The sequence below is a fragment of the Streptomyces typhae genome (genome assembly GCF_009755605.1).
Lineage (GTDB): Bacteria > Actinomycetota > Actinomycetes > Streptomycetales > Streptomycetaceae > Streptomyces > Streptomyces typhae.
This window is the reverse complement of the sequence record NZ_WPNZ01000010.1, coordinates 228,192-285,862: the sequence shown is the minus strand read 5'-3', so window position 1 is coordinate 285,862 and position 57,671 is coordinate 228,192. Positions and strand designations below refer to the sequence as shown.

The following is a 57,671-nucleotide window of genomic DNA, read 5'->3' as shown; positions in this document are numbered from 1 at the left end:
CGGTCGCCCTCGGCGTCGCCAGCCTTCAGCCCGTTGTCGCCCAGGCCGCCCCGCACCCCGGCCCCAACCCCGGTGAGAGCGTCGTCGGCGGTACCCGTGCCGCCCAGGGCGAGTTCCCGTTCATGGTCCGTCTCTCGATGGGCTGCGGCGGCTCCCTCCTCAAGCAGGACGTCGTCCTGACCGCGGCCCACTGTGTCGACGGCTCCGGCAACAACACCTCGATCACCGCCACCGGCGGCGTCGTGGACCTGCAGAGCTCCAGCGCCATCAAGGTCAAGTCCACCAAGGTCCTCCAGGCCCCCGGCTACAACGGCAGCGGCAAGGACTGGGCGCTCATCAAGCTCGCCAAGCCGATCAACCAGCCCACGCTGAAGATCGCCACCAACACCGCCTACAACAGCGGCAACTTCACCATCGCCGGCTGGGGCGCCAACCGCGAGGGCGGCGCGCAGCAGCGCTACCTGCTCAAGGCCACCGTGCCCTTCGTGAGCGACTCCGCCTGCCAGTCCGCCTACGGCGGCGACATCATCCCCGGCGAGGAGATCTGCGCCGGCAAGCTCAACGTGGGCGGCGTCGACACCTGCCAGGGCGACTCCGGCGGCCCCATGTTCCGCAAGGACGACGCCGGTGCCTGGATCCAGGTCGGCATCGTCAGCTGGGGCAACGGCTGCGCCCGGCCGCAGTACCCCGGCGTCTACACCGAGGTGTCGACCTTCGCGGCCGACATAACCCGGTACGCCAACCAGCTCTGACGCACCGGCTCCGACGCACCGGGCACCCCACAGTGCCCGCACGGTGAGCAGTCGAGTCGAGTAGTGGAGTCGCGGGGCCGGGTCGCGGAACGGACCCGGCCCCGTTTCCCGTGCCCCGCTCCGGCGTGCGCCGACTGTCCGGCCTCCCGCTGAGTATGTCCGCATATGGGACACTCGGGGCGGTACGGAACGGACTTCGGGGAACGGCGGGCGGCAGCACATGGCGATCACGGTGGTCATCGCGGACGACCAGGAAATGGTCCGCACCGGCTTCCGCATGATCCTGGAGAGCCGCCCCGACATCGAGGTCCTCGCCGACGTCGTCGACGGCGAGGACGCGCTCGCCGCCGTCCGGGACCACGACCCCGACGTGCTCCTCCTCGACATCCGCATGCCCCGCCTCGACGGACTGGAAGTCACCCGCAGGCTCACCGCCGACGGCGCGGTGCGGCCCCGCATCGTCATCGTCACCACCTTCGACCTCGACGAGTACGTGCACGCGGCCCTGGGCGCGGGCGCCAGCGGGTTCCTGCTGAAGAACGCGAGCCCCGCCATGCTCGTGGAGGCCGTACGCGCCGCGGCCGTCGGCGACGCGCTCGTCTCACCCGCGATCACCGTGCGGCTGCTGCGGGAACTGGCCCCCGGCGCGGCCCCCGCGACGCGCACCCCCGCCGAACCCCTCACCCAGCGCGAACGGGACGTCGTCCGCGCCCTCGCCCGCGGCCGCACCAACAACGAGATCGCCGCCGAACTGTTCGTCTCCCTGTCCACGGTCAAGTCCCACCTCGCCAACGTGCAGGCCAAGCTGGACGCCAGGAACCGCGTCGAGATCGCCGCCTGGGCCTGGGAGAGCGGCCTCGCCACCCGCACCCCATGAACCCCCGCCCGCACCCCCCGGCGCACCCCGCACGGCACCGCCCCGCCGGACCCGGACTCCTCGACCGGTACGCGCGGCTCCTGGACCGCCACCCCGAGCGCCGCACCGCGGCCCGCCTGCTGCTCGCCACCGTGCTCGTCCTCCTCGTCACCGCCGAGGGCCTCACCCTCGCCGACCGGCCCACCGGACCGCGCGCCGCCGTGTGGACCGCGGGCATCCTGTGCTGCCTGTGCGCCGTGCCCTGGGCCCGGCCGCCCCTGGCCGTGCGCGCCTGGACGGCGGCCGGTGTCTCCTGGGCGGCCACGCTGTACGCGTTCGTCAGCGCGCGCCCGCAGACCGTCTGGGGCACGGGCGAGGCCATCGCGCTGCTCGTCCTGCTCACCGGCGTCCTGCTGCGGCTGCCCGCGCGGCCCGCCGCCGTGCTCGGCCCGCTGCTCGCCCTCGCCTGCGTGGCCGCACCCGTACGGGACGCGTCCCCCGGCCGCTTCACGCTGCTGTTCTCCGCGCTCGCCGCCGTGGTCAGCGCGTTCTCGCTGCTGCTGCGGGCTCAGCAGGCGCAGCGGGAGCGGGACGTGGCGGCGGTGCGCGCCGCCGAGCGCCTCGACCTCGCCCGGGAGCTCCACGACCTGGTCGCCCACCACGTCACCGGCATCGTCGTGCAGGCCCGCGCCGCGTCCTTCACCGCGGTCGGCGCCGACGCCGCGGCCGGCACCTTCACCCGGATCGCCGACGCGGGCGACGAGGCGCTCGGCGCGATGCGGCGCCTGGTGCGGGTGCTCCGCGAGGGCGAGGCCCGCACCGCGCCGCCGGCCGGGCTCGCCGCGCTGCGGGACCTCGCGGAGACATTCTCCGCCACCGGGCCGCCGGTCGCCGTGGCGGTGGAACCCGGCCTTCAGGAGCGGCTTCCGGCCGATCTCGCCGCCACCGCGCACCACATCGTGCGCGAGGCGCTCACGAACGTCCGCAAGCACGCCGCCGGGGCGACATCGGTGCAGGTCGGCGTGCGGGTCGTCGACGGCGGCCTGGAGGTCCGCGTCACCGACGACGGCGGCGGGCCGACGGACCAGCACCCTGCCCCCTCCGAACACCCCGGCGACCGCGGCGGCTTCGGCCTCGCCGGCCTGGAGGAACGCGCGACGGCCCTCGGCGGCACCCTGACGGCGGGCCCCGCCGCGGCGGGCGGCTGGGAAGTGCGGGCGGTGCTGCCGTACGGGCAGGGCGCGGGCGGGTAGCGCGGGGACCGGCGGGCGGACGGGGCGGGAGCGGCCCCGGCAGCGGCGCGGCCGTCAGTGCCCCGCGCGCCGGACGTTAGTCCAAGACCTCTCCCGTCTTTGTCCATGGGCGCCCTCGTCCCGCGCGGCGCATCGTGACCGACACGAATTCCGTCCCACAAAGGGGTGCGTTGATGCCGTCGTCACAGACGCCAGGGCCCGAGGCCGGGCCGAGCCGCAGAGCCGTGGTCGCCACGGGGGCGATCGCCGGGATCGCCGGGATCACCGGAGCGGGCACCGCGCACGCGGCCCCGGCCACCACGAACGCCGCCCCCGACGAGGCGGTCCTGCGCTCGTCCGCCCTCGACGTCCGCGTCGCCACCGGCTTCCCGCGCGTCGTCTCGTACACCGACCGCGCGAGCCGCGCCGTCCTGCACGGCCGGCCGGACCCCGTGACCACGCTCCTGATCGACGAGAAGGAGTACACCCCGAAGGTCACCACGGCCCTGCGCGGCGACCGCGCCATGTACACCCTCACCTTCGACGGCGGCACCCGCATCGACGTCGAGATCGCCGTGCGGGGCCGCCAGGTGCACTGGCGCGTCACGAGGATCGCCGACACCGCCGCCCTGCGCGTCGGCACCCTGCGCGTCCCCGGCCTCGCCCTGCTCTCCGTCCGCAGCGACCAGCCCGGCGCCACCCTGCTCGCCGCGAAGGTGCAGCTCGACAAGGCCAAGAGCGGCGACACCCTCGTCGCGCTGCGCCCCGACACGCCCGCCGGGGTCCCGACCGGCTGCGCGTACGCGGTGCTCGCGCACGACGGGCTCGGCGGCGCCGTCGAGACCAACACCGTCTACGACAAGCCCACCTCCGAGACCACCTGGGAGAACGGCCGCCTGTGGCACCACACCGTACGCAAGGACGGCCACGTCGAGACGAGCCTCACCCCCGGCCAGTGGACGCACCGCGCCGCCACCGCCCCCGTCGCCGCCACCGAGCCGCTGCCGTACGCGACCGTCGTCGTCACCGGCGACCGCAACGGCGACGGCAAGGTCGACTGGCAGGACGCCGCCATCGCCTTCCGCGACATCATGGTCACCCCGCTCGGCGCCGACGAGCAGCATCTGCGGGTCGTCCCGCACATCCCCTTCAACTTCGCCTCGCAGGCCACCAACCCGTTCCTCGCGACCCTCGACGACGTCAAGCGCGTCCACCTCGCCACCGACGGACTGCGCCAGTACACCCTCCTCAAGGGCTACCAGTCCGAGGGCCACGACTCCGCGCACCCGGACTACGCCGGGAACCACAACACCCGCGCGGGCGGCCTCGCCGACCTCAACACCCTCCTCGCCGAGGGCGCCAAGTGGAACAGCGACTTCGGCGTGCACATCAACGCCACCGAGTCCTACCCCGTCGCGAACGCCTTCTCCGACAAGCTCGTCGACAAGAGCGACGAGCAGTGGGACTGGCTCGACCAGAGCTACCGCATCGACCAGCGCCGCGACCTCGTCTCCGGCGACATCGTGCGCCGCCTCGCCGATCTGCGCCGCGAGACCCACCCGGCCCTCAACACCCTCTACATCGACGTGTTCCGCGAGTCCGGCTGGACCTCCGACCGCCTCCAGCGCACCCTGCGCGAACAGGGCTGGATGGTCACCAGCGAATGGGGCCACGGCTTCGAACGCTCCGCCCTGTGGTCGCACTGGGCCACCGAGACCGACTACGGCCCCGACACCTCCCGCGGCATCAACTCCCGGCTGATCCGCTTCATCCGCCACCACCAGAAGGACGTCTTCGCCGACAAGTGGCCCACCCTGCTCGGCGCCGCCCGCATGGGCACCTTCTCCGGCTGGACCGGCAAGACCGACTGGAACGCCTTCTACGACCTGATCTGGACGCACGCGCTGCCCGCCAAGTACCTCCAGGCGCAGCCCATCAAGTCCTGGACCGAGCACGAGATCACGTTCTTCGGCACCGGCGCCACCTCCGTCACCGACGCCGACGGCACCCGGCGCGTCACCACCGACGGCCACCTCGTCTACGACAACGGCACCTATCTGCTGCCCTGGGAGCCGCGCAGGCCCACCGACCCGAAGAAGCTCTACCACTACAACCCGCGCGGCGGCGAGACCACTTGGACCCTGCCCGAGGGCTGGTCGCACCTGCGCGAGGTCGCCCTCCACCGCCTCACCGACCAGGGCCGCGCCTTCGTCGCCGACATCCCCGTACGCGGCGGGAGGATCACCCTCGACGCCGCCGCCCGGCAGCCCTACGTCGTCCACCGCGCCCGCGTCCGGCGCGCCCCCGACCCCGACTGGGGCCAGGGCACACCCCTGCGCGACCCCGGCTTCCACGCCGGGAACCTCGACGCCTGGCACGTCACCGGACCCGCCACCGTCGAACGCAGCGAGCTCGGCGACCACGAACTGGTGATCGCCGCCGGTACCGCCGCCACCGTCAGCCAGCGCCTGCGCCGCCTCAAGCCCGGTACGTACGCCGCGTCCGTGCAGGTCGAAGTGGGGGAGAAGGCCGGGCAGCGGCGCCGCGCCGCCCTGGAGGTGCACACCGCCGACGGCGTCACCGCCGCCAACTGGACGCACACCTCCACCGCGGTCAACTTCGTCGCCGCCGACCGCAAGCACGGCACCCGCTTCCAGCGCCTGTTCACGTACTTCACCGTCCCCGACGGCGGCGGCCCGGTGCACCTCGCGCTGCGCGCCGACGCGGGCGACGCCCAGGTGCGGTTCGACAACGTGCGCGTCGTCGCCACCGGCGCACGGCCGCCCCTCGGCCGGGGCGTGCTCGCCCGCGAGGACTTCGAGGACGTGCCGCAGGGCTGGGGCCCGTTCGTCAAGGGCGACGCCGGGGGCGCCACCGATCCGCGCACCCACATCGCGCAGCGGCACGCCCCGTACACCCAGCGCGGCTGGAACGGCAAAGCCGTCGACGACGTCGTGGACGGCACCCAGTCCCTGAAGTCCCGCGGCGAGAACAAAGGCCTCGTCCACCGCACCGTCCCGCACACGGTCCGCTTCACGGCGGGCCGACGCTACCGGGTCTCGTTCCGGTACGAGAACGAGAAGGCCGGGCAGTACGCCTGGGTGACGGCCGTGGACGAGCCCGGAGCGCGCGAACTGTCCCGCGAGGCCCTGCCCGTGGCCACCGCGCCGACCGCGCTGTCCTACGAGTTCACCGCTCCCGCCGACGGCGAGGCCTGGGTCGGACTGCGGAAGGTCGGCGACGACGGCAAGGCGGAGTTCGTCCTGGACACGTTCGAGGTGCGGGAGGTGTAGCGCACGCCGGGGAGCCCTCAGGCGGCCCCCGCGCGGAAGTCGTCGGCGTGCTCCTCGGCCCACTGGGCGAACGTCCGCGCCGGACGTCCGGTGACCTCCCGCACGGTGGCCGTCAGGTCGGGGTCACTGTCGACGGCGGCGCCGAGGGACGCCAGGAACACCGGCAGCATCTCCGGCTCGATGTGCGGGAACATGTCGGGCGTCACCTCGTCCGGCGCGACCTCCACGTACCGCAGGTCCCGGCCGAGGGCCCGGCCCACCTGCCGGACCTGCTCCTCGGTGGTGAGGGCGGCGGGCCCGGTGACGCTGTGCGCGACGCCCGTGTGCGCCGCCGGGTCGAGCAGGGCACGGGCGGCGACCGCGGCGATGTCGTCCTCGTGGACCGGCGTCAGACGCAGCTTCGCGAACGGACCGCGGACCGTGTCACCGGCACGGATCTGCGCCGCCCACTGCCGCGCGTTGGTGCTGAAGGCCCCGGGCCGCAGGAACGTCCAGCCGAGGCCACTGGCCCGCACGTGCCCCTCCAGCGCCGCGTGCGCGTCGTACAGGGGATGCCCGGCGGCCTCGTCGTGGTCGACGATGATCGACGAGAGGACGACGACGTGCCGGACACCACCGGCACGCGCGGCATCGAGGAGCGCCGCGGTGTGGTCGCCACCCGCCGCCAGGTGCAGGAACAGCCCGGTGGCACCCGCGAACGCGCCGGCCATGGCGGCCGGTTCGGCCGTCGGCGCGAAGCGGACCGCCTCGGCGCCCGCGGGCAGGGCACCCGCACGCGCCGGGTCCCGGGTCAGGGCCCGCACGGGCACGCCCTCGGCGGCGAGCCGGGCGACGAGGGCACGGCCCACATTGCCGGTGGCACCGGTCACGACGATCACAGGAACTCCTCGGGTTCGGGACGGCACGGCCCGCGGCGGATCCGCCCCGGCCCGGCGCGCACCGGGGCTGTGCCGCCCCGGCCCGCCGCACGCCGTCAAGATCGACCCTAGGCAGCGCCGCACGGCCACCGGATCGTCACCTTGACGGAGATCACCCCCCGGACGGCCGGGACCGCGGACCTAGGCCGAGCGACCGAGGCCCCCCTCACCGCTGCCCGGCACCGTCCCGCACCCGCAACGCCCGCCGCAGTTCGTCCAGTTGATCGGCCAGGATGCGGCGAAGCGCGGGCAGGACGTCGGTGCGCTCCAGGCAGCGCTCGCCCAGGCGCAGCGTCTCCCCGTCCACGGCCGACCTCGGGAAGGCGAACCGCCCCGCGGCCTCCGCCATGGCGGGCCCGCGCCGGTCCGCGAGCGCCACCGCGTCCTCGAAGAAACGCGGCACATAGGTGCGCACGAGGGCCTCCTGCTCGGGCTGCCAGAAACCCTGGGCCGTGGCCGTGAACAAGTAGTTGGACAGCTCGTCCGACCCGAACATGGCATCCCACGCCTGCTGCTTCGCGCTCGCGTCGGGCAGCGCGGCCCGGCAGAGCGCGGCACCCTCCTGACCGGTCGCGCTCGGATCGCGGCGCAGCTCCGCCGCGATCGCACTCTCGTCGACCGCGCCGAGCGCGGCGAGCCGGCCGAGGATCCGCCAGCGCAGCTCCGGATCCAGCTCGGGCCCACCGGGCACCGCACCCTGCGACAGCCAGGTCGCCAAGGGCTCGGGCTGCGTCGCGGAGTCGATGACCCCCCGTACGGCGATGAGCCGCAGCCCCGGCTGCGAACCATCCTCCGTACGCCGGATCACGTCCTCGCACAGCGCGCCGATCGTGGCCAGGGCGGCGGTCCTGCCGTCGAGGGGCGTGTACCGGTCGGCGACGGCGAAACCGGCGAAGCCGAGGACACCCGCGACGAGGGCGAGGTCGCTCTCCGCGGGCAGATGGGCGCGGGCCGCCTCCAGATAGGCGGCGGGCGCCAGCTCCCCGTCGCGCACCATGTCGCGCAGCGCGTTCCACAGCACCGCACGTGTCAGCGCGTCCGGAACACCGGAGAGCGACGCGAGGACCGTCTCCTGCGACACCCCGTCCAGGCGCACCTTGGCGTACGTCAGGTCCTGGTCGTTGGGCACGACGAGCGCGGGCCGCCCGCCGTCGCGCGCCACGGGCCCCTCCTGCGACGGCACGTCCGTCTCGAACCGCTCCCGCAGGACCAGGGACCGCCCGTCGGACAGGTCCCTGTCGTACACGCCCACCGCGACCCGGTGCGGGCGGCTGCCCTCGCGGTCCAGGGCGAGGGTCCACTCGCGGCCGCTGTGCGTGACGGTGGGCCGGAACGTGTCCACGCCCGTGGTCCGCAGCCACGCCTGCGCCCAGCCGCGCACGTCGCGGTCCGTCGCGGAGGCCAGGTTGTCGATGAAGTCGGCGAGCGTGGCGTTGCCGAACCTGTGCCGCGCGAAGTGCGCGTTGATGCCCGCCAGGAAGTCCTTCTCGCCGAGCCACGCCACGAGCTGACGCAGCGCGCTCGCGCCCTTGGCGTAGGAGATGCCGTCGAAGTTGAGCATCGCCGACGCCGTGTCGGGGACCGCGTCCGGATCCGGCGCCACCGGATGCGTGGAGGGCCGCTGGTCCGCGTCGTAACCCCCCGGCTTGCGGGCGACACCGAAGTCGACCCAGGTGTCGGCGAAGCGGGTCGCCTCGGTCAGCGTCTGGTAGCCCATGTACTCGGCGAAGGACTCGTTCAGCCAGATGTCGTCCCACCACGCGAGCGTCACCAGGTCCCCGAACCACATGTGCGCCATCTCGTGCGCGACGACCATGGCACGGCTCTGGCGCTGGGTGTCCGTCACCGCCGACCGGAAGACGAACTCGTCCCTGAAGGTGACGAGGCCGGGGTTCTCCATGGCGCCCGCGTTGAACTCCGGAACGAACGCCTGGTCGTAGGAGTCGAACGGATAGGGCTCGGTGAACTTCTCGTGGTAGCGGTCGAAGCACGCCACGGTCACGTCGAGCAGCTCGTCGGCGTCCGCGTCCAGATACGGCGCGAGGGAACGGCGGCAGTGGAGGCCGAACGGCAGACCGCGGTGCTCGGTGCGCACCGAGTGCCAGGGCCCCGCGGCGACCGCGACGAGATACGTGGAGATCAGCGGGGTCGGCGCCGCCCGCCAGCGGCCCCCGCCCAGGTCCTCGACGACACCGTTGGCGAGGACCGTCCAGCCCTCCGGCGCGGTCACCGTCAGCGCGAACACGGCCTTCAGATCCGGCTGGTCGAACGCCGCGAACACGCGCTGCACGTCCTCCAGGAACAACTGCGTGTACAGGTACGTCTCACCGTCGGCGGGATCCGTGAACCGGTGCATGCCCTCACCGGTGCGGGAGTAGCGCATGACCGCGTCGACCCGCAGCTCGTGCTCACCCGCGGTCAGACCGCGCAGCGGCAGCCTGTTGCCGTCCAGGTCCGCCGGGTCCAGGGCGGTGCCGTCGAGCGTGACGGAGCGCAGCCGTGCGGGCTTCAACTCGACGAAGGTGTCGCCGTCCGCCGCGGCGCTGAAGGTGATCACCGTGCGGGAGTCGAAGGTGTCCTCGCCGGTGGTCAGGTCGAGATCGACCTCGTACCGCCATACGTCGAGGAGCTGGGCTCGGGTCTGCGCTTCGTCGCGCGTCAGAACGGACATCTGGCCATGGTGCCTGATCCCGCCGTGCGCCCGTCAGTGCGGGTACCGCCGTCCCGGATGCGCGGCGGCCGGTCCGCACGCCCCTCAGCGGTTGCCGTCCGCGATGCTCTCGTGGTGCCGGATCACCTCCCCGATGATGAAGTTCAGGAGCTTCTCGGCGAAGGCGGGGTCCAGCTTGGCGTTCTCGGCGAGCTGGCGGAGGCGGGCGACCTGACGGGCCTCACGGGCCGGGTCGGCGGGCGGCAGCTGGTGATTGGCCTTGAGGTGGCCGACCTGCTGGGTGCACTTGAAGCGCTCGGCGAGCATGTGGACGACCGCGGCGTCGATGTTGTCGATGCTGTCCCGTAGGCGGGACAGCTCGGCGCGCACGGCGGGGTCGACGCCGCCGCCCTCCGCCGCCCCCGTGCCGGTGGCGCCGTTGTCGTCACTGGTGTGGTGAGTGGTCATGGCAGCTGAGCCTACGTGCCCTCGGGCGCACCGCCGAAGGACGGCAGAGTGGGCGGATGTTCGGGATCGGGCACCTGCTGCGACCAGCCGCCCGGCACCGCCCGCCCCTGCTGCGCACGGAAGCGCACCGGAGCCGTCCCGACACGGCGGGTGAAGAGCCGCGAGAAGTAGGCCGGGTCGTCGTAGCCGACCCGCCTGGCGATCGCGGCGACGGGCAGCTCGGTGGCCGCGAGCAGTTCCTTGGCCCGGCCGAGCCGGATGCCGAGGAGATAGTCCTTGGGGCTGCACCCCGCGCCACGGCGCACGGCCGTGCGCAGTTCGGCGGGCGTCATGCCGTGCCGCGCCGCGTGCTCGGTCACCGAGAGCGCCGTGAACGCGTCCCGGGCCAGGGACTGCAGGACGGGGTCGCCGTCGGGGGCCATGTCGGCGCGGGCCCGGCGCAGCGCGACGAGCAGCTCGTGCACCGCCGCGCTGGTCTCCACCTCCAGGAGGGGGTTGCCGCGGCGGGCGGCGCGGGCGATGCGGCCGACGACGGCACGGGCCGCGTCCGGGTCGGCCAGCGGCACCACGGGCCGGTCCGGGTCGATGTAGCCGAGCTCCGTGTACGTCGCCGCCGCCGGGCCTGTGAAGTCCACGAAGCACTCGTCCCAGCCGGTCTCCGCGTCCGCGCCGTAGTGGTGCGGCACCCCCGGCGAGAGCCAGATCAGGGCGGGCGCCGTGACCGCCCTGCGCCGCCCGTCGGGAGCCCGGAACCAGCCGCTGCCCGCGCTGACGACGAGGGCGACGTGATGGTCGAGGGTGCGCGGCCCGACCTCCGGGAGCGTGCCGTGCTGCAGGCCCACGCCCAGACACACCAGACCGAGCCGGTGATGCACAGGGCTCGGAGTGAAATACCGCATCCAGGTGTGGTACATCCGCGGCTGCCCCTTTCCTCCCGATCGCCCGACGGTGCCACCACCGCGTGCCCGCCGCCGTCACCGCGTCGCCGCCGGGCGGCCGCCCGATCACTGCGTCCAACCCGGCTCGATCTTTGTCCATGGACCGTGCCGCCCGCCAGAGGCAATCGTGGCCGCAGCAGGGATCGGGAGGGACACGATGGACGACAGCGACAGCGACAACGGCCGGGGCGACGGCGGCCGGGCCGACAGCAGCCGGGCCTACAGCGGCCGGGGCGACAGCTTCAGGGTGGGCGCGGACCACTTCGAACTGGACGGGCGGCCCGTACGGCTGCTCTCCGGGGCGCTGCACTACTTCCGCGTGCACGAGGCACAGTGGGGGCACCGCCTCGCGATGCTCCGGGCCATGGGCCTCAACTGCGTCGAGACGTACGTCCCCTGGAACCTGCACGAACCCCGCCCCGGCGAACTGCACGACAGCACCGCCCTCGGCCGCTTCCTCGACGCCGCCCACGCCGAGGGACTGTGGGCGATCGTCCGCCCCGGCCCCTACATCTGCGCCGAATGGGACAACGGCGGCCTGCCGTACTGGCTGACGGCCGAGGTCGGCGCGCGCGCCCGCACCCGCGACGAGACCTATCTGGCGCACGTGGAACGCTGGTTCGCCCGGCTCCTGCCCCAGGTCGTCTCCCGCCAGCACGACCGCGGCGGGCCGGTGATCATGGTGCAGGTCGAGAACGAGTACGGCAGCTACGGCTCCGACCAGGTCTACCTGACCCGCCTCACCGAACTCCTGCGCGCCCACGGCGTCACCGCGGAACTGTTCACCTCCGACGGCCCCGAGGACCACATGCTGACCGGCGGGGGCGTCCCCGGCGTCCTCGCCACCGTGAACTTCGGCTCCCGCGCCCGCGAAGGCTTCGCCGCACTGCGCCGCCACCGCCCCGAAGGACCCCTGATGTGCATGGAGTTCTGGTGCGGCTGGTTCGACCACTGGGGCACCCGGACCGTCGTACGCGACCCCCGGGACGCCGCGGACGCGCTCCGCGAGATCCTGGAGTGCGGCGCCTCGGTCAACCTCTACATGGCCCACGGAGGCACCAGCTTCGCCGGCTGGGCGGGCGCCAACCGGGCCGGGGACAGCCTGCACGACGGCACCCTGCAACCCGACGTCACCTCCTACGACTACGACGCGCCCATCGACGAACACGGCCGCCCCACCGAGAAGTTCCACCTGTTCCGCAAAGTCCTCGCCCCCTACGCCGACACGCCGCTGCCCGACCCGCCCCCACCCCTGCCCGCCCTCACCGCACCCGCCACCGCCCGCTTCACCGACCGCGTCGCCCTGGACACCCTCGCCGACGCCCTCGGCACCCCCGAGACCGAGCACGCCGTACCGCCCACCTTCGAGGACCTCGGCGTCGACCGGGGCCTGGTCCGCTACACCGTCGACCTCCCAGGACCCCGCGAGCCCTACCCGCTGACCGTGCGCGGACTGCGCGACCGCGCCGTCGTCCACATCGACGGCCTGCCCGCGGGCATCCTCACCGAAGACGCCCCGACCTTGCCCGAACCCGTCGCCGGGCCCGCCCGCGTCACCCTCTGGACGGAGTCCCTGGGCCGCGTCAACTACGGCCCCCGGCTCGGCGAACCCAAGGGCGTCACCGGCGGCATCCTCCACGAACGCCAGTACGTCCACGGCGTACGGGCCGTCGGCCTCCCCCTCACCGCCTTCGACACCCCCGCCCCCGTCCGCGACCTCCCCGCCGACACCGGCCCCCTGCCCGGCGCGACCGGCCTCCACCGCGGCACCCTCACCGTCCACGACCCCGGCGACGCCGACCTCGAACTCCCCGGCTGGGGCCGCGGCTTCGCCTGGATCAACGGCTTCTGCCTCGGCCGCTACTGGGGCATCGGCCCCCAGCACTCCCTGTACGTACCCGGCCCCGTCCTGAAGGAGGGAACCAACGAGGTGTGGGTCCTCGAGGTGGAGGGAGCCGGGGGAGCGGGGGAGGTACGGCTGCGGTAGGAAGATCCAGCCCGTCCGGCGTTTGAGGACAAGGCGCGAAGCGCCGATACGGGGGTCCAGGGGGCGGAGCCCCATGGTTTCGGGAAGGGGCGGGACCGGGGAAAGCCCCGCCAGGGCCTAGCACCACCCACCTACCCCCCGCAAACTCCCCCCATGGGCAATACCCCTTACGAGTCCGCATCGTTGAGCTCTCCGGGCGAGCCGGACACCGCAGCGGCCAGGCCGGCGACCCCACCCGAGCACCCGGAGGTCACCGCCATGAGCACCCCGCCGCCCCTCGCCGGAGGCAAGAACGGCCCCGACGCCCTGCGGCCCCTGCTCGAAACAACCCTCGGCGCCCTCACCGAGGGCGCCGGGACCCGCGGCGGCCCCCTCCCGAGCGGCGGCCCCGCCACCGTCGCCACCCGCGTCCGCGAAGCCGCGGGCGACCTCCTGCCGACCCACGGAACGGGCGCCGAGAACGCCCTGCGCACCCTGGTCGGCGCCGTCGCCGCAGGCGCCGCCGACCCCGCGGACCCCCTGTGCGCGGCCCACCTGCACTGCCCGCCCCTCGCCATCGCCGCAGCCGCCGACCTCGCCGCGTCCGCCCTCAACCCCTCCATGGACTCCTGGGACCAGGCGCCCGCCGCCTCCGCCCTCGAAGCGCTCCTCACCGCCACCCTCGCCGCCGAAGTCCACGGCCCCGGCACCGGCGACGCCCTGATCACCACCGGCGGCACCGAGTCCAACCAGCTCGCCCTGCTCCTCGCCCGCGAACACGCCGCCACCCGCGGACACCCCCTGCGGCTGCTCACCGGCGCCAACGCCCACCACTCCCTGCGCCGCGCCGCCTGGCTCCTCGGCCTGCCCGAACCCGTCACCGTGCCCGCACCCGCCGGCGTCCTCGACCCCGCCGCCCTCGACGAAGCCCTCACCGAACTCAGCGAACTCACCGAACTCACCGAACCCAGCGGACCCAGCGGACCCAGCGAACGCACCGGCCGCGCCGGCCGCAGCGGACCCGCCGCCACCGTCCTCGTCGCCGCAACCGCCGGCACCACCGACGCCGGCCTCATCGACCCCCTCACCGACATCGCCGACCTGTGCGCCACCCACGGCGCCCGACTCCACGTCGACGCCGCCTACGGCGCCGGACTCCTCTTCAGCGACACCCACCGACCCAAGCTCCACGGCCTGGAACGCGCCGACAGCGTCGCCCTCGACCTGCATAAACTCGGCTGGCAACCCGCAGCCGCCGGCATCCTCACCGTCCGCGACCCCGCCGACACCAGAGCCCTCGACCACCGCGCCGACTACCTCAACGCCGACGACGACACCGAAGCAGGCCTGCCCGACCTCCTCGGCCGCTCCCTGCGCACCACCCGCAGACCCGACGCCCTGAAGATCGCCGTCACCCTCAAGGCCCTCGGCCGCACCGGACTCGGCGCCCTCGTCGACCAGGTCTGCGACCGCGCCCGCGAACTCGCCGACCTCGTCGCCGCCCACCCCCGTTTCGACCTCTACGACAAGCCCGCCATCAGCACCGTCCTGTTCCGGCCAACCGACGCCGACGACGAATACATCGCCCACGTCCGGAGGACACTCCTGGACAACGGCACCGCCGTCCTCGGCCGCGCACAGCTCGACGGCCGCCGCTGGCTCAAAGCCACCCTCCTCAACCCCCACATCCGCACCGAACACCTCACGGCCCTGCTCACGCTCGTGGAAGGAACCAGCCACCGATGACGGCCACGCCCGACACGCCCCACCGCCACGACAGGACCGCGCAGGCAGCCACCGCCTCCACCGCACCCCGCGACCTGGTCGGCATCGGCATCGGGCCGTTCAACCTGTCCCTCGCCGCCCTCGCCCAGCCCCTCGCCGAACGCGGCAGCATCGACGCCGCCTTCTACGAACAGCGGCCCTCCTTCCACTGGCACCCCGGCCTCCTCATCGAAGGCGCCACCCTCCAGGTCCCCTTCCTCGCCGACCTCGTCACCCTCGCCGACCCCGCCAACCCCTGGTCGTTCCTCAGCTACCTCCGCTCCCGCCAGCGCCTGTTCCCCTTCTACTTCGCCGAGCGCTTCCACATCCAGCGCGCCGAGTACGACGCCTACTGCCGCTGGGTCAGTGAGAACCTCCCCGCCCTGCACTTCGGCCACCAGATCGACGCCGTCCGCTGGAACCCCGAACGCTCCCTGTTCGACATCGACTTCACCCAGCTCGACGCCGACGGCGAAGCCGAAGCACTCGGCCGCACCCACGCCCGCAACATCGCCCTCGGCGTCGGCACCGCCCCCTACGTCCCCGAACCCCTCAGACCCCTCGCCGACGCCCCCACCGTCCCCGTCATCCACTCCGCCGACTACCTGCTGCACCGCGACCGGCTCCGCACCGCCGACCACATCACCGTCATCGGCTCCGGACAGTCCGGCGCCGAGATCTTCCTCGACCTGCTCCGGCACCGCCCCCCGGGCGCCGAACGCCTGCACTGGCTCGCCCGCACCCCCGCCTTCGCCCCCATGGAGTACTCCAAGCTCGGCCTGGAACACTTCACCCCCGACTACACCCGCTACTTCCACGCCCTGCCCGAACCCGTACGCGACCGGCTCGTCCCCGGCCAGTGGCAGCTCCACAAGGGCATCGACGCCGACACCATCGCCGCCATCCACGACGAGCTCTACCAGCGCACCCTCCACGGCGGCTGGCCCGACACCGTCCTGACCCCCGGCGTCACCGTGCGCACCGCGGGCCGCGTGGCCACCACCCGCGTCGAACTCCACCTCGAACACATCGAGGAAGGCACCCGCTCCCGCCTCACCACCGACGCCGTCATCCTCGCCACCGGCTACCGCGAACGCCCCCTCGACCAGCTCCTCGCCGGCCTCGACCCCTATATGCGCCGCGACTCCGCCGAACGCCCCCGCATCGACGACAAGTACCGCCTCCTCCTCGACCCCTCCATCACCGCCACCGGCAGCAACGTCTACGTACAGAACGCCGAACGCCACACCCACGGAGTCGGCGCCCCCGACCTCGGCCTCGCCGCCTGGCGCAGCGCCACCATCCTCAACACCCTCACCGGCACCAACCCCTACCCCCTGCCCGACCGCACCGCCTTCACCACCTTCGGCCTCACCGACCCCGCGGCCCGCACCCCCGCACCCCGCGTCCCCCAGCACACCAACCTCGTCCGCCTCAAGAGCTGACGCCCATCCCTGCGCCCCCGCACTCCCGCGCACTCCCGCGCACAACGGCCGTGCCCCGTTTCCCGCGCCCTGACGGACACCGGAAACGGGGCACCTGAACCGACCCGGCCGACCCGGACGACCCCGGAAGGCCGCCGAACCTAGAACACCGGCGCGCCCGCCCGCGTCAGCCGCCAGTCCACCGAAGCGAACTCCGCCGGATCGATCGTGCCCTTCGCCTTCACCCACGCGATGATCGTGTTACGGATCTCCTCGGAATTCGCCCACACCTGCTTGGCACGCGCGATGTGCGGGAAATTCCCCCCGCCACTCGCCCGGTAATTGTTCACCGCGAGCACGAACTCCGCCTTCGGATCGAGATCCTTCCCCTCGAACCGCAGCTTCGAGATCCGCGAACCCGCGGGCTGCGCGATATCGATCTCGTACGACACTCCGTACAGCGCGTCGTAGTTGTAATCCGGAGTGTTCTCCGCATTCGTCAGCTTCGCCGGATCCACCGGCGCCCCCGCCTCGGTCCGCACGTAATAGCGCGCCGAGAACTCCAGATACTCCTTCAGCTGCGCACCCGTGAGCACCCGCGCCTCCAGCGTGTTCTCGAACGGATACAGGCCCGCCGCGTCCCGGATCGTCACCTCGCCCGCGGGAACCCCCGCCGCCCGCGAGAAGCACGACGCCTGCGAGAGCACCGGAAGCTTCGCGTACGCGCCGCCCGCGAGCGCCGCCTTCACCGTCTCCGCCTGCACATGGCTGATCAGATCAATGATCGCCACATCCTTGTACGGGCCCTCCGCGGTGCTCATCGCCGCCTTCGACGTGCCGATGACCTGGTTCACATACCGCACGACCTTCTTGTGCTCATCACCCAGCAGCCGCGTGATCCGCCGGTCCTCCGCCACCGTGTTGGAGTTCAGGACCTTCGCCCCCACCTCCGCCACCCGCCAGCGACCCTTCGACCACACCAGATCGAAGTCGAACAGCGTCAGACGCTGCCCCCACTTCAACGGCTCCGAGAGAACGACGCTCTTCCCCGTCGCCTTGTTCTCCACCCGGTACTCGGGAATCTCCGTGTGCGCGTGCCCCACCAGGATCGCGTCGATCCCCGGCACCTGCTCCGCCACCAGCGCCGCCGCGTTCTCCACATACGGCAACTGATCCCCGTACGACGACGTACCGCTCGACCCCGAGTGCGCCGACACGATCACCACGTCCGCACCCATCGACCGCAGCCGCGGCACCCACTTCGCCGCCTGCTCCTCCAGGCCCGGGAACACCATCTTCCCCTGCACATTCGCCTTGTCCCAGATCGCGATACCCGGATTCGTCAGACCCAGCACCGCCACCCGCACATCACGGCCGTACGGCGTCCGCAGCCGGTGCATGCTGTACGGCGCGAACGCGGGCCGCCGCGTCCTCGCGTCCAGCGCGTTCGCCCCCAGCAGCGGGAAGTCGCACTGCTCCTCGAACTTCCGCAGCACCGGAATGCCGTAGTTGAACTCGTGATTTCCGAGCGCCGCCGCGTCGTAGCCGATCGCGTTCATCGCCAGCGCCATCGGGTGCACCGGGCCGCGGGCCGCCGTGATCGGGTCGACCTTCGCGTAGTAGTACGACAGCTGCGTGCCCTGAATGGTGTCGCCCGCGTCGATGAGGAGAGTGTTCCGGCGCCCCTTCTCCCTGCGGACCTGGTTCACCAGCGTCGAGATCTTCGCCAGGCCCACATCGTTGTGGTCCTTGTCGTCGAACTCCTTGTCCGTGAAGTAGTCCCAGTTGAAGACGTTGCCGTGGAGGTCCGTGGTGCCCATGACGGTGAACGAGTACCGTCTCGTCCGCCCGCCGCCGTGCGACGCGGCGGGAGCCGCCTCGGCCCCCGCCGCCGGGCCCGCGAGGGCGACAGCTCCCGCGGCGGCTGAGCTCCCCAGGAACGACCTTCTGTCGAGCGGCATCTCACTGTCTCCCTTATGAACCTGCACGATCGGCACGACTTCGTGACGCGCGTAGATTCTGACCCGTCGACACGGCCCGCGACAGACCCGCCAGGTTTCGATCCGGTGACTGTCCCGTTGACTGTTCCGTTGGCTGTTCCGTTGACTGTTCGGCACCCCGAGGCGGTGCGAGAGTGGCCCCATGACCACCGAAGAACCCACCTCCAACGTCCCCTACGGCACCCCAGAGGCCCCACGCCTGGCGGTCCGCGGCGAAGCCCTCCTCGAAGTCGACCCCGAGATCGCCCGCATCGGCATCACCGTCAGCGCCCGCGGCAGCGACCGCCGCGACGCCCTCACCGACCTCACCCGCCGCAACACCACCGTCATCGACCTCGTCAAGACCTACGGCGAAGCCGTCGAACGCGTCGAGACCGGCACCTTCTCCATCACCCCCGAACTCACCAAACGCGGCAAGGGAGAACGCGTCCGCACCTACCACGGCCGCGTCCACATCACCGCCGAACTCACCGACTTCACCGCCCTCGGCGAACTCACCACCCGCGTCGCCGACCTCGAACTCACCCGCGTCGACGGCCCCTGGTGGTCCCTGCGCCCCGACTCGCCCGCCCACCGCCGCGCCCGCCAGGAAGCCGTCAGGGAAGCCGTCCAGCGCGCCCGCGAATACGCCGAAGCCCTCGGCACCACCCTCGCCGCCCTCGTCGAGATCGCCGACATCGGCGCCGACAACACCCCCTACGGCTACGGCGGCCCCGCCGCCCCCGGCATGGCCCGCGCGGCCTACGGCGGCGCCCCCGAATCCGCCCCCGCCCTCGACCTGGAACCGCAACGCCAGTCCGTCTACGCACAGGTCAACGCACGCTTCACCATGAACCCGCCACAACTCTGAGCAACCGCCACCGTCGCAACTGTGATCGCACCACGCCCCATTGACCAATGAACGCGCTCATAGGAGCGACTCCGCGCACACTTCAACACTTGTCAAGAGACCTTCATGCAAAGGACGTTGAGTAGTCACGCCCAGCCAATTCTCTACCCGTCAGTAAGCCCTAGGGTCTAGACATGCGCCGAGCAAAAATCGTTTGCACCCTGGGACCCGCCACCGACACCTACGACCAGATCAAGGCCCTGGTCGACGCCGGAATGGACGTGGCACGCTTCAACCTCAGTCACGGCACCTACGCCGACCACGAGGAGCGCTACCAGCGTGTGCGCAAGGCCGCCGACGAGAGTGGCCGCAGCGTCGGCGTCCTCGCCGACCTTCAAGGCCCGAAGATCCGCCTCGGCCGCTTCAGCGAAGGACCCGTACTCCTCGAGCGCGGCGACGAATTCACCATCACCGTCGAACCCGGCGCCCAGGGCGACCGCCGCAGCTGCGGCACCACCTACTCCGGCCTCGCCGAAGACGTCACCACCGGCGAACGCATCCTCGTCGACGACGGCAAAGTCACCCTCGAAGTCACCGCCGTCGACGGCCCCCGCGTCACCACCACCGTCATCGAAGGCGGCATGGTCTCCGACCACAAGGGCCTCAACCTCCCCGGCGTCGCCGTCTCCGTCCCCGCACTCTCCGACAAGGACGAAGCAGACCTCCGCTGGGCCCTGCGCACCGGCTTCGACGTCATCGCCCTCTCCTTCGTCCGCAGCGGCCGCGACATCGACGACGTCCACCGCATCATGGACGAGGAGAACCGGCGCCTCCCCGTCATCGCCAAGGTCGAGAAGCCCCAGGCCGTCGACAACATCGACGACATCGTCGCCGCCTTCGACGGCATCATGGTCGCCCGCGGCGACCTCGGCGTCGAGATGCCCCTCGAACAAGTCCCGATCGTTCAGAAGCGCGCCATCAAGCTCGCCAAGCGCAACGCCAAACCGGTCATCGTCGCCACCCAGATGCTCGACTCGATGATCGACAACTCCCGGCCCACCCGCGCAGAAGCCTCCGACGTCGCCAACGCCGTCATCGACGGCACCGACGCCGTCATGCTCTCCGGCGAGACCAGCGTCGGCAAATACGCCATAGAGACCGTCCGCACCATGGCCCGCATCGTCGAAGCCGCCGAAGAGGACATCCTCGCCAAGGGCCTGCCGCCGCTCACCGAACGCAACAAGCCCCGCACCCAGGGCGGAGCCGTCGCCCGCGCCGCCGCCGACATGGGCGACTTCCTCGGCGCCAAGTTCCTCGTCGCCTTCACCCAGTCCGGCGACACCGTCCGCCGCCTCTCCCGCTACCGCTCCCCGATCCCCCTCCTGGCCTTCACCCCCGACGCCGCGACCCGCTCCCAGCTCAACCTCACCTGGGGCGTCGAGACCTTCCTCGGCCCGCACGTCGACTCCACCGACGCGATGGTCCGCCAGGTCGACGAACAACTCCTCAAGATCGGCCGCTGTCAGCCCGGCGACATCGTCATCATCACGGCCGGCTCGCCCCCCGGCGTCCCCGGCTCCACGAACCTGGTCCGGGTCCACCACATCGGCGAGGACGACAGCCCCCGCTAGGCGCTACGTCCCCCCCCCAGACCTGAGGGCCGCTCGCACGGGGGGAGCGGCCCTCAGTCAGTACTTTTCTCCGACGTGGGCGTCCATGAGGGCTACGCTCGCTTTGCGAGCGATGGAGATGTTGAAGGGGTCACTGCCCCGCGCCAACGTCGTCCACTCGACGCCGACCTTGGTCAGCGTGTCGCTGAAGAGCTTCCGGATGTCGTCGGACTTGTTGGTGAAGAAATACCGGGGGTATTCGTACCGCTTCCGCTCACCGGCGACGAGCCGGGTCGTCCAGTTGATGATGCGACAGCCGTCGGAGTGGATGAGCCCCCTGATGAATGCCCAGGGGTGGGCGTCGACGATTTCCTGCTGCCAGGGGGCGAGGGCGATGGTGCGCTCGTGTTTCTTGCCAGGGCCGTGCTGAGGGAAGAGGCACGGGAGGTGCGTCGAGTAGATCTTGATGTCGTGGCAGCCGATCTTGCGGGCCCTGCACGTGGAGCCATCTGGGAAAACCGCCCGAATGGTCCGCTCGCATTCGGCCATGAGGCCGGGCCAGGAATCGTCACAAGTGATTCTGAGACTTGGGGCTCTGTGCTCCGGATGCTGGGAGATGTAGCCGTCTCCTAGGTACCAGCCCAGCAGGTAGGAGTATGCCTTTGTGTCGAGCGCTCGCCCGTCGCACCGTGGGCATTCATGGGACCTGGCTACCGGCAGTTCGCCCCGCCGAGCGCGGTCTCGATGGAGCCACACTCCAACTGTGCTCGCCGGGAGACCCAGCCGACGGGCGACGTCGGCGTTTCGTGCCCCGCTGTGTAAGAGGGATAGGGCCTTGTGCCGCACCTCTGTGCCGTAAGCATTCATGGGGCTACTCTGTGCGACCACTCGCGTTCGCGTGCAACTAAAAGCGGAGGATCACGAGAACGTGATCCTCCGCTACGCAGCGTGCCGGGTACGGGATTCGAACCCGTATGTCCTCTCGGACAGATGTGTTTGAGACATCCGCGTAAGCCGATTCCGCCAACCCGGCCAGAGCGCTACGCGCTCCCGGGGAAGCATACCGGGTCACCGCGGAGCGTCGCAGCTAGGTACGCTCTTGGGAAGCAGTGACTGCCCGCAACGAGGAGCTTCCGTGACCGCCCCCGAGTCGCCCCAGCCCGAAGAGACGACCGACGACGAACAGTCGCACGTCCCGCCGCTGACGACCCGTGTCGTCATCGCCGAGGACGAGGCCCTCATCCGGCTCGACCTCAAAGAGATGCTGGAGGAAGAGGGCTACACCGTCGTGGGTGAGGCCGGTGACGGTGAGAAGGCGATCGAGCTCGCCCGTGAGCACAAGCCGGACCTGGTGATCCTGGACGTGAAGATGCCGGTGATGGATGGCATCTCCGCGGCGGAGAAGATCGCGGAGGAGTCCATCGCCCCGGTGCTCATGCTCACCGCGTTCTCGCAGCGCGACCTGGTCGAGCGGGCCAGGGACGCGGGCGCGATGGCGTACCTGGTGAAGCCGTTCTCCAAGAGCGACGTGGTCCCGGCCATCGAGATGGCGGTGTCCCGCTTCACGGAGCTGAAGGCGCTGGAGCAGGAGGTCGCGGACCTCACGCAGCGTCTGGAGACGCGGAAGCTGGTGGACCGGGCGAAGTCGATCCTGCAGACGGAGTACGGCTTGAGCGAGCCCGCCGCGTTCCGCTGGATCCAGAAGACGTCGATGGACCGCCGCCTGTCGATGCAGCAGGTGGCGGAGGCGGTCATCGAGGACGCGGAGGAGAAGAAGGCAGCGAAGGGCTAGTCACCCAACCGCCGGGGGCGCCCCGCAAGGGGCGCGGGGAACTGCGCGCCCAGCCCCCACCGGCGGAAAGCCGAGAGGAACGCGAGAACACAAGGAGGGCGGTCACCCCACAGCGGGGTGACCGCCCTCTTCGCTGCTCAGGGCCCAGGGGCCAGCTCAGTCCTCGCCGAGGTAGGCCTTGCGTACCGACTCGTCGTGCAGCAGGTCCTGCCCCGTCCCGGAGAGGACGATGTTGCCCACTTCCATGACGTGGCCGTGGTCGGCGAGCGAGAGCGCGGCCTGGGCGTTCTGCTCGACGAGCAGGATGGTGGTGCCCTGGGACTTGAGCTCGGCGATGGTGTGCATGATCTTCTGCATCATGATCGGCGAGAGTCCCATGGAGGGTTCGTCGAGCATGAGCAGTTTGGGGCGTGACATGAGGGCGCGGCCCATGGCGAGCATTTGTTGTTCGCCGCCGGAGAGGGTGCCGGCGGCTTGCTTGCGGCGTTCTCCGAGGATGGGGAAGAGGTCGTAGGCGCGTTGGATGTCTTTTTCGATGCCTGCTTTGTCGTCGCGGAGGTAGGCGCCGAGTTGCAGGTTCTCGGTGATGGTGAGGCGGGGGAAGATGTGCCGGCCTTCGGGGGAGTGGGCGAGGCCGAGGGCGACGATCTTGTGGGCGGGGACGCCGTTGAGTGGCTGTCCGTCGAACATGATCTTTCCGGCGAGGGGTTTGAGGAGGCCGGAGAGGGTGCGCAGGGTGGTGGTCTTGCCGGCGCCGTTGGTGCCGATGAGGGTGACGACCTGGCCGGCTTCGACGCTGAAGGAGATGCCTTTGACGGCTTCGATCTTGCCGTAGGCGACCTTGAGGTCCTCGACCTCGAGGAGTGTGGTCACGGGGCTTTTCCTTCCGCCGAGGTGTCGGCCGAGGCGTCCGGAGTGGTGCCGGATGTGGTGTCCGGCGGGGTGTCGGACGTGGTGTCCGGCGGGGTGTCGGACGGTGTGCTCTCCGGGGTGCCGGAGGGGGCGCCGGGGGTGCTGGAGGCAGTGCCGGGGGAGCCGGACGGGCTGTCCGGCGGGGTGTCCGCCGTGGCTTCCGCGGCGTCGGCCCCGGCTTCGGTGTCGGCGCCCGCTTCGGCCGCCTCGACCTCGGCGAGCTCCGCGGCGCCGGGTGCCCCCTCGAAGGGCGTACCGAGGTAGGCGGCGACGACGCGTTCGTCGGCCTGGACGACGTCGGAGGTGCCTTCGACGAGTTTCTCGCCCTGGACGAGGACGGCTACGCGGTCGCAGAGGTTGAAGATGAACCGCATGTCGTGCTCGATGACGAGGACGGCGATGCCTTGGTCGCGGATGGCGAAGACGAGTTCTTCGGCGGCGCGGGTCTCCTGCGGGTTCATGCCGGCGGTGGGTTCGTCGAGCAGGAGCAGGCCGGGTTCGCTGGCGAGTGCGCGGGCGATTTCGAGCTTGCGCTGCTCGCCGTAGGGGAGGTTGCGGGAGAGGTGGTCGGCTTTGTGGGCGAGGCCGATGAATTCCAGCAACTCCATGGCCCTGGCGTGGGAGGCGGCTTCGGCCTTCTTGAAGCCGGGGCCGCGCAGGAGGGCCGACCAGAGGCCTTCCTTGGTCCTGGTGTGGCGTCCGACGAGGACGTTTTCGAGGACCGTCATATTGGCGAAGAGCCGGATGTTCTGGAAGGTGCGGGCGATGCCGGCGTCGGTGACGAGGTGGGGCTTGGCGGGCAGGACGGTGCCTTTGTAGGAGACCTTGCCCTCGGTGGGGACGTAGAGGCCGGTGAGGCAGTTGAAGAAGGTGGTCTTGCCGGCGCCGTTGGGTCCGATGAGGCCGACGATCTCGCCGCTGCTGACGGTGAGGTCGACGCTGCGTACGGCGGTGAGGCCGCCGAAGCGCATGGTGACGCCGCTGGCTTCGAGGACGGTGGTGGTTGTGGTGGTGGTCATGGTTCTCACGCCCCCGCCTTGCTTGCGCCGACGGTGCCTTCGGGGAGTTTCTCCTGTTCGGGTACGTCGAGTTGGTCGGTCTCGTGGTATTCGAGCTGGGCGCGCTTGTTGGCGACGAGGCCTTCGGGCCTGAAGCGCATGAGCAGGATGAGGGCGAGGCCGAAGAGGAGGAGCTGGTAGTCCTCGAGGAACTGGAGTTTGGCGGGGATGAGGTAGAGCAGGGCCGCGCCGATGAGGGGGCCGCTGATGGTTCCCATGCCGCCGAGGATGACGGCGGCGAGGAGGAACGCGGAGTTGGGCGGCACGGTGTTGGCGAAGAGGTACTGCTCGGGGGTGATGCTGTAGGAGACGTGGGCCTGGACGGTGCCGGCGAAGCCGGCGAGGGTCGCGCCGAGGGCGAAGGCGATGAGTTTGACGCGGAAGCCGTTGATGCCCATGGCGGTGGCGGCGGTCTCGTCCTCGCGGATGGCGACCCAGGCGCGGCCGATGCGGGATTCGCCGGAGCGGCGGAAGACGAGGACGACGACGGCGGTGAAGAAGAGCATCAGCAGGTAGTAGTTGGCGGGCCTGCTGAGGGTGAAGCCGAGGATCTCGTGTTCGACGCCGAGGTTCCAGCCGAGGATCTCGAGGTCGGGGATGTTGGGGATGCCTTGGGCGCCGTTGGTGAGGTCGGGGCCCGCGCTGCCGTTGAGGTTGTTCATGGTGATGCGGAAGATCTCGCCGAAGCCGAGGGTGACGATGGCGAGGTAGTCGCCGCGAAGCCTGAGGGTGGGGGCGCCGATGATGACGCCGAAGACGAGGGAGGCGGCGGCGCCTGCGAGGACGGCGGCCCAGAAGGGGAAGTGGACGTCGAAGGTGGATGCGGGCGATCCGGAGACGAGGGCGGCGGTGTAGGCGCCGACGCCGAGGAAGGCGACGTATCCGAGGTCGAGGAGTCCGGCGAGGCCGACGACGACGTTCAGGCCGAGGGCGACGGTGGCGAAGATGAGGATGTTGACGCCGATGAGGGCGTAGCTGGCGTCGCTCTGGGTGAAGGGGAACATGGCCGCGGCGACGATGGCGGCGGTGAAGGTGACGTTGCGGTGTTTGGTGGTGAGTGTGTTGAGGCGGGGGATGAGTCCGGCGCGGTTGAGTGCGGTGGCGCCGAGGACGGTGGTGATGAGGAAGCCGATGAAGAGTTCGGAGTAGGCCTCGATGCCGTAGGCGAAGACGTACAGGCCGATGCCGAACGCCGCGGCGATGATGAGGATCTCGACCCAGTCGGGCAGGGTCTTGGCGCGTGGGGGTGGGGGTGCCTTGAGGCTGTGGCGCAGGCGTTGCCAGGGTCCGGCGTGGGGTTCGTCGGCGGGCAGGTCGGAGGGGAGTGCGAGGGCGCCGATGGTGGCGATGAGGGCGCCGATGCCGGAGACCCAGGCGCCGGGTTCGAGGTTGACGATGCCGCCGAGGTGTTCGGCGATGGCGCCCATGCTGTAGCCGGTGGTGCCGAGGACGCCGAGGCTGAGGAGGAGGACGGGGCTGTTGGTGCCGCCGGGGGTGAGCCAGCCGAGGCCGCGGATGCCCATGCCGGAGAGGGCGAAGAGCAGGGTGAGGGCGGCGCCGGTGAGGGTGACGACCTGGAGGCCGCCGGGGTAGCCGGTGACGGTGAGGTCGCCGGGGAAGGCGGTGGTCCAGGTCCAGGCGAGGAAGGTGCCGAGGAGGGCCGTGGCGGATCCGGCGAGGACGGCGATGCGGGCGGTGGTGGCGGGCAGCGGCAGGGTGGCGGTGGGGGCGTGCGCCGGGGTTTTGGCGGTGGTGCCCGTGTTGTTGGTGCCGTTTCCGGAGTTGTCCGGGCTGCCGGTGTTCTTGGTGGTGTTGGTGGTCATGGGTATCACGCCCGATCCGCGACGCGTTCGCCGAGTAGGCCTTGTGGCCTCAGCAGGAGGACGAGGATGAGGAGGGCGAAGGCCCACACGTCCTTCCAGGCGCCGCCGCCGAACTGTTCCATGCCGGGTACGTCGGCCATGTAGCCGGTGGCGAGGGCTTCGGCGACGCCGAGGACGATGCCGCCGAGCATGGCGCCGTAGATGTTGCCGATGCCGCCGAGCACGGCTGCGGTGAAGGCCTTGAGGCCCATGATGAAGCCCATTTTGAAGCCGACCTGGCCGTTGTGGAGGCCGTATCCGACGGCTGCGACGGCGGCGAACGCGGCGCCGATGGCGAAGGCCATGACGATGATGCGGTCGGTGTTGATGCCCATGAGCTTGGCGGTGTCGGGGTCCTGTGCGGTGGCTTGCATGCCGCGGCCCGTGCGGGTCTTGTTGACGTAGTAGGCGAGGGCCAGCATGCACAGCGGGGCGGCGATGATGAGGAAGAAGTCACCGCGCTGGATGTCGGCGCCGAAGATGTGCACGGGCTCGCCGCTGAACTGGGGGAAGGTGCGGTCCTTCTTCGCGTCGGGGTACCACTTCCAGACGGCCTGCTGGAGCAGGATGGACAGGCCGATGGCGGTGATGAGGGGTGCGAGTCGTGGTGCGCCGCGCAGGGGTCGGTAGGCGAAGCGTTCGGCGGCGGTGCCGACGGCGACGGAGCATATGACGCCGCCGATGATCATGAGTGGGATCGCGGCGAGCAGCGAGAACCCGTCGGGTAGCCACAGGGAGACGGTGAGGGCGCCGAAGCCGCCGACCATGAAGATCTCGCCGTGGGCGAAGTTGATGAGCTGGACGATTCCGTAGACCATCGTGTAGCCGATCGCGATGAGACCGTACATCGCGCCGAGGATGAGTCCATTGGCCAGCTGTTGCGGCAGTTCGTTCACCGCAGGCCCTCCGTTGGATGGTTCGGATATGGCACCGCGCGGGAGCGCTGGTAGCGCTTCCCGCGCGGTCGGGAGTCAATGGCTGGGGTCGGGGTCTAGCGGGGCTTGTAGGCCTCGCTGAACTTCGATTCCCACTTGTTGCCCTTGCTGACTTCGTATGCGGTCATCATCGTGTTCGTGGTGTCACCGAACTCGTCGAAGGAGACGGTGCCGGTGACGCCGTCGAACTTGACCTTGCTCATGGCTTCGAGGACCTTGGCGCGGCCGTCGGAGGGGACCTTTCCGCCGTTGTCGGCGACGGCGATCTTCACGGCCTCGATGATGGCCCAGGTGGCGTCATAGGTGCCGCCGCCGTAGGTCTCCATGTTTTCCTTGTAGTTCTTGTTGTATTCCTCGATGAACTTCTTGGCGGAGGCGAGTTCCTCGACGGGCTTGCCGACGGAAGTGCCGAGGTCGCCGACGGCCTTCTTGTTGAGCTTCGGGAACTCTTCGCTCTTCATGCCGTCGCCGCCCATGAGCGGGACCTTGGCGCCGGATTCCTTGAGCTGCTGGCTGAGGGGGGCGGCGGCGGGGTATTCGCCGCCGTAGTAGACGGCCTGCGCGCCGGTGCCCTTGACCTTGGAGGCGACGGACTTGAAGTCGCGGTCCTCGGGGTTGACGTGGTCCTGGCCGACGATCTTGCCGCCGAGGGCGGTGAAGGTGTCCTTGAAGGACGCGGCGAGGCCGGCGCCGTAGGTCTTCTGGTCGTCGATCAGGTAGACCTTCTTGACCTTGGCTTTCTGGATCAGGTACTGGGCGGCGAACTGGCCCTGGACCTGGTCGGTGGTTGCGGTCCTGAAGAAGGTCTTGAACTGCCGCTTCTTGTCGCCCTTCTTCCAGCCGTCGCCCTGGGTGAGCTCGGTTCCGGTGTTGGCCGGGGAGATCTGGGTGAGGCTGGCGTCGTTGAAGGGCTTCTGCATCGACTGCGAGACGCTGGAGTTCAGCGGGCCGACGACGCCGAGGACGCCCTTGTCGCTGATGAACTTCTGGGCGTTCTGGCCGCCGACGGAGGGCTGGGCCTGGTCGTCGAGGGGCTGGAGCTTGAATTTGACGCCCTCGACGGTGTTCTCCTTGTTGGCGGTCTTGACGGCGAGTTCGGCGGAGTTGCGCATGCCGATGCCGAGTGCGGAGAGGTCACCGGTCAGGGGGGCGTCGAAGCCGATGGTGACCGTGGTGTTGCCGCCGCTGCCGTTGTCTTCGGAGTCCTTGTCGTCGCGCGACCCGCAGGCGGTGAGGGTGAGGGCTCCGGTGGTCAGCACCGTGGTGAGTATGAGCGCGGAACGGTTTCGCACGATGGGTCCTTTCCCTGGCGCGGCCACCTCGGCGGAGGTGCCGTGAAGATCGCCGGGCCGTACTGGTGGTGGTACAGGGCCGTGCAATTCAGTTCGCACCCGGCGGCGCGGTGACTGGCCGTGACTCTAAGGGGGCAATTGATCCAGGTGGAGTGGTCGGACCAAGGCTGTGACGCTCTTGTTATGCCACGGAGTATTCCGCGCTGGAACGCAGGGGGTGGTTGTGGCGGAATCTGCGTGCTTCGGTAGATCCTGACCTCAGGAAACGTGCAGGACCGTTAAGTGGTTTGACTCATGACAGCGGTGTTCGGGGCGTATGCGGCACCCTCGCGCGCGGAAATGATCTTTTTGCGGTCGCGGGTGCTTCCGGCGGGTCTCGGCGGGATTGCGCGCACATTACGGAGCGTTACGCGCGGAAAAGGGAACCTGACACTCCGGGGCGGTTTTGCGCTTTTGCGAATGCGCGGGGTCAGGAGTGTTTTTGTGTAGCACTCCTGTTTTCCTGTGAAGGTCGCGGTGCTCGCGCGGGTGTAAGGAGATACATGATGAAGACACCTGACCGACGCCCTCGAATACGGTTGGTGACGACCGGTGTCCGCTATCCGGTCATTCCGGCGGCGTCCACGCCCGGCGGACGCCCGCGCTCCACCATGGCAAAGGCCCGCCCCGCCGCCGCGATGCGGCGGCGGGGCGGGCCGTGCCGGGATCCGTCCGGCGGCTGCGGCCGAGTGCGCTCGGCGCGACGCCCGCGCCTGTGCCGGGAAGGCGCGATCAGGCCGGTCCCGCGCCGTTCGAGGCGGGGGTCCGGGGCCGGTCCTGGGCTGAGGCGGGGCCCGGGGCCGTGGCCCCGGCAGGGCGCAGCATGCACGTCAGGCGTGCGGTGCACACCCGCTTGCCGGCCTCGTCGCTGATGACGATCTCGTACGTGGCCGTGGAGCGCCCCCGGTGCACGGGGGTGGCCACGCCGGTGACCAGGCCGGAGCGCACGCCCCGGTGGTGCGTGCAGTTCAGGTCGACGCCCACGGCGAGCTTCGTGCTGCCGCCGTGCAGCATCGAGCCGACGGAGCCGAGGGTCTCGGCGAGTACCGCCGACGCGCCGCCGTGCAGCAGGCCGTACGGCTGGGTGTTGCCCTCCACCGGCATGGTGCCGACCACGCGCTCGGCGGAGGCCTCGACGATCTGCACGCCCATGCGGGAGCCGAGATGTCCCGCGGAGAACAGGGCGGGCAGGTCGACGCCGAGCGCGGCGTACTCGTCGATGACCTCTTGCGGGAACTTCGTCGTGTGCTGCTCACCCATAGGTCCTGGCTCCGTTCGTCGACGCGGCACCTGACAACCACCGCGGTGGCCGCCGCGGCGGCCACCGGTTGCTGAGCGAACGCTCAGTCGGTCGTCGATTGTTCCAGGCGCACGACCACGGACTTGCTGGCGGGGGTGTTGCTGGTGTCGGCCGTCGCGTCGAGCGGCACCAGGACGTTGGTCTCCGGGTAGTACGCGGCGGCGCAGCCCGGCGCCGTCGGGTAGTGCACGACGCGGAAGCCCGGCGCGCGCCGCTCGACGCCGTCCGTCCACTCGCTGACCAGGTCGGTGTACGAGCCGTCGGCGAGACCGAGGGCACGGGCGTCGTCGGGGTTGACCAGGACGACGCGGCGGCCGTTCCTGATGCCCCGGTAGCGGTCGTCCAGGCCGTAGATCGTGGTGTTGTACTGGTCGTGGGAGCGCAGGGTCTGCAGCAGGAGGCGGCCCTCGGGCAGGCTCGGGTACGTGACCGGCGCGGCCGTGAAGTTCGCCTTGCCGGTGGCCGTCGGGAAGCGGCGCTCGTCACGCGGGGCGTGCGGCAGCGCGAACCCGCCGGGCCGGGCGACGCACGCGTTGAAGTCCTCGAACCCGGGCACCACGCGCGCGATGCGGTCGCGCACCGACGCGTAGTCCTTCTCGAACTCCTCCCAGGGCGTCGCCGAGTCCGGGCCGAGGACGCGGCGGGCGAGGCGGCACACGATGGCGGGCTCGGACAGCAGCTGCGGGCTCGCGGGCTCCAGGCGCCCGCGCGAGGCGTGCACCATCCCCATGGAGTCCTCGACGGTCACGAACTGCTCACCGCTGCCCTGGACGTCGCGTTCGGTACGGCCGAGGGTCGGCAGGATCAGGGCGCGCGCCCCGGTCACCGCGTGCGAGCGGTTCAGCTTCGTGGAGACGTGCACCGTCAGACGGGCGCGCCGCATCGCGGCCTCCGTGACGTCGGTGTCGGGGGAGGCGGCGACGAAGTTGCCGCCCATCGCGAAGAACACCTTCGCCTCGCCGTCGCGCAGCGCCCGGATGGCGCGCACCACGTCCAGGCCGTGGTGGCGCGGCGGCGCGAACCCGAACTCCTTCTCCAGGGCGTCGAGGAACGCGGGCGCGGGCCGCTCGAAGATGCCCATCGTGCGGTCGCCCTGCACGTTCGAGTGGCCGCGCACCGGGCACACGCCCGCGCCCGGCCTGCCGATGTTGCCGCGCAGGAGCAGGAAGTTGACGACCTCGCGGATCGTGGGCACCGCGTGCTTGTGCTGGGTCAGGCCCATCGCCCAGCACACGACCGTGCGCCTGGAGGCGAGGACCATGCGCAGCGCCTCCTCGATGCGGGCGCGGTCGAGGCCGGTCGCGGTCAGCGTCTCGTCCCAGTCGGCGGCGCGGGCGGCGGCGGCGAAGTCCTCGTACCCGTGGGTGTGCTCGCGGACGAAGTCCTCGTCGACGGCTCCTTCCGTCTCCAGGATCAGCTTGTTCAGGAGGCGGAAGAGGGCCTGGTCGCCGCCGATGCGGATCTGCAGGAACAGGTCGGTGAGAGCGGTGCCCTTGAGCATGCCCTGGGGGGTCTGCGGGTTCTTGAAGCGCTCCAGGCCCGCCTCGGGCAGCGGATTCACCGTGACGATCTGCGCGCCGCCGCGCTTGGCCTGCTCCAGGGCCGACAGCATCCGCGGGTGGTTGGTGCCGGGGTTCTGCCCGGCCACGATGATCAGGTCGGCCTTGTGGAGGTCCTCCAGCAGCACGCTGCCCTTGCCGACGCCGAGGGTCTCCGTGAGCGCCGAGCCCGACGACTCGTGGCACATGTTCGAGCAGTCGGGCAGGTTGTTCGTGCCCAGCTCGCGGGCGAACAGCTGGTACAGGAACGCCGCCTCGTTGCTCGTGCGCCCCGAGGTGTAGAAGAGGGCCTCGTCGGGGGAGCCGAGGGCGGCAAGCTCCTCGGCGACGATGTCGAAGGCGCGCTCCCACGACACCGGCTCGTAGCGGTCGGCTCCCTCGGCCAGATACATGGGGTGGGTGAGGCGGCCCTGCTGCCCCAGCCAGTACCCGCTGCGGGTGGCGAGGTCGGCCACGGGGTGCGCGGCGAAGAAGTCCGGGGCGACGCGGCGCAGGGTCGCCTCCTCGGCGACGGCCTTCGCGCCGTTCTCGCAGAACTCCGCCGTGTGCCGGTGCTCCGGCTCGGGCCAGGCGCAGCCGGGGCAGTCGAACCCGTCCTTCTGATTGACGCGCAGGAGCGTGAGCGCCGTGCGCCGCACGCCCATCTGGCGCTGGGCGATCCGCAGGGTGTGACCGATGGCCGGCAGCCCGGCCGCGGCGTGCTGCGCCTCGGTGACCTGGGGCGCGTCCTGGACCGGATCGCCCTTGGGCGGCTTGCTTGCCATGGCCTGCTCCTCTTCGAGCGCATGCGCGAGATACGTCCTTCGATCCTCCCACGCAGGGCCGACAGGGCGGCGCCCCGGGCCGCGGATGACCGGACTGTCAGTGGGGCGTGGCAGGATCGGGGGCGTGGCAGAAACAGCAGCGAAGAAGAAGTCCGCGCCCGCCGCGAGGGCGGCGAAGAAGGCGACCCCGGCCGGTGGCGGTGAGCGTCCCCGCCTGCTCCTGATGGACGGGCACTCCCTGGCGTACCGGGCGTTCTTCGCGCTGCCCGCGGAGAACTTCACGACGGCGACAGGACAGCCGACGAACGCGATCTACGGCTTCGCGTCGATGCTGGCGAACACGCTGCGCGACGAGGCGCCCACGCACTTCGCGGTGGCCTTCGACGTCTCGCGCAAGACCTGGCGCTCCGAGACGTATCAGGAGTACAAGGCGAATCGCTCCAAGACCCCCGACGAGTTCAAGGGCCAGGTCGAGCTGATCGGCGAGCTGCTCGACGCGATGAGCGCGGTGCGGTTCGCGGTCGACGGCTTCGAGGCCGACGACGTCATCGCCACCCTCGCCACGCAGGCCGAGGCGGCCGGCTTCGAGGTCCTGATCGTCACGGGCGACCGGGACTCCTTCCAGCTCATCACCGACCACGTCACGGTGCTCTATCCCACGAAGGGCGTCTCGGAGCTGACGCGCTTCACCCCGGCGAAGGTCGAGGAGAAGTACGGCCTCACCCCGGCCCAGTATCCGGACTTCGCGGCGCTGCGCGGCGACCCGTCGGACAACCTGCCCGGCATCCCCGGCGTCGGCGAGAAGACCGCCGCGAAGTGGATCACGCAGTTCGGTTCGTTCGCGGAGCTGGTCGAGCGCGCCGACGAGGTCAAGGGCAAGGCCGGGCAGAACTTCCGGGACCATCTGGAGTCGGTGCGGCTCAACCGCCGCCTGACCGAGCTGGTGCGGGACGTGGAGCTGCCCAAGTCGGTCGCCGACCTGGAGCGCGCCGCGTACGACCGCAAGGGCGTCGCGATGGTCCTCGACACCCTGGAGATCCGCAACCCCTCGCTGCGGGAGCGGCTGCTCGCCGTGGACCCGGGCGCGGAGCAGGCCGAGGAGGCCCCGCCCGCCGAGGGCATCGACCTGGACGGCTCGGTCCTCGGCGCCGGCGAGCTCACCGGCTGGCTCGCCGAGCACGGCAACGCGGTCCTCGGCCTTGCCACAGTCGACTCCTGGCAGCTCGGCACCGGCTCGGTCACCGAGGTCGCCCTCGCCGCGGCCGGGGGAGCGGCCGCCTGGTTCGACCCGACCACGATCGACCAGGCCGACGAGAACGCCTTCGCGGCCTGGCTCGCCGACCCCGACAAGCCCAAGGTCCTGAACAACGCCAAGGGCGTGATGCGCGTCTTCGCCGAGCACGGCTGGAGCGTCGCCGGCATCACCATGGACACCTCCCTGGCGGCCTATCTGGTCAAGCCGGGCCGCCGCTCCTTCGACCTGGACGCGCTGTCCCTGGAGTATCTGGGCCGGGAGCTGGTCCCCGCGGCCGCCACGGACAGCGGGCAGCTGGCGTTCGGGGAGGCCGACGAGGACGACGAGGACGCGGTGGGGGCCGCGGCCGACGAGCTGATGGTGCGCGCCCGCACCATCCTCGACCTGGGGACCGCCTTCGGCGACCGCCTGACGGAGGTGAACGCCGCCGGCCTCCTCACGGACGTCGAGCTGCCCACCTCCACCCTCCTGGCCCGCCTGGAGCGGTACGGCGTCGCGGCCGACCGCGCCCACCTGGAGTCCATGGAGCAGCAGTTCGCGGGCGCCGTGCAGCAGGCGGTGAAGGAGGCGCACGCCGCGGCGGGCCACGAGTTCAACCTGGGCTCGCCCAAGCAGCTCCAGGAAGTCCTCTTCGGCGAGCTGGGCCTGCCCAAGACGAAGAAGACGAAGACCGGGTACACGACGGACGCCGACGCCCTCGCCTGGCTCGCCGCCCAGACGGACAACGAACTGCCCGTCATCATGCTCCGCCACCGCGAGCAGGCGAAGCTGCGCGTCACCGTCGAGGGCCTGGTCAAGTCGATCGCCGCGGACGGCCGCATCCACACGACGTACAACCAGACCGTGGCCGCCACCGGCCGTCTCTCCTCGACGGACCCCAACCTGCAGAACATCCCGGTGCGCACCGACGAGGGCCGGGCGATCCGCCGCGGCTTCGTCGTGGGCGAGGGCTTCGAGTCCCTGATGACCGCCGACTACAGCCAGATCGAACTGCGTGTCATGGCGCACCTGTCGGAGGACGAGGGCCTCATCGAGGCGTTCACCTCCGGCGAGGACCTGCACACCACGGTCGCCTCGCAGGTCTTCGGCGTGGAGCGCTCCGCCGTCGACGCCGAGATGCGCCGCAAGATCAAGGCCATGTCGTACGGCTTGGCGTACGGCCTGTCGGCGTTCGGTCTGTCCGGGCAGCTCGGTATCGAGGCAGGCGAGGCCCGCGCCCTGATGGACACCTACTTCGAGCGCTTCGGCGGCGTGCGCGACTATCTGCGCCGCGTCGTCGACGAGGCCCGCGCCACGGGGTACACGGAGACGATGCTCGGCCGCCGCCGCTATCTGCCCGACCTCAACAGCGACAACCGGCAGCGGCGCGAGATGGCCGAGCGCATGGCGCTCAACGCGCCCATCCAGGGGACGGCCGCGGACATCGTCAAGGTCGCCATGCTGAACGTGGACCGGGCGCTGACGGAGGCGGAGCTCACCTCGCGGATGCTGCTCCAGGTCCACGACGAAATCGTCCTGGAGATCGCTCCCGGTGAGCAAGGGGCGGTCGAGGGTCTCGTCCGCCGGGAGATGGCCGGGGCTGTTTCGCTGCGGGCGCCGTTGGATGTGTCGGTGGGGGTGGGGGCCGACTGGGAGTCGGCTGCTCACTAGCCTGCTTGCCTGGGCCTTCGCTTGTGCCTGTGCCTGTGCTTTCGTCTGTGCCTGTGCTTTCGTCTGTGTCTGCGGGTCGTGGGAGGGGGTTGTCGCGCTGCGCGCTCGTCCTCAAACGCCGGACGGGCTGTCTGCTGCCGCCCCTCGGGCGTGAATGCGGAGTGGCCGTGGCCGGAACGTGCGGAACCGGAACGGTGCTGTGACGCGTCAACCGGGAAAATCGGGCACGAACAGGTGTCTCGGCTCGAGAAGTTGTCGTAGTGTCGCCTGAGTCGTCTCAGGAGGGCCCGCGGGCGCGCGGGATCGGGACGGGCAGGGGCAGTCAAGGGGAGGGACATACGGACATGGCGGCGGTATTCGGCAGGCGGATGCGCAGGACCGCGGTGACCACCGCTGTCGCCGCCGCGGCGGTGGCGGCACTGGCCGCCTCGCAGGCCCCGGGCGCTACGAGCGACGACGCGCGGGACGACCGGGCAGGCGCGGCGGGCTCCTCGCCGGCGCCCGACGGCGACTCCGCGACCGGCAACTCGCCGTACTACACCGACCTCCCGCCCCTGAAGAGCCCCGCACCGCCCACCGGCAAGCCCGGCGAAGGCGGCGTCGGCACGGGCGAGCGGGAAGCGGGCCTGCCCGCCACCGTCCTCGACGCGTACAAGAAGGCCGAGACGGCCGTGCGCACCGACAAGCCCGGCTGCAACCTCCCCTGGCAGCTGCTCGCCGCCATCGGCAAGGTCGAGTCCGGCCAGGCCCGCGGCGGCCGCGTCGACGCCGACGGCACGACGATCACACCGATCCTCGGCCCGGTCCTCGACGGCAACGGCTTCGCGATGATCAAGGACTCCGACAACGGCGCCTACGACGGCGACACCACGCACGACCGCGCCGTCGGCCCCATGCAGTTCATCCCGTCGACGTGGGCCTTCGCCGGCAAGGACGGCAACGCCGACGGCAAGAAGGACCCCAACAACATCTACGACGCCGCGCTCGCCGCCGCCCACTACCTGTGCGCGAACGACCGCGACCTCGCCGTCGACGACGACCTGCACGCCGCGATCCTCAGCTACAACCGCTCCACGGAGTACCTGAACACGGTCCTGTCGTGGCTGGAGTACTACCGCAAGGGCACCCACGAGGTTCCCGACGGCACCGGTGTGCTGCCCGACGACCGCAGCGACACCACGCGGCCGGTACAGCCGACGAGGCCCGCGCCCAGGCCGAGCAGCCCGCCCACGACACCCGCTCCCGGGCCGAAGCCGCTGCCCTCGCCCTCGCCCCACAAGCCCAGCAAGCAGCCCGGCGAGAAGCCCGGCGGCAAGCCCGACCAGGCGCACCGTCCCGGCACCCCGGAGCCCAGCACCGGGACCCACAAGCCACCCAAGCCCGGCGACGGCAGCACCGGCAATCCCAAGCCGCCGCGGCCGTCCAAGCCGTCCGAGCAGGTCGCCCGCTTGCAGAACGCGGGCGCCGACGAGCTCACCGCGACCGCGGGCGACGCCTTCGATGAGCGCGTCGCAGTCAAGGCCGAGACCGGCTCCGGCCTCGGCGTCGCCAAGGTCAAGGTGCGGTTCACCGTCTCCGGCGACACCGACACCCGGTTCGAGGGCGGCGCCCGCAGCGTCACCGTCACCACGACCGCCACCGGCACGGCGACCGCGCCCGAGCTCCGGGCGGGCGAGCGGACCGGCGAGTTCACCGTCCGCGCCCGCGTCGTGGAGCGTTCCCTGAGCGCCGTCGAGGTGCCCGCGACCGTCACCGCGCGCACCGCCGACACCCTCAAGCGCCTCGACGACAAGCCGCTGATCTGCGCGCCCGGCCAGGAGTTCGCCGAGCCCCTCGGCTTCAAGGCGACGTACAAGGGAGAGCGCGCCGCGGGCGTCGCCGCGACCGCCACGCTGATCAAGTCCGCGGGGAACGGCACCGCCAACGACAAGGGCCCCTACTTCAAGGACGCGGACGGCAAGCCGGTGCGCGCCCTCAAGGGCCTGACGACCGACGCCGAGGGCAAGCTGCTGCTGCCGAAGCTGTACGCCGACGACACCGCGGGGACGTACCTCCTGCGCGTCGTCACCAACGGCGGCGCCACGCTCACCGTCGAACTGAAGGTGGCCGCACCGGCCGCCTAGGGCCTGTCGTCAAACTCCCTGCTGCCACGTGACGCCAGGCCCCAGCGCCTCGCAGCGCCGCCCGCGACCGCCCGGCATCCGGACCGCCTCCGCCCTTCGGGGCCGGAGGCGGTTCCCTGTGGCGCCCGGGTGTTCTCATCTGGCCCGCCCGTTGCTACGGTGCCCCCGCCCTGACGAAGCGTCAGTTCCCGGGAGGCCCGCATGCGTGCCCTCATCGCCGCCGCCATCGGCCTCGCCGCCGCCCTCGCCCTGGTCCTGACGGTCACCGCCATCGGCGCACCGACCGGCGAGACCTCGCCCGAGCCGCTGCTCACCACCGTCCCCGAGCACCCGTAGGGAGGGCCGAGATGCGCCGCAAGGCCTGCCTGGTCCTGCTCGCCTTCGCCGTCTTCTGCGCGGCCCTGTCCCCGCTGCTGCGCTGGTACGCCTTCCCCCGCCTGGTGAAGGTCCCGGCGGACCGGTACCAGACGATGGTCCTGGAGGCGGCGCCCGCGACGCTCATCGACTACGGCACGATGAGGGCCGAGAAGGTCCCGAAGATCACCATCGTGCAGACCCTCAAGGGCAACGTCGAGGCGTCCGAGAAGATCGAGAAGAACGACGGGGACTCCTCGCGGGACGTCGTAGTCTGGGACGGTCTCTCCTACGTCCAGGGCCCCGACGGGAAGCTGGTCTCCCGGATCCCCGAGCGGTACATCTTCGACGCCCACAGCCAGGAACCCGTCCACGCGAGGGGCGAATCGGTCGACGGCGACCCCGTCGAGCGGGAGGGCATCGAGTTCAAGTGGCCCTTCCTGACGGAGAAGCGGGACTACGCGTACTTCGACGCGCAGGCCCGCGTCACCGAACCCATCCACTACAAGGGCACACAGAGGTTCCGCGGCCTAGACGTCTACTACTTCGAGCAGACCATCCCCTGGACCGAGGTCCCCCTGCCCAAGACGCTCCCCGTCAAGGGCATCACCCCGCAGTCCATCGCCGGAACCGGTACGACGCGCTGGTACACCACGGTCCGCAAGTTCTGGGTCGAACCCGTCACCGGGGCACCCGTGTACGGGGAGGAGATCCACCGGGAGGAACTGCGGGGCGGCACCCTCCTCGGCGACCGGGACAAGGTCACCGCGTTCTCCGGGCACGTGAAGATGCGCGAGGACTACATCGAGGACACCGTCGACCTGGTGAAGTCCCAGCGCGTCCTGGTCCTGCTCATGACCTCGTACCTGCCGTGGGGCCTGCTCGTCCTCGCCGCGCTGCTGCTGGCCCTCGCCCTGTGGCTGGAGGCCCGCAGCCGCCGCCCCGGCGATCCGGCGCCCGCCACGGACCGGGATCCGGAGCCGCAGCCGGCGAACGCCTGAGCCGCGCCGTCGCCACGGGCCCGCGGCCCCGACGCCCTGCTGTGCTCAGGAGGGCCGCTCGGAACGCTCCTGCCGGGCCTTGGTGTGCCGGGTCGGCGCCGCCGTCGCGGGGTCCTCGGGCCACGGGTGCTTCGGGTACCGGCCGCGCAGTTCCGCGCGCACGGAGCGGTAGCCGCCGCGCCAGAACGAGGCGAGGTCGGCGGTGACCGCGGCCGGGCGGCCCGCGGGCGACAGCAGATGCACCAGCAGCGGCACGCCCGCCACCCGCGGGGTCTCGTCGAGCCCGAACATCTCCTGCAACTTGACGGCGAGGACCGGCTGTTCGGGGTTCGTGTAGTCCACCCGGATCCGGGACCCGCTCGGCACCCCGACGCGCTCCGGGGCCAGCTCGTCGAGGCGCGCCGCCTCACCGGTGGCCCAGGGCAGCAGCCGCGCGAGGGCCCGGCCCGCGTCGAGGCGGGCCAGGTCGGCACGGCGCCGGGCACGGCCGAGCTCGGGTTCGAGCCAGGCGTCGGCGCGGTCGACGAGCGCCTCGTCGGACACGTCGGGCCAGGGCTCGCCGAGCCGGCGGTGCAGGAACCGCAGCCGGTCGCGCAGCGCGTCGCCGTCCCGGTCCCAGCGCAGCAGGCCGAGCCCGGTACGCCGCAGGCCCTCCAGGAGCCCGTCCCGTACGAGGCCGGGGTCGGGGTTCCTGAGCGGGCGCACCGCGAGCTCCACCGCGCCGAGCCGCTCCACGTGCCGCGCGACCAGCTCACCGTCCGCCCAGGCCACCTCGTCCCGCTCCGTGTGCAGCGGGGCGGCGGCGTCGCGGGCCGTGTCCTCGTCGACCCCGGCTGCGAGCCGTACCCGGGCGTGCCCCGCACCGGCGGGCCGGTCGGCGACCGCGACCGCGATCCAGGGCGCCCCCGCGAGCCCGGAGCCCCCGGCCACCTCGGCCCGCGTCCCCCCGACCATCAGATACGTCCCGTCCTCCTGCCGCCGGGCGACCCGCTCGGGGAACCCCAGGGCGACAACACTCCCGACGACGGCGTCGTCCCCGGCTTCGGCGCTCGATGCCTCCGGTGCGGGTTCACGGGTGGGCGGATGGGAGACATCCCGCGCCGAAGGCGCGGGCGCGGAGTCGGGCCTGGGGGAGTCGGGCGCGGAGTCGGAAGAGGGGGAGGCAGACGAGGGGGAGTCGGGCCTGGGGGAGTCGGGCGAGGGCGCGGGCGAGGAGGAAGTGGCGGACGCCTTGAGGCGGGAGACCTCGCGGCGCCAGCGTGCCGCGTACGCGTCGCCCCCGCCCCGCGCGGCCCGCAACGCCCCGGCGAGGTCGTCCCCGTACGCACGGGGAGGCTCCTCGCTGAGCAGGGCGACCACCTCGGCGGCCCGCCGGGAGCCGACCCGCGGCGCCGCGTCGAGCAGCGCACGGGCGAGCCGCGGATGCACCCCGGCCCGAGACAGCCGCACCCCACGGCCGGTGACCCGGCCCGTCCCCGCGTCCACCGCCCCGATCGCCACGAGGACCTCCCGCGCAGCGGCCATCGCCCCCGCGGGCGGCGCGTCGAGGAGGGCAAGCCCGGCCGCCCCGGGATCCCCCCAGCACGCGGCCTGGAGCGCGAACGCGGTCAGGTCCGCCACTTCGATCTCCGGCGAGGGGAACCGCGGCAGCCGGACGTCCTCCGCCTCCGCCCAGCACCGGTACACCGCTCCGGGAGCCTCCCGCCCCGCACGCCCGGCCCGCTGCCGCCCGGCCGCCTGCGAGGCCCGCACGGTCACCAGGGAGGAGAGCCCCCGCGCGTGGTCCACCCGCGGCTCCCGCGCGAGACCCGAGTCCACGACGACCCGCACTCCCGGCACCGTCAGGGACGACTCGGCCACGGACGTGGCGAGGACGACCCGGCGCCGCGCACCGCCCGCGAGCACCGCGTCCTGCGCCGCCGCGGGCGCCCGCCCGTGCACCTGGAGCACCTCGACACCACCGGCCCCGTCGGTGCCCTCCAGCTTCTCGCCGGACCCCAGCTGCGCCGCCACCCTGCCGATCTCACCCACCCCGGGCAGGAAGCACAGCACGTCCCCCGTGCGTTCCCGCAGGGCCCGCCGCACCACGGCGGCGACATGGGAGAGCAGCGCCGGATCGACGTGCGTACCGCGCGGCGGCCGCACCGGGCGTGCGGGCGGCGCCCACACCACCTCCACGGGGTGCGCGGTCCCCGCAGCCGTCACCACGGGGACACCGCCGAGCACCTCCGCCCACCCCTGCGCGTCCGTGGTCGCCGACGCCGCGATCAGCCGCAGCTCCGGGCGCAGCGCCGCACGCACGTCGACCAGGAAGGCGGCGACCGTGTCCGCGTCCAGATGCCGCTCGTGGCACTCGTCGATCACGACGGCGTCGACACCGGCGAGCTCCGGGTCCCGCTGCAAGCGCTGCAGCAGCACGCCGGTCGTGACGACCTCCACGCGCGCGTGGGGACCCACCACGCGTTCGCCGCGCACGGTGTAGCCGACGCGCTGCCCGACCTTCTCGCCGAGCAGCCACGCCATCCGCCGTGCGGCGGCCCGCGCGGCGATACGCCGGGGCTCGGCGACCACGACCCGGCGCACCGGGCCGCCCCCGCCGGTCCCGCCGCCCTCGGCGAGACCGGCGAGCGCGAGCGGTACGAGGGTGGTCTTGCCGGTACCTGGCGGCGCGCACAGGACGGCGGCGCCCGGCCCCTCCAGGGCGGCGCGCAGCGCGGGCAGCGCCTCGCGCACGGGCAGGTTCAGAGCGGCGTCACGGATCACGCACTCAGTCTCGTACGCCGCCGGGCGGACCCGGAACGCGCCTCGGCCCCGGCCGGTCCAGGTCAGTCCGGGCCACGTCAGGCCGGTCCAGATCGATCCAGGTCAGCCCAGGTGGGTCCAGGCCGTCTAGGTCAGTCCAGGTCGATCCATGCCGGTCCAGGTGCGTCCAAGCCGGTCCAGGTGGGTCCAGACCGATCCAGGTGGGTCCAGACCGGTCCAGGTCAGTCCCGTTCGCACACGAAGATGGCCGTCCCAGGGATGAGGTTCCCGCGCAGCGGCGACCACCCGCCCCACTCCTGGGTGTTCCACGCGGGCCACTCCGGCTCCACCAGGTCCACGAGCCGGAACCCGCCCGCGACGACGTCCCGCACCCGGTCCCCGAGCGTCCGGTGGTGCTCGACGTACACCGCGCGCCCCTGCTCGTCCTGCTCGACGTACGGGGTGCGGTCGAAGTACGAGGCCGCCACCGAGAGCCCCTCGGGCCCCGGCTCGTCCGGGAACGCCCAGCGCATCGGGTGGGACACGGAGAACACGAAACGGCCGCCGGGGCGCAGCACCCTGCGCACGTCCCGCAGGACCCGCACCGGGTCGGCGACGAACGGCAGCGCCCCGTACGCGGAGCAGGCCAGGTCGAAGGAGCCGTCCGCGAACGGCAGCGCGCCCGCGTCGGCCTGCACCAGCGGCACCCCGGCCGCCCTCGCCCCGGCTCCCTCCGCCGCGGGGCGGTCCTCGCCGGGCCGCTCGGCGTCGATGCGCAGGCGGTCCCCGCCGGACCGCTCGGCGTCGATGCGCAGCGCGTGCTGGAGCTGGCGGTGGGACAGGTCGAGGGCGACCGGGCGCGCGCCCTGCGCGGCCAGCCAGCGCGAGCACTGGGCCGCGCCGGCACCGATCTCCAGGACGTCCTTGCCCGCAAGATCCTCCGGCGGGCCGAGCAGCTCCGCCTCGACCTCGTCGAGCCCCTCCGGGCCCCACACGAACCGGTCGTCCCCGAGGAACGTGCCGTGCTCGATCTGGTAGTCGTCGGCGTTCCTGTCCCACCAGCCGCGGCTGGCGCGGCTGCTCTCGGTGACGTCCGCGTCGCGCCGGGTGGCCTCGGGTTCGGAGCCGGGGGACTCGTGCGGGCCCGAGCCGGTTGAACCGTGCGGCCCGGAGCCGGGAGACTGGTGAAGTTCGGGTGCCTCGTGCTCTTGGATGATCCGCTCCATCGTCGTACTGTGCCGTTCCGTGCCGCCGCGGTGGTGCGTGCCGTGAGGGGCCCTCCGGAAGCGGCGCGGCAGGGCGTGCTGCGCCCCGTGTGGCCTCTGGCAACAGGTTTTGTGCCGGGTATGCGGGGATCCGCCCCGGGTGTGCGCCTTCGCGCATTGACCCTGTACGGCAGCCCCCGTATGCTACAAGTTGCGCTGCGGGCCTGCGTTCCTCAGACATAGCAGGTTGCGCTCGCGTCTGTTGTATGTCCCCTCGGTTGTCGAGGCGCTTTCCGTTTCCTTCGGGAACCAGAAGTCGGCGTCTCCTAAGCTGTCCGGCTTCTGCAGAGCGAAACGGGCTCCGGCGTAAGCAGTACCTACGACTTCAATGTCCGTACCGGAGCCCTTTCCCACATGACGAGCAGCACCGAGACCACCGCCACCACCCCGCAGGTTGCGGTCAACGACATCGGTAACGAGGAAGCCTTCCTCGCCGCGATCGACGAGACGATCAAGTACTTCAACGACGGCGACATCGTCGACGGCGTCATCGTGAAGGTCGACCGGGACGAGGTCCTGCTCGACATCGGTTACAAGACCGAAGGCGTCATCCCCAGCCGCGAGCTCTCCATCAAGCACGACGTCGACCCGAACGAGGTCGTCGCCGTCGGTGACGAGATCGAGGCCCTTGTTCTCCAGAAGGAGGACAAGGAAGGCCGCCTGATCCTCTCGAAGAAGCGCGCCCAGTACGAGCGTGCCTGGGGCACCATCGAGAAGATCAAGGAAGAGGACGGGATCGTCACCGGTACCGTCATCGAGGTCGTCAAGGGTGGTCTCATCCTCGACATCGGCCTCCGTGGCTTCCTGCCGGCCTCCCTGGTCGAGATGCGCCGCGTCCGCGACCTTCAGCCCTACGTGGGCAAGGAGCTCGAGGCCAAGATCATCGAGCTGGACAAGAACCGCAACAACGTGGTCCTGTCCCGCCGCGCCTGGCTCGAGCAGACCCAGAGCGAGGTCCGCCAGACCTTCCTCACGACCCTGCAGAAGGGCCAGGTCCGCTCCGGCGTCGTTTCCTCGATCGTCAACTTCGGTGCGTTCGTGGACCTCGGCGGCGTCGACGGTCTCGTCCACGTCTCCGAGCTCTCCTGGAAGCACATCGACCACCCCTCCGAGGTTGTCGAGGTCGGCCAGGAAGTCACCGTCGAGGTCCTCGACGTGGACATGGACCGCGAGCGCGTCTCCCTGTCGCTCAAGGCGACCCAGGAAGACCCGTGGCAGCAGTTCGCCCGCACGCACCAGATCGGGCAGGTCGTTCCCGGTAAGGTCACCAAGCTCGTTCCGTTCGGTGCGTTCGTGCGCGTCGACGAGGGCATCGAGGGCCTGGTCCACATCTCCGAGCTGGCCGAGCGCCACGTGGAGATCCCGGAGCAGGTCGTCCAGGTCAACGACGAGATCTTCGTCAAGGTCATCGACATCGACCTCGAGCGTCGCCGGATCTCGCTGTCGCTGAAGCAGGCCAACGAGTCCTTCGGCGCCGACCCGTCGGCCGTCGAGTTCGACCCGACCCTGTACGGCATGGCCGCGTCCTACGACGACCAGGGCAACTACATCTACCCCGAGGGCTTCGACCCCGAGACCAACGACTGGCTCGAGGGCTTCGAGACCCAGCGCGAGGCTTGGGAGGGCCAGTACGCCGAGGCGCAGCAGCGCTTCGAGCAGCACCAGGCCCAGGTCATCAAGTCCCGCGAGGCGGACGCCCAGGCCGAGGCCGAGGGTGCGGCCGCTCCCGGTGGCGCGGCTCCGGCCGCCGGCACCGGCGGTGGCGGCGGCGGTTCGTACTCCTCGGAGTCGGACGACAACTCCGGCGCCCTGGCGTCGGACGAGGCGCTCGCCGCGCTGCGCGAGACGCTGGCCGGCGGCCTGCGCGGAATCTCGCCTCTAGGCGGTAGCAGTAGCTGAACAGTGTGGGCCCGCACCGGATGGTGCGGGCCCACACTGCTTTCTCCCGCAGGGCGGCGCCATGGTGCCGGGCGGGCGGGTGAAGCACCGCTGAACGAGGGCGGGCTTCCTGTCACTGGCCCCGGCAAGGGAAAGTGAATCTCCACCGCTCCTTCGCCGATCGGCGACCCTTTCCTCGGGTTCTCCACCCATTCGCCCCCGATGAGCGGTGCGGCGCGCCAGCTACGGTTCGCGCATGCACACGACATGGATCAAGAACCGTTTGGGCAAGGGAATCGCGGCCGTCGCTCTCGCCGCCGGAATCGGCGCCCTCCAGACCGTCTCCGCGCAGGCCGCTCCGGACCCCACCTACTGGACCTTCGGGGACAGCACCTTCGAGCGGTGCCTCACCGGTGGGAAGATCGACGGAGCCACGTCACGGGTCTTTTTGACGAAGTGCAACGGCAGCAACTTCCAGAAGTGGGACTGGCGTGGCGATGATCCCGACTACTACCCGCATGAGCAGCTCCAGAACAAGGCCACAGGTCTCTGTCTGGCCACTGACAACGAATCCATGGAGAACAACGCCGTCTGGGCCAGCCGATGTGAGTGGCGCAAGGGCATGCGCTTCCACTACGACGACGCGGGCCACACGCTCTGCCCCGCACTGACCAACTACAGCACCTGCCTGGTGGCCCGTCCGAACGGAGCGGTCTACGGCACCAGCAGCGGCGGAGCGTATGAGTGGTGGGGATCGCGCGTGTAGGCCTCACCGGCAGAGGGGGGGCGGGGACCGGTTTTGTGCGGGCCCCCGCCCCTACGGCGTCACCGGGACGTTCGTGAGCCCCTTGCCGCCCGTGACCGTGTTGCTCGCGTACACCGTCGTCCGGCAACTGTCGCTGTTGTTCGTCACGTTGATCGCCAGTTGCCTGTCGCCGGAGGCGCCCGTCAGGTCCGACTTGTTGCCACGGAACACGGTGCCGCAGCCCCAGCCTGGCTCCTGTGTGTGGGTCTCGAAGCCGTTGTTCGTGGTGTTCTTGCCGGTGTTGTTCTCGATGACGTAGTTGTTGCCCTTCACGTCGATCCAGGAGTCGTCGTAGTTGTTGCCGGTCAGGCCCTTGCCGTCGAAGGTGTTGCCGGCGACCCGGCCGCCCTTCGTGCCCTCCTTGAGGTCGACGGCCTCGCCGCCGACGTCCGGACCGATGACGTTGTTCAGGATCTGTACGTTGTCGCTCCTGTCGGAGAGCGTGTTGGCGCTGCCCACGTACACGCCCTCGCCCATGCCCCGGCCGTCGTTGCCCGTGTCGTGGATCCGCGAGTTCTTGATCACGCCGTCGGGGCTCGACTTGCGGAAGTGCACACCCTCCATGTCGAGACCGTGGACCGTCACGCCGTCCACCACGACCCCCCGCGCGGAGTCGATCATGATGCCCTTCTGGCCGCCGGTCACGGTGATGCCCTTGACGGTCCAGTACGAGGCGCCGTTGAGGTGCAGACCGTAGCCGCCGCCGGCCGTGAGCACGGCCTTGGAGGAGCCGGTCAGGGTGATCCGGGAGCCGGAGTTCGCGGCCACGGAGGTCTTGAAGTTGCCGGTGTACGTGCCGTCCGCGAGGCGGATGGTGTCGCCCGGACCCGCCGAGCCGAGCGCCGCCTTGAGCTGGGCGGCCGTGGAGACCTCGATGGTGGCTGCCGGGCGGGCGGCCGAGGACGCCGGATTCGCGTACGCGGCCGCCGTGAGGACCGCCGTGGCGGCGGTGGCGGAGAGTGCGGCGATGAGGAAGCGGGTGCGCATCGTGGGGTTGCCTTCCCGTCGGCTGTTCGGACAGGCTGTTCGGACAGAAGAGGGTTCTTGTACATGAACCTTGGGCGTGGATATGAACGCTTGCTGTCTCGTGACGGTAAGGGTGGGGCATGTTCGCGTCAAGGTGGTCGGTGGATGCTGTGAATGCGCGGAGAGGGGAATGCACGCCCCGCAGCACGTGTTCTGCTCAATGAACACGAGGAGGAGCGGTCACAGTGCTTGATCCGCAGGGTTTGTACGCATGGGAGCCGAAGGGCCTCGCTGTCGTCGACATGGCACTCGCCCAGGAGTCGGCCGGCCTGGTCATGCTCTACCACTTCGACGGATACATCGACGCGGGCGAGACCGGCGACCAGGTCGTCGAGCGGCTCGTGGACAGCCTTCCCGGGCAGGTCGTGGCGCGCTTCGACCACGACCGCCTCGTGGACTACCGCGCCCGGCGTCCGCTGCTCACCTTCAAGCGCGACCGCTGGAGCGACTACGAGGTGCCGACACTGGACGTGCGGCTCCTCCAGGACACCACCGGCGCGCCCTTCCTGCTGCTCTCCGGCCCCGAGCCGGACATCGAGTGGGAGCGGTTCGCCGCGGCCGTCAGGGAGATCGTCGAACGCCTCGGCGTACGGCTCGCGGTCAACTTCCACGGCATCCCCATGGGCGTACCGCACACGCGCCCCGTCGGCCTCACCCCGCACGGCAACCGCACGGACCTCGTCCCCGGCCACGCGAGCCCCTTCGAGGAGGCACAGGTGCCGGGCAGCGCGGAGGCCCTGGTGGAGTACCGCCTCGCGGAGGCGGGCCACGACGTGCTCGGTGTCGCCGCCCACGTACCGCACTACATCGCGCGCTCCGCCTACCCCGACGCCGCCCTGACCGTCCTGGAGGCCATCACCGCCGCCACCGGCCTGGTCCTGCCCGCCGTCGCGCACACCCTGCGCACCGAGGCGCACCGCACCCAGACCGAGATCGACCGGCAGGTCCAGGAGGGCGACGAGGAACTGGTCGCCCTCGTCCAGGGGCTGGAGCACCAGTACGACGCGGCGGCGGGCGCCGAAGCGCGCGGCAACATGCTCGCGGAGCCCGCGGACATACCGTCGGCCGACGAGATCGGCCGCGAGTTCGAGCGCTTCCTCGCCGAGCGCGAGGGCGACAGCTAGGGCCGGTCGGCCCTGGGAGCCTGGCCCGGCGGCCGGGGCCCACGTGCGGCCGGGGCCCACGTGCGGCCGGGGCCCACGTGCGGCCGGGGCCCACGTGCGGTCGGGGCCCGCGGGCGGTCGGGGCCCGGGGCCCGAAGTCAGGGCGCGACGCCCGGCGGCCCCGTCGCCGCCGCGCCCCCTCCGCCACCGTCAGTGGTGCAGCTGACCGGGCTCGTAGCTGCCCGCGGGCTGCCGGACCATGACGTTGCCGCGGTTGTAGGCGTTGATGAGGGCGATGGCGCACACCAGGGCCGAGAGCTGCTCCTCGTCGTAGTGCTTGGCCGCGTTCGCCCACGCCTCGTCCGTGACCCCGGGCGCCCCGTCGGCGATCCGCGTCCCCTGCTCCGTCAGTTCCAGGGCGGCCCGCTCAGCCTCGGTGAAGACTGTGGCCTCGCGCCAGACGGCGACCAGGTTGAGGCGCAGCTGGCTCTCCCCGGCGTGCGCGGCGTCCTTGGCGTGCATGTCGGTGCAGAAGCCGCAGCTGTTGATCTGGCTGGCGCGGAGCCGCACCAGTTCCAGGGTGGTGGCCGGTACCGTCGACTCCTTGACCGCCTGGCCCGCCGCGAAGAGGTGCTTGCCGAACTTCGCCGCGACGTGGCTCTCGAAGAGGTTCAAGCGTGCATTCATGGCGTACTCCCTCGTCGGTGCAGCTGCTTACAGTCCAAGGACGGGGCGGGCCCGCCGGATGTGACATCGCCTAAGCTGCCGTTCATGCTGAAAGTGGGGCTGACCGGCGGGATCGGTGCCGGAAAGAGTGAAGTGTCACGGCTGCTGGTGGAGCGCGGCGCCGTGCTCGTCGACGCCGACCGGATCGCCCGCGAGGTGGTGGCACCGGGCACCGAGGGCCTGGCCGCGGTCGTCGCGGAGTTCGGGACGGATGTCCTGGACGCCGACGGCGCCCTCGACCGCCCGAAGCTCGGCGCGATCGTCTTCGCCGACCCCGCGAAGCTGGCCGCGCTCAACGCGATCGTGCACCCCCTGGTGGGAGCGCGCTCCGCGGAGCTGGAACGGGCCGCCGCCGAGTCCGCAAGGACGCCCGAGGACGCCGTGGTCGTCCACGACGTGCCGCTGCTCACGGAGAACGGCCTCGCGGCGCTGTACGACGTCGTGGTCGTCGTCGACGCGAGGCCCGACACCCAGCTCGACCGTCTGGTGCGGCTGCGCGGCATGACCGAGGACGACGCCCGCGCCCGGATGGCGGCCCAGGCCACCCGGGAGCAGCGCCTGGAGATCGCCGACATCGTCGTCGACAACGACGGCACCCTGGAGAAGCTGGCGCCGCGCGTGGACGAGGTGTGGCAGGAACTGCGGAACCGGGCGCGGTCCGCCTAGCCGCCGTGTTCCGGGGGTGCGCGCCCCATCCGGGATTCCGGAATACCGCGTACGGCGGCGAGTGTTGGCCCTGAGGAGTGAGGGAAGGAGTCCGGCGTGCCCGAAAGCAGCCCGGAGAGCCATGTCATCGACTTCCGCGCGGCGGAGCAGCTCCTCGCCGCCCGGGACCCGCGGGGTGCGGTGAAGCTGCTCGACTCCGTGATCGCAGCCCATCCGGAGAACACCGCGGCGCGCCTGCTGCGCGCCCGCGCCTTCTTCGCCTCCGCGCAACTGCGCGCCGCCGAGCTGGAGTTCAGCATCGTCCTGGAGCGGGAGCCGGACAACGCGTTCGCGCACTTCGCCCTCGCCCGCACCTATGAGCGCGCCGCGCGGCCCGACCAGGCGCGGCGCCACTTCCGGCTCGCTGCCGCGCTGGACCCGCAGCCGGACTATCTGGCGGCGGCCCGGTTCGACGACGGCGAAGGCGACGGCGGCTCGTAGCTCTGCCGACCGGCCATGCGGGCCCCGGGTTCTCGGGCCCCGGGTTCTCGGGTCCTGGGGTCTCGGGTCCTGGGGTCTCGGGTCCTGGGTTCGCGGGTCCTGGGTTCGCGGGTTCGGGTTTTCGGGTCCCGCCGTTGCGGGGACGCTCGTACGGCGGGACCTCGCGGAAGGTGAGACGTGCTGGACGTGCTGCGGGTCGCGGCGGAGAGCGACGAGGCCCTCGCCGCGTGGCTGACGGCCCTGGGCGAGGCGGACGAGCCGGACGAGCCGTCGGTCGAAGCGGGCGTGCCGTCGGCCGGACAGGGCGCTTCGTCGGCCGGGGCGGGCGTGTTGTCGGTCGAAGCGGGTGTCTCGTCGGCCGGGGCGGGCGTGTTGTCGGTCGAAGCGGGTGTCTCGTCGGCCGGGGCGGGCGTGTTGTCGGTCGAAGCGGGTGTCTCGTCGGCCGGGGCGGGCGCGTCGTCGGTCGAAGCGCTCCTGCCCGACGCCGACGAACTGCCCGAGGTCCTCCTCGACCTCGCCGTCCCGCACGAGGACGTCAACGAGCTGGTGGCCCTGCGCGCCCGGGTCCTGGACCACCCCGACACGCGCTGGGTGCTCACGCGCTGCGTCGACGTGCTCCTGCGCGACCTGGGCGAGCCCGAGAAGAGCCCGCGCCTGCCCGCCCTGCCCGAGGAACTCGGCGAGCTCGGCAGCTGCTTCTACGTCTTCGTCTTCCTCGCGGCGCTGCCCCGGGTGCGGGCCTACCACCGCCGCCGCGGCATACCCGACGACGTCTCCCGGCACACCCTCGCCGACCTCGGGCGGCACATGGCCGTGCACCGCCGCGGCCACGACGGCCGCGGGGTGCCCGTGCCGGGCTGGAACGCGCTGCACTTCCGCGGTGAGCTGTACCAACTGGGGCGGCTGCAGTTCCAGCGGTCCCTCCTCGGGCCGCGGATGGGCGCCGCTCTCGCCGCCGCGGGCACCGGGCTCGGCCCCGGCGACCGCTGTCTGAACATCCACATACCCGATTTCCGGGGCCCGTTGACACCGCGGGCGTGCCAACGCTCCGTGGACCTCGCCCGGGAGTTCTTCCCCCGGCACTTCCCCGACGAGCGGTACGACGTCGCCGTCTGCCACTCCTGGCTGCTCGATCCGCAGCTCAAGGAGTATCTGCCCGCGGACTCCAACATCGTGCGGTTCCAGGAGCGGTTCCGGCTCGCGGACACGTACGGGGAGCAGGCGCCGGACGACACCGTTCCGGTGGGGTTCGTGTTCGGGGACCGGCAGCTCGCCGTGGGGGGGCTGCCTCGGCGTACGCGGGTGGAGCGGGCCGTCGGGGACCACTTGCGCGCGGGCGGGCACTGGTACGGGGGGCACGGGTGGTTTCCGCTGGGGCGGCCCGGGGTGGCGCGCCCCTTCCCGTGATCAGGGGGCCGCGCCTCCTGGACCCCCGCTTATCGGCCTTCGGCCTCGTCCTCGAACGGCGGACGGGCCGAATTGGCCGGGCCCCTGCGACTGTTCAGTGCGCGCAGGCGGTCCATGTCCCTGCGGTCCCGCTTCGTGGGGCGGCCCGTGCCGCGGTCGCGGACGCCCGCGGGGGCCACGGCCTCGCGCGGGGGCGGCGGCGGGCTGTTGTCCACGTAGCACTCGACGGCCACGGGGGCGCCGACCCGCTTGCGGATGGCGCGCTTCACGATCACCACGCGCTCCCTGCCGCCCGGCTGGCGCACCCTGACCTCGTCGCCGGGCTTGACGCCGTACGCCGGCTTCACGCGCTCGCCGTTGACCCGCACATGGCCGCCCTTGCAGGCGGCGGCGCCCGCCGAGCGGGTCTTGACGAGGCGTACGGACCAGATCCAGCTGTCGACGCGTACGGAACCGCCGTCCGGCTCGCCCGTGTGCGGTGAAGTCTCCGAGGCCATGCACCGACCTTAGTGCGGCATCGGCGCGGGGGTGGCGGCTGCCCGGCGAGCCGTCCGGAATCCGCACACGCGCACACTCGATAATTCGGGCTGTTCACGGCAAACGACGCAAATCTCCGCACGCAGAGGTGCTGCCCATGACGCCCAAGCTGCCCATGACGCCCAAGACCCCCGAACAGCTCGCCTCCACGGTCGACGGACTGATGGACGGACTGCGCGCCGACCTCGTACGCCTCGCCGCGATCCCCTCGGTCGCCTTCCCCGGGTTCCCGTCCGGGCCGGTCGAGGAGGCGCACGACCTGGTCGCGGAGCTGCTGCGCGACGCCGGTGTCACCGGTGTCGAACGCCTGGACCTGCCGGACACCGCCCCCGCCGTCTACGGCGAGATCCCGCCGCCGCACCCGGGGGCGCCCACCGTGCTTCTCTACGGGCACTACGACGTCCAGCCGCCCGGCGACGAGGCACTGTGGCTCTCGCCGCCCTTCGAGCCGACGCCCGTCGACGGGGAGGAGGAAGCCCTGCGGGCCCGCGGCATCGCCGACGACAAGGCCAACGTCATCGCCCACCTCGGCATGCTGCGCGCGTACGGCGGCCGCCCGCCCGTCGGCATCAAGATCGTCATCGAGGGACAGGAGGAGTACGGCAGCGCCTTCGACACGTATCCGCCGTCCGACCCGGCCCGCTTCGCCTGCGACGCCATGGTCGTCGCGGACCTCGGCAACCTCCGCCCCGGCACCCCCACCCTCACCACCGGACTGCGCGGCGCCGCCGAAGTCGTCGTCGAGGTCCGCACCCTGGACGAGCCGCGGCACAGCGGCGAGTTCGGGGGTGCCGCGCCCGACGCGCTGCTCGTCCTGCTCAAGGCCCTCGCCACCCTGCACGACGTGCACGGCGACGTGGCCGTCGAGGGGCTGCGCCGCGAGGAGTGGAGCGGGACCTCGTACACGGAGGAGGAGTTCCGCGCCCTCGCGGGGGTGCGCGCGGGAACGCCGCTGATGGGCAGCGGCAGCCTCGGCGAGCGGCTGTGGAGCGGGCCCGCGGTCACCGTCGTCGGCCTGGACGCGCCGGGCGTCGCGCACGCCGCGTCCGCCGTGGTGCCGTACGCCCGCGCCAAACTGAACCTGCGCTTCCACCCCCGCCAGGACCCCGGCGAGGCACAGGCGCTGCTGGTCGAGCACCTGCGCTCGCTGCGGCCCTTCGGCGTCCCGCTGACCGTCACCCCCGGCGACACGGGGCCCGGCTTCGAGGCGGCGACCGGCGGGCCCGCCCACCGCGCCGCCCGCGCCGCCCTCGCCGAGGCCTGGGGCGAGCAGCCCTCGTACGTGGCGACCGGCGGTTCGATCCCGCTCGTCAACGGGCTCGCGCAGGCGGCACCCGGCGCGGAAGTGCTGCTCTTCGGCGCGCAGGACAGCATGTGCAACCTGCACGCCCCCAACGAGCGGGTGCTCCTGTCGGAGCTGCGGGGCACGGTGGTCGCACTCGGTGCCTTCGTCCGCGAGTACGCGGCCGACTTCGCCGCCGGCGGCGACGGGACCCGCGCATGAGCACCACGACGACCGGACCCGGACCGGGGGAGCCGGACGCTCCGGCTCCACGGAGCAGGTTCACCTTCCCCAGCGCCCTCACCGTCCTCGCGATCGTCACCGTCGCCGTGTGGCTGCTCGCCTTCCTGGTGCCGCCGGGCGCCTACGACCGCGACGACAAGGGCGCGCCCGTCGAGGGCAGTTACCACCGCGTCCCCGACGACCGGTCCTTCGTCGACCGCCTCAACGACCTCTTCCTCGCGCCGGTCAACGGCCTGTACGGGGTGCAGGACACCGAGTCGGGGCAGGTCGGCCCGGATCTGGCCGGTGATCTTTACGGCAGCGCGGGCGTGTTCCTCTTCGTCCTCGCCATCGGCGCGTTCATCACCGTCGTGTTCGCCACCGGCGCCCTCGACCGCGGCATCGGCCGGCTCGCGCACCGGCTCCGGGAGCGCGGCGCGATGCTCATCGCGGGCGTCATGGTCGTCTTCTCCGTCCTCGGCACCGTGGAGGGCTTCGCGGAGGAGACCCTCGGCTTCTACGGGCTGATCGTGCCGCTGATGCTCGCGCTCGGCTACGACCGGATGACCGCCGTCGGCGCGATCATCCTCGGCGCGGGCATCGGCGTGCTGTGCTCGACCGTCAACCCCTTCGCCACCGGTGTCGCCTCCTCGGCCGCCGGGATCTCGCTCGGCGACGGCATCGTGCTGCGGTTCGCGATGTGGCTGGTGCTCACGGCCGTCACCGTCGCCTACGTCATCCGGTACGCGACCCGCGTGCGCAAGAACCCCGAGCGCTCCCTGAGCGGCTTCCTGCCGGGCGACCGGGACGGAGCCGTGGCCGAGGCGGCCGAGGGCGAGGTGCCCCGACTCACCGGGCTGCACAAGGCGATCCTCGTCCTCGTCGCCCTGATCTTCGCCTTCATGATCTTCTCGGTGGTGCCCTGGGCGGGCGCGCTGACGGGCGACGCGAACGCCACCCCGTACGGGTTCGAGCTCGGCTGGTCCTTCCCGCAGCTCGCCGCCCTGTTCAGTTGCGCGGCGGTGCTCGTGGGCGTGGTGGCGCGGATGGGCGAGCAGCGGCTCAGCTCCACGATCACCCAGGGCGCCGCGGACTTCATCTCGCCCGCCCTGGTCATCGTCCTCGCCCGCGGCGTCACGGTGATCATGAACAACTCGCGGATCACGGACACGGTGCTGCATTCGATCGAGGGCGTCGTGAAGGGCACGTCCTCCGGGGTGTTCGCGGTGATCGTGTTCCTGGTGAACCTGCCCCTCGCCTTCCTCATCCCGTCCACGTCCGGGCACGCCACCCTCGCCATGCCGATCCTCGCGCCGCTCGCCGACTTCGCGGACGTCTCCCGCTCCGTGGTCGTCACCGCGTGGGCCGCGGCCAGCGGCTGGATGAACCTGTGGGTGCCGACGACCGCCGTGACCATCGGCGGGGTCGCGCTCGCGAAGGTCGGCTACGACAAGTACCTGCGCTTCGTCTGGCCGCTGCTGGTCGTCCTCGCCGTGCTGATCTGCGCGTTCGTGGCGGTGGGCGCGGCCCTGACCTGAACCCCGGTGGCGCCCCGGCGAGTTACCGTGCCCGGATGAGTCCTTACCCGGAGATCGAACCGTACGACCACGGCATGCTCGACGTCGGCGACGGCAACCGCGTGTACTGGGAGGTCTGCGGCAACCCCCTCGGCAAGCCCGCCGTGGTCCTGCACGGCGGGCCCGGGTCCGGCTGCACCCCCGGACACCGGCGCTACTTCGACCCCGACGCGTACCGGATCGTGCTGCTCGACCAGCGCGGCAGCGGCCGCTCCACGCCGCACGCGTCCGACCCCGGCACCGACATGGGTGTGAACACCACCCGGCACCTCCTCGCCGACCTCGAACTGCTGCGGCGGCACCTGCGGGTGGAGCGGTGGCTGGTGTGGGGGGCGTCCTGGGGGTCGGTCCTCGGACTCCGGTACGCGCAGACCCACCCCGACCGGGTCTCCGAACTCGTCCTCACCGGGCTCGCCACCGGGAGCCAGGCCGAGGTCGACCTGCTCACACGGGGGCTCGGGCGGATCTTCCCCGAGGCCTGGGCGGCGTTCCGGGACGGGGTGCCCGTGGCGGCCCGCGACGGCGACCTGGCCTCCGCCTATCTGCGGCTCCTCGAATCCCCGGACGCCGAGGTGCGCTTCCGGGCCGCGCGGGCCTGGACCGACTGGGAGACCGCCGTCGCCATGGCGGCGCCCCGGTCCGTCGCGCGGTACGAGGACGCCGAGTTCCGCGCCGGGTTCGCGCGGACCGTCACGCACTACTTCGCCCACGGGCACTGGCTCGGGGACGACGAGGTGGTGCTCCGCGACGCGGGCGCCCTGAGCGGCATTCCCGGGGTGGTCGTGCAGGGGAGTCTCGACTTCGGGAATCTGCTCGGGGTGCCTTGGCGGTTGCTGCGGGAGTGGGGGGACGGGGAGTTGGTGCTCGTGGGGGAGGCGGGGCACGACGCCGGGGCTGCGGGGGTGGTGGGGGCGTTGGTGGCGGCCACGGATGGGTTCCGGGGCCGGCGGGGGTAGGTGCGGTGGCCGGCCTCGCGGGGGCGCCCCAGGCCCGCCCCTTTCCCGTAACCAGGGGCGCTGCGCCCCCTGGACCCCAGCTCTTATCGGCGCTGCGCGCCTCGTCCTCAAACGCCGGACGGGCTGAAATGCGGCGTCTGGCCCGAGGCGGGTGGAAAGGGTGGGTGGGTGGGGAAGAAAGCCTGCTCGGCGATTGAGAGCAGGGCCGAACGGGTGAAAGGTGCGGGCACTGGAGCGAGTGGGTGGGGTGGGCGGGGGAGCCTAGAGCTTTCGGTGCCCAGAGAGCGGAGTTGCCCGGTGATCGTGTCGACCGCCCCCCGCCGCAGGCGGGCACACTGGCTGCGCGCAGCCCTCGCCACCGCCACCCTGGCCACCGCCCTCACCGGCACAGCGGGCGCGGCGGGCCCAGGAGGAACGGCGCGCACGGCGGGCGCAGCGGGCGCCCCGCCAGTACAGGCCGCCGGGGAGTTCTGGGTGAACCCCGACACTCCCGCCGCACGCCAGGCCGCGACCTGGCGCGAGAGCGGCCGCACCTCCGACGCCCTGTTCGTGGAACGCATCGCGCGCCGCGCCCAGGCGGAGTGGCTGCACAAGGAGAACCCCGGGGACCTGGTGCGCGCCCGTGTGGACGAGGCCGCCGCCGCGGGCCGCACCCCCGTCCTCGTCGCCTACTTCGTCCCGCACCGCGACTGCGGCGACTACTCGGCGGGCGGGGCCCGCGACGCCGACCGGTACCGCGCGTGGATCGACGCGTTCGCGACAGGCCTCGGCACCCGTCCCGCGTACGTGATCGTCGAACCCGACGCCGTCGCCCAGCAGATCGCGGGCTGCCAGGCCGCCGACGCCTCGGAGCGGTACGGTCTGCTCGCCCACGCCGTGGCCCGCCTCAAGCAGCAGCCGGGCGCCAAGGTGTACCTGGACGCGGGCAACGCGAGCTGGATCCCGGACGAAGGCCGCCTCGTCGAACCGCTGCGCCTTGCGGGCATCGCCCGCGCCGACGGCTTCGCCCTGAACGTCTCCAACTACCGCACCACCGCGGAGAGCACGGAGTACGGCCACCGCCTCGCCCGCGCCCTGGGCGGCGGCAAGCACTTCGTCGTCGACACCAGCCGCAACGGCAACGGCGCCTACACCGGCGGCGACAAGCCCTGGTGCAACCCGCCGGGACGCGCCCTCGGCACGCCGCCCACCACCCGCACCGGCGACCCCGCGGTCGACGCCTACCTGTGGGTCAAGCGGCCGGGCGAGTCGGACGGCACCTGCCGCGGCGGCCCCGCCGCGGGAACGTGGTGGCCCGAGTACGCGCTCGGCCTGGCCCACCGCGCCCGGAACACCTGACAGGACCACTGAGGGGAGGGCCGGCACCGCACCCGCGACAGCCACGGGGCTCCTCAGGGACGCCACACATAGCGGACGTCCGGCTCGCGCTCCTCGTTCGCGCCGTCCGTCCGCTCGGCGGCCGTGAAGCCGTGCCGTTCGTAGAAGCGGTGTGCGGGCGTGTTGACCTGGAAGGTCCACAGGGACAGGCCGCCGGGGCTGCGCTCCTTGGCGAGCGCCACGAAGCGGTCCCCGACGCCCCGGCCCCGCCACCGCGGATCCAGGTAGAGCTGGCTCAGCTCCGCGCCCTCCAGCACCATCATGCCCACGACCGCGCCCGCGGCCTCGGCCACCCAGGTGCCGCCGCGCCCCACCACCACGTACCGGAAGAAGTCCCGTACCTCGTCGTCGGTGTGGGCCCGGCGGACCGTGGGCAGGGCCGCGTCGTACGAGCGCAGATACACGTCGGCCACGGCCCCCGCGTCCGCCTCGGCCGCGGGGCGCAGCGTGACCGAGGCGGACGCGGGGGCCGTCGTGGCGGGGCGGGCCGGGCCGCTCACGCCCCGGCCCCCTCGGGCACGACGGCCGTCGCGGTGATCTCCACGAGCTGGCCCGGGTAGCCGAGCACCGTCACCCCGAGGAGCGTCGAGGTGTGCGGTTCGACGGTCAACAGCTCGGAGGCGCGCACCACTTGCCACACCTCGGCGAGCACCCCGGGCTCGGTCCCGACCACGTACACGGTGCTCGCCACGACCTGCGTCAAGTCGCTGCCCACGGCGCGCAGGGCCGCATCGAGGTTCGCGACGACCTGCTGTGCCTGCCGGACCGGATCGCCCTCGCCGACGAGCGCCCCGTCGGCGTCGAGCGGGACGGAGCCGGCCATGAACGCGAGCCGCGTACCGGCTTCGACGACGGCCGCGTGGGCGTAGCCCGGGGGCGGGAAGAGGGCGGGGACGACGGTCCGGCGGACCGCGGGCGTCGAGGCGGCCGGGGGAGCCGCAGCGGGCGCGGGCGTATGGGGAGGAGGCGTATGAGACATGGGGGCATCGTGCGGGGCGGGCGGGGGTGCGCGCATCCGGATTTTTTT

The 57,671-nt window shown here is 71.7% G+C and carries 44 protein-coding genes and 1 tRNA gene (1 of these 45 only partly in view); 24 read left to right on the top strand and 21 right to left on the bottom strand.

The features are described 5' to 3' along the window. From GPA10_RS20265 to GPA10_RS20250, 4 genes are all read left to right on the top strand, one after another. Positions 1 to 752 carry the 3' portion of a S1 family peptidase gene (locus GPA10_RS20265; RefSeq protein WP_058851662.1) on the top strand. Its footprint begins 46 nt before the window's first position, so only the last 752 of its 798 coding nucleotides appear in the window; the start codon falls outside the window, past its left edge; the stop codon is at positions 750 to 752. 220 nt (positions 753 to 972) lie between these two features. Further along, positions 973 to 1,629, top strand: coding sequence for a response regulator (locus GPA10_RS20260; protein WP_157166694.1), 657 nt, complete (start codon positions 973 to 975; stop codon positions 1,627 to 1,629). Further along, positions 1,626 to 2,861, top strand: coding sequence for a sensor histidine kinase (locus GPA10_RS20255; RefSeq protein WP_157166693.1), 1,236 nt, complete (start codon positions 1,626 to 1,628; stop codon positions 2,859 to 2,861). The genes GPA10_RS20260 and GPA10_RS20255 overlap by 4 nt, the downstream gene beginning before the upstream one ends. A gap of 173 nt (positions 2,862 to 3,034) precedes the next feature. Further along, positions 3,035 to 6,133, top strand: coding sequence for an endo-alpha-N-acetylgalactosaminidase family protein (locus GPA10_RS20250; protein WP_157166692.1), 3,099 nt, complete (start codon positions 3,035 to 3,037; stop codon positions 6,131 to 6,133). 17 nt (positions 6,134 to 6,150) lie between these two features. Here GPA10_RS20250 and GPA10_RS20245 read toward each other — a convergent pair whose 3' ends face one another. The 4 genes from GPA10_RS20245 to GPA10_RS20230 all read right to left on the bottom strand — a co-directional run bounded on the left by GPA10_RS20245 (position 6,151) and on the right by GPA10_RS20230 (position 11,082). Continuing rightward, a complete protein-coding gene (locus GPA10_RS20245) occupies positions 6,151 to 7,011 on the bottom strand; it encodes an NAD(P)H-binding protein (RefSeq protein WP_343041130.1) in 861 nt (286 codons plus the stop codon). 205 nt (positions 7,012 to 7,216) lie between these two features. Continuing rightward, the gene (gene pepN / locus GPA10_RS20240) at positions 7,217 to 9,721 is read right to left on the bottom strand and encodes an aminopeptidase N (RefSeq protein WP_157166690.1); all 2,505 of its coding nucleotides are present in this window, start codon (positions 9,719 to 9,721) and stop codon (positions 7,217 to 7,219) included. 84 nt (positions 9,722 to 9,805) lie between these two features. Beyond that, positions 9,806 to 10,168, bottom strand: a complete 363-nt coding sequence (locus GPA10_RS20235) for a chorismate mutase (protein ID WP_058851659.1) — start codon at positions 10,166 to 10,168, stop codon at positions 9,806 to 9,808. Between the two features lie 11 nt (positions 10,169 to 10,179). Next, entirely contained in the window at positions 10,180 to 11,082 is a 903-nt protein-coding gene (locus tag GPA10_RS20230; protein ID WP_157166689.1) for a helix-turn-helix domain-containing protein, read from the bottom strand. A gap of 181 nt (positions 11,083 to 11,263) precedes the next feature. On the opposite strand from GPA10_RS20230, the gene GPA10_RS20225 reads away from it, so the two are divergent. The 3 genes from GPA10_RS20225 to GPA10_RS20215 all read left to right on the top strand — a co-directional run bounded on the left by GPA10_RS20225 (position 11,264) and on the right by GPA10_RS20215 (position 16,281). Then, positions 11,264 to 13,093, top strand: coding sequence for a glycoside hydrolase family 35 protein (locus GPA10_RS20225; RefSeq protein WP_157166688.1), 1,830 nt, complete (start codon positions 11,264 to 11,266; stop codon positions 13,091 to 13,093). Positions 13,094 to 13,351: 258 nt separating this feature from the next. Then, positions 13,352 to 14,818 carry a pyridoxal phosphate-dependent decarboxylase family protein gene (locus GPA10_RS20220; protein ID WP_157166776.1) on the top strand — a complete coding sequence of 489 codons (1,467 nt, stop codon included), beginning with the start codon at positions 13,352 to 13,354 and terminating at the stop codon, positions 14,816 to 14,818. Then, positions 14,815 to 16,281: a lysine N(6)-hydroxylase/L-ornithine N(5)-oxygenase family protein gene (locus tag GPA10_RS20215; RefSeq protein WP_079086953.1), complete on the top strand. Its 1,467-nt coding sequence runs from the start codon at positions 14,815 to 14,817 to the stop codon at positions 16,279 to 16,281. The genes GPA10_RS20220 and GPA10_RS20215 overlap by 4 nt, the downstream gene beginning before the upstream one ends. 140 nt (positions 16,282 to 16,421) lie before the next feature. Here the strand turns inward: GPA10_RS20215 and GPA10_RS20210 are convergent, their stop codons facing one another. After that, positions 16,422 to 18,221, bottom strand: a complete 1,800-nt coding sequence (locus GPA10_RS20210) for a bifunctional metallophosphatase/5'-nucleotidase (RefSeq protein WP_157166687.1) — start codon at positions 18,219 to 18,221, stop codon at positions 16,422 to 16,424. A 181-nt stretch (positions 18,222 to 18,402) separates the two neighbouring features. Between GPA10_RS20210 and GPA10_RS20205 the strand changes: the two genes are divergently transcribed. Together GPA10_RS20205 and pyk are read left to right on the top strand one after the other, a co-directional pair. Continuing rightward, a complete protein-coding gene (locus GPA10_RS20205) occupies positions 18,403 to 19,110 on the top strand; it encodes an SIMPL domain-containing protein (protein ID WP_157166686.1) in 708 nt (235 codons plus the stop codon). 173 nt (positions 19,111 to 19,283) lie between these two features. Then, complete coding sequence (pyk, locus tag GPA10_RS20200) at positions 19,284 to 20,720, top strand: pyruvate kinase (protein ID WP_157166685.1); 1,437 nt, start codon at positions 19,284 to 19,286, stop codon at positions 20,718 to 20,720. A gap of 57 nt (positions 20,721 to 20,777) precedes the next feature. On the opposite strand, the gene GPA10_RS20195 is transcribed toward pyk, so the two are convergent. Both GPA10_RS20195 and GPA10_RS20190 read right to left on the bottom strand, forming a co-directional pair. Then, positions 20,778 to 21,566 (bottom strand): helix-turn-helix domain-containing protein, encoded by a 789-nt coding sequence (locus tag GPA10_RS20195; protein ID WP_157166684.1) that lies wholly within the window; start codon positions 21,564 to 21,566, stop codon positions 20,778 to 20,780. Between the two features lie 82 nt (positions 21,567 to 21,648). Continuing rightward, positions 21,649 to 21,732, bottom strand: a tRNA-Leu gene (locus GPA10_RS20190). A 102-nt stretch (positions 21,733 to 21,834) separates the two neighbouring features. Between GPA10_RS20190 and GPA10_RS20185 the strand changes: the two genes are divergently transcribed. After that, the gene (locus tag GPA10_RS20185) at positions 21,835 to 22,491 is read left to right on the top strand and encodes an ANTAR domain-containing response regulator (RefSeq protein ID WP_058851652.1); all 657 of its coding nucleotides are present in this window, start codon (positions 21,835 to 21,837) and stop codon (positions 22,489 to 22,491) included. A 156-nt stretch (positions 22,492 to 22,647) separates the two neighbouring features. On the opposite strand, the gene GPA10_RS20180 is transcribed toward GPA10_RS20185, so the two are convergent. The 7 genes from GPA10_RS20180 to GPA10_RS20150 all read right to left on the bottom strand — a co-directional run bounded on the left by GPA10_RS20180 (position 22,648) and on the right by GPA10_RS20150 (position 32,212). Then, a complete protein-coding gene (locus tag GPA10_RS20180; protein WP_058851651.1) occupies positions 22,648 to 23,364 on the bottom strand; it encodes an ABC transporter ATP-binding protein in 717 nt (238 codons plus the stop codon). Continuing rightward, positions 23,361 to 24,422, bottom strand: coding sequence for an ABC transporter ATP-binding protein (locus GPA10_RS20175; RefSeq protein ID WP_157166682.1), 1,062 nt, complete (start codon positions 24,420 to 24,422; stop codon positions 23,361 to 23,363). Before GPA10_RS20175 ends, GPA10_RS20180 begins: the two co-directional genes overlap by 4 nt. Before the next feature lie 5 nt (positions 24,423 to 24,427). Next, positions 24,428 to 26,284 carry a branched-chain amino acid ABC transporter permease gene (locus GPA10_RS20170; RefSeq protein ID WP_246259454.1) on the bottom strand — a complete coding sequence of 619 codons (1,857 nt, stop codon included), beginning with the start codon at positions 26,282 to 26,284 and terminating at the stop codon, positions 24,428 to 24,430. Between the two features lie 5 nt (positions 26,285 to 26,289). Then, positions 26,290 to 27,219 carry a branched-chain amino acid ABC transporter permease gene (locus GPA10_RS20165; RefSeq protein WP_058851649.1) on the bottom strand — a complete coding sequence of 310 codons (930 nt, stop codon included), beginning with the start codon at positions 27,217 to 27,219 and terminating at the stop codon, positions 26,290 to 26,292. Positions 27,220 to 27,314: 95 nt separating this feature from the next. Next, positions 27,315 to 28,550, bottom strand: a complete 1,236-nt coding sequence (locus GPA10_RS20160) for a branched-chain amino acid ABC transporter substrate-binding protein (protein ID WP_058851648.1) — start codon at positions 28,548 to 28,550, stop codon at positions 27,315 to 27,317. A gap of 771 nt (positions 28,551 to 29,321) precedes the next feature. After that, a complete protein-coding gene (locus tag GPA10_RS20155) occupies positions 29,322 to 29,849 on the bottom strand; it encodes a PaaI family thioesterase (RefSeq protein ID WP_157166681.1) in 528 nt (175 codons plus the stop codon). Between the two features lie 83 nt (positions 29,850 to 29,932). After that, on the bottom strand, positions 29,933 to 32,212 hold the full coding sequence (locus GPA10_RS20150; RefSeq protein WP_157166680.1) for an FdhF/YdeP family oxidoreductase: 2,280 nt from the start codon (positions 32,210 to 32,212) through the stop codon (positions 29,933 to 29,935). A 223-nt stretch (positions 32,213 to 32,435) separates the two neighbouring features. Here GPA10_RS20150 and polA point away from each other — a divergent pair, with 223 nt between their 5' ends. The 4 genes from polA (at position 32,436) to pgfA (ending at position 38,595) form a co-directional block, all read left to right on the top strand. Further along, positions 32,436 to 35,117, top strand: coding sequence for a DNA polymerase I (polA, locus tag GPA10_RS20145; RefSeq protein ID WP_246259487.1), 2,682 nt, complete (start codon positions 32,436 to 32,438; stop codon positions 35,115 to 35,117). A 344-nt stretch (positions 35,118 to 35,461) separates the two neighbouring features. Then, positions 35,462 to 37,240 carry a lytic transglycosylase domain-containing protein gene (locus GPA10_RS20140; protein ID WP_157166679.1) on the top strand — a complete coding sequence of 593 codons (1,779 nt, stop codon included), beginning with the start codon at positions 35,462 to 35,464 and terminating at the stop codon, positions 37,238 to 37,240. Positions 37,241 to 37,441: 201 nt separating this feature from the next. After that, the gene (locus GPA10_RS20135; RefSeq protein ID WP_107450662.1) at positions 37,442 to 37,576 is read left to right on the top strand and encodes an SPW_0924 family protein; all 135 of its coding nucleotides are present in this window, start codon (positions 37,442 to 37,444) and stop codon (positions 37,574 to 37,576) included. An 11-nt stretch (positions 37,577 to 37,587) separates the two neighbouring features. Beyond that, on the top strand, positions 37,588 to 38,595 hold the full coding sequence (pgfA, locus tag GPA10_RS20130) for a cell envelope lipid trafficking protein PgfA (protein ID WP_157166678.1): 1,008 nt from the start codon (positions 37,588 to 37,590) through the stop codon (positions 38,593 to 38,595). Positions 38,596 to 38,640: 45 nt separating this feature from the next. On the opposite strand, the gene GPA10_RS20125 is transcribed toward pgfA, so the two are convergent. Together GPA10_RS20125 and GPA10_RS20120 are read right to left on the bottom strand one after the other, a co-directional pair. Further along, entirely contained in the window at positions 38,641 to 41,358 is a 2,718-nt protein-coding gene (locus tag GPA10_RS20125) for an ATP-dependent RNA helicase (protein ID WP_343041128.1), read from the bottom strand. Positions 41,359 to 41,579: 221 nt separating this feature from the next. Further along, the gene (locus tag GPA10_RS20120) at positions 41,580 to 42,563 is read right to left on the bottom strand and encodes a class I SAM-dependent methyltransferase (protein WP_157166677.1); all 984 of its coding nucleotides are present in this window, start codon (positions 42,561 to 42,563) and stop codon (positions 41,580 to 41,582) included. Positions 42,564 to 42,956: 393 nt separating this feature from the next. Between GPA10_RS20120 and rpsA the strand changes: the two genes are divergently transcribed. Together rpsA and GPA10_RS20110 are read left to right on the top strand one after the other, a co-directional pair. Further along, positions 42,957 to 44,501, top strand: a complete 1,545-nt coding sequence (rpsA, locus tag GPA10_RS20115; RefSeq protein ID WP_157166676.1) for a 30S ribosomal protein S1 — start codon at positions 42,957 to 42,959, stop codon at positions 44,499 to 44,501. Positions 44,502 to 44,736: 235 nt separating this feature from the next. Next, positions 44,737 to 45,246, top strand: a complete 510-nt coding sequence (locus GPA10_RS20110) for an RICIN domain-containing protein (RefSeq protein ID WP_157166675.1) — start codon at positions 44,737 to 44,739, stop codon at positions 45,244 to 45,246. Between the two features lie 51 nt (positions 45,247 to 45,297). Here the strand turns inward: GPA10_RS20110 and GPA10_RS20105 are convergent, their stop codons facing one another. Continuing rightward, positions 45,298 to 46,272, bottom strand: a complete 975-nt coding sequence (locus GPA10_RS20105; RefSeq protein ID WP_157166674.1) for a right-handed parallel beta-helix repeat-containing protein — start codon at positions 46,270 to 46,272, stop codon at positions 45,298 to 45,300. Between the two features lie 224 nt (positions 46,273 to 46,496). Between GPA10_RS20105 and GPA10_RS20100 the strand changes: the two genes are divergently transcribed. Further along, positions 46,497 to 47,435, top strand: a complete 939-nt coding sequence (locus GPA10_RS20100; protein WP_343041127.1) for a PAC2 family protein — start codon at positions 46,497 to 46,499, stop codon at positions 47,433 to 47,435. Between the two features lie 189 nt (positions 47,436 to 47,624). Here GPA10_RS20100 and GPA10_RS20095 read toward each other — a convergent pair whose 3' ends face one another. Then, positions 47,625 to 48,101: a carboxymuconolactone decarboxylase family protein gene (locus GPA10_RS20095; RefSeq protein ID WP_058851638.1), complete on the bottom strand. Its 477-nt coding sequence runs from the start codon at positions 48,099 to 48,101 to the stop codon at positions 47,625 to 47,627. Between the two features lie 84 nt (positions 48,102 to 48,185). On the opposite strand from GPA10_RS20095, the gene coaE reads away from it, so the two are divergent. The 3 genes from coaE (at position 48,186) to GPA10_RS20080 (ending at position 50,693) form a co-directional block, all read left to right on the top strand. Next, positions 48,186 to 48,806 (top strand): dephospho-CoA kinase, encoded by a 621-nt coding sequence (gene coaE / locus GPA10_RS20090; RefSeq protein ID WP_157166673.1) that lies wholly within the window; start codon positions 48,186 to 48,188, stop codon positions 48,804 to 48,806. A 96-nt stretch (positions 48,807 to 48,902) separates the two neighbouring features. Beyond that, the gene (locus tag GPA10_RS20085) at positions 48,903 to 49,286 is read left to right on the top strand and encodes a tetratricopeptide repeat protein (RefSeq protein WP_058851636.1); all 384 of its coding nucleotides are present in this window, start codon (positions 48,903 to 48,905) and stop codon (positions 49,284 to 49,286) included. Positions 49,287 to 49,463: 177 nt separating this feature from the next. After that, a complete protein-coding gene (locus GPA10_RS20080) occupies positions 49,464 to 50,693 on the top strand; it encodes an acyltransferase domain-containing protein (protein WP_343041126.1) in 1,230 nt (409 codons plus the stop codon). Between the two features lie 29 nt (positions 50,694 to 50,722). Here GPA10_RS20080 and GPA10_RS20075 read toward each other — a convergent pair whose 3' ends face one another. Beyond that, positions 50,723 to 51,190 (bottom strand): RNA-binding S4 domain-containing protein, encoded by a 468-nt coding sequence (locus GPA10_RS20075; protein ID WP_058851635.1) that lies wholly within the window; start codon positions 51,188 to 51,190, stop codon positions 50,723 to 50,725. A 137-nt stretch (positions 51,191 to 51,327) separates the two neighbouring features. Here GPA10_RS20075 and GPA10_RS20070 point away from each other — a divergent pair, with 137 nt between their 5' ends. The 4 genes from GPA10_RS20070 to GPA10_RS20055 all read left to right on the top strand — a co-directional run bounded on the left by GPA10_RS20070 (position 51,328) and on the right by GPA10_RS20055 (position 56,605). Continuing rightward, complete coding sequence (locus GPA10_RS20070; protein WP_246259451.1) at positions 51,328 to 52,734, top strand: M20/M25/M40 family metallo-hydrolase; 1,407 nt, start codon at positions 51,328 to 51,330, stop codon at positions 52,732 to 52,734. After that, positions 52,731 to 54,272 carry a YfcC family protein gene (locus GPA10_RS20065; RefSeq protein WP_157166672.1) on the top strand — a complete coding sequence of 514 codons (1,542 nt, stop codon included), beginning with the start codon at positions 52,731 to 52,733 and terminating at the stop codon, positions 54,270 to 54,272. Before GPA10_RS20070 ends, GPA10_RS20065 begins: the two co-directional genes overlap by 4 nt. 35 nt (positions 54,273 to 54,307) lie before the next feature. Next, positions 54,308 to 55,267 carry a prolyl aminopeptidase gene (gene pip / locus GPA10_RS20060; protein WP_157166671.1) on the top strand — a complete coding sequence of 320 codons (960 nt, stop codon included), beginning with the start codon at positions 54,308 to 54,310 and terminating at the stop codon, positions 55,265 to 55,267. Between the two features lie 297 nt (positions 55,268 to 55,564). Further along, entirely contained in the window at positions 55,565 to 56,605 is a 1,041-nt protein-coding gene (locus tag GPA10_RS20055; protein ID WP_343041125.1) for a glycoside hydrolase family 6 protein, read from the top strand. A 53-nt stretch (positions 56,606 to 56,658) separates the two neighbouring features. Here the strand turns inward: GPA10_RS20055 and GPA10_RS20050 are convergent, their stop codons facing one another. Beyond that, positions 56,659 to 57,144: a GNAT family N-acetyltransferase gene (locus tag GPA10_RS20050; protein WP_343041124.1), complete on the bottom strand. Its 486-nt coding sequence runs from the start codon at positions 57,142 to 57,144 to the stop codon at positions 56,659 to 56,661. Beyond that, positions 57,141 to 57,623: a RidA family protein gene (locus GPA10_RS20045; RefSeq protein ID WP_058851631.1), complete on the bottom strand. Its 483-nt coding sequence runs from the start codon at positions 57,621 to 57,623 to the stop codon at positions 57,141 to 57,143. The genes GPA10_RS20050 and GPA10_RS20045 overlap by 4 nt, the downstream gene beginning before the upstream one ends. Positions 57,624 to 57,671: the final 48 nt, after the last annotated feature.

Excerpts from the sequence above, each read along its gene's own strand:
- GPA10_RS20260 (WP_157166694.1), top strand. The coding sequence starts at position 973 with ATGGCGATCACGGTGGTCATCGCGGACGACCAGGAAATGGTCCGCACC.
- GPA10_RS20255 (WP_157166693.1), top strand. The coding sequence starts at position 1,626 with ATGAACCCCCGCCCGCACCCCCCGGCGCACCCCGCACGGCACCGCCCC.
- GPA10_RS20250 (WP_157166692.1), top strand. The coding sequence starts at position 3,035 with ATGCCGTCGTCACAGACGCCAGGGCCCGAGGCCGGGCCGAGCCGCAGA.
- pepN (WP_157166690.1), bottom strand. The coding sequence starts at position 9,721 with ATGTCCGTTCTGACGCGCGACGAAGCGCAGACCCGAGCCCAGCTCCTC.
- GPA10_RS20235 (WP_058851659.1), bottom strand. The coding sequence starts at position 10,168 with ATGACCACTCACCACACCAGTGACGACAACGGCGCCACCGGCACGGGG.
- GPA10_RS20230 (WP_157166689.1), bottom strand. The coding sequence starts at position 11,082 with ATGTACCACACCTGGATGCGGTATTTCACTCCGAGCCCTGTGCATCAC.
- GPA10_RS20225 (WP_157166688.1), top strand. The coding sequence starts at position 11,264 with ATGGACGACAGCGACAGCGACAACGGCCGGGGCGACGGCGGCCGGGCC.
- GPA10_RS20220 (WP_157166776.1), top strand. The coding sequence starts at position 13,352 with ATGAGCACCCCGCCGCCCCTCGCCGGAGGCAAGAACGGCCCCGACGCC.
- GPA10_RS20215 (WP_079086953.1), top strand. The coding sequence starts at position 14,815 with ATGACGGCCACGCCCGACACGCCCCACCGCCACGACAGGACCGCGCAG.
- GPA10_RS20210 (WP_157166687.1), bottom strand. The coding sequence starts at position 18,221 with ATGCCGCTCGACAGAAGGTCGTTCCTGGGGAGCTCAGCCGCCGCGGGA.
- GPA10_RS20205 (WP_157166686.1), top strand. The coding sequence starts at position 18,403 with ATGACCACCGAAGAACCCACCTCCAACGTCCCCTACGGCACCCCAGAG.
- pyk (WP_157166685.1), top strand. The coding sequence starts at position 19,284 with ATGCGCCGAGCAAAAATCGTTTGCACCCTGGGACCCGCCACCGACACC.
- GPA10_RS20195 (WP_157166684.1), bottom strand. The coding sequence starts at position 21,566 with ATGAATGCTTACGGCACAGAGGTGCGGCACAAGGCCCTATCCCTCTTA.
- GPA10_RS20175 (WP_157166682.1), bottom strand. The coding sequence starts at position 24,422 with ATGACCACCACCACAACCACCACCGTCCTCGAAGCCAGCGGCGTCACC.
- GPA10_RS20170 (WP_246259454.1), bottom strand. The coding sequence starts at position 26,284 with ATGACCACCAACACCACCAAGAACACCGGCAGCCCGGACAACTCCGGA.
- GPA10_RS20155 (WP_157166681.1), bottom strand. The coding sequence starts at position 29,849 with ATGGGTGAGCAGCACACGACGAAGTTCCCGCAAGAGGTCATCGACGAG.
- GPA10_RS20150 (WP_157166680.1), bottom strand. The coding sequence starts at position 32,212 with ATGGCAAGCAAGCCGCCCAAGGGCGATCCGGTCCAGGACGCGCCCCAG.
- polA (WP_246259487.1), top strand. The coding sequence starts at position 32,436 with ATGGACGGGCACTCCCTGGCGTACCGGGCGTTCTTCGCGCTGCCCGCG.
- GPA10_RS20140 (WP_157166679.1), top strand. The coding sequence starts at position 35,462 with ATGGCGGCGGTATTCGGCAGGCGGATGCGCAGGACCGCGGTGACCACC.
- GPA10_RS20135 (WP_107450662.1), top strand. The coding sequence starts at position 37,442 with ATGCGTGCCCTCATCGCCGCCGCCATCGGCCTCGCCGCCGCCCTCGCC.
- pgfA (WP_157166678.1), top strand. The coding sequence starts at position 37,588 with ATGCGCCGCAAGGCCTGCCTGGTCCTGCTCGCCTTCGCCGTCTTCTGC.
- GPA10_RS20120 (WP_157166677.1), bottom strand. The coding sequence starts at position 42,563 with ATGGAGCGGATCATCCAAGAGCACGAGGCACCCGAACTTCACCAGTCT.
- rpsA (WP_157166676.1), top strand. The coding sequence starts at position 42,957 with ATGACGAGCAGCACCGAGACCACCGCCACCACCCCGCAGGTTGCGGTC.
- GPA10_RS20110 (WP_157166675.1), top strand. The coding sequence starts at position 44,737 with ATGCACACGACATGGATCAAGAACCGTTTGGGCAAGGGAATCGCGGCC.
- GPA10_RS20105 (WP_157166674.1), bottom strand. The coding sequence starts at position 46,272 with ATGCGCACCCGCTTCCTCATCGCCGCACTCTCCGCCACCGCCGCCACG.
- GPA10_RS20095 (WP_058851638.1), bottom strand. The coding sequence starts at position 48,101 with ATGAATGCACGCTTGAACCTCTTCGAGAGCCACGTCGCGGCGAAGTTC.
- coaE (WP_157166673.1), top strand. The coding sequence starts at position 48,186 with ATGCTGAAAGTGGGGCTGACCGGCGGGATCGGTGCCGGAAAGAGTGAA.
- GPA10_RS20075 (WP_058851635.1), bottom strand. The coding sequence starts at position 51,190 with ATGGCCTCGGAGACTTCACCGCACACGGGCGAGCCGGACGGCGGTTCC.
- GPA10_RS20070 (WP_246259451.1), top strand. The coding sequence starts at position 51,328 with ATGACGCCCAAGCTGCCCATGACGCCCAAGACCCCCGAACAGCTCGCC.
- GPA10_RS20065 (WP_157166672.1), top strand. The coding sequence starts at position 52,731 with ATGAGCACCACGACGACCGGACCCGGACCGGGGGAGCCGGACGCTCCG.
- pip (WP_157166671.1), top strand. The coding sequence starts at position 54,308 with ATGAGTCCTTACCCGGAGATCGAACCGTACGACCACGGCATGCTCGAC.
- GPA10_RS20045 (WP_058851631.1), bottom strand. The coding sequence starts at position 57,623 with ATGTCTCATACGCCTCCTCCCCATACGCCCGCGCCCGCTGCGGCTCCC.